The following is a 57,671-nucleotide window of genomic DNA, read 5'->3' on the forward strand; positions in this document are numbered from 1 at the left end:
GAATTCGCAGTCTTCCGGTACGGTAGGTATTCAGCACCGTTTCTGATTATTGCGATCCATGTCAGCAGGTGGCGCGCAATAGCGTGACCAACAATGCCGGGTGCCGTTCAGCCCGGCATTTTTTATTGAGGACGGACTTCTTTTTTCAGTGCCGCCATTGCGATCTTATCGACCAGACCCGGTGCGATCAGGCGCAGCCAGCGACCCAGTTTGCCTTTGGCGGTCATCACCACTTCACGTTGATTTTGTTCCATCGCCTGTATGATTTGATAGGCGCATTCTTCCACCGGCATGGCTTGTTCTTCTTTCAGGCCGCTGCTGCCAGCCGCTTCTCCGGCTGCGTTGTAGCCATGATAGCGGATGCGGGTGGCAACCACGCCAGGATAGGCGAGGGTAACTTGTACGCCAGCTTCCTGCACTTCCGTGCGCAGGCTTTCAAAAAAACCGTTCATGGCAAATTTACTTGCGCTGTAAGCGGTACGTCCCGGCACGCCGATCAGGCCAGCGAGCGAAGACACTGCAACGATCTTTCCTTTCGATTCTTTCAGGTAAGGCAAGGCTGCATGGGTACACCAGACGCTGCCCCAGAAATTCACACGCATCAATTCCTGATACCAGCCCAGATTATCGACCTCAGAAAACAATGCCTGCGCTGATTTGCCCGCATTGTTGATCAGAATATCGATGCCGCCAAAGGTTTCTACAGTTTCGCGGATCAGACGCCGACAATCAGACTCAACGCCTACATCGGTCTTCACTAGCAGGCATACGCTGCCAAAGCGCTTACAAACTTCAGCGACTGCGCGTAAGCCAGCCTCGTTGCGGGCAGCGAGCACCAGAGCCAGTCTGACCTTATGTTTGACCGCCAACTGCTTTGCCATTTCTGCGCCGATTCCGTCGGATGCGCCGGTGATCACCACCACCAAATGCTGTTGAGTACTCATGTTTGATCGCTTCCAACTATGTGATTACCGTAAGGCTAAAGGCCTGTCTTCAGCTCTGGGTAACATTGCCTTGATCATTGTTTTTTGTGTGGACTGACAGAATAACTCAGTCAATGGATGGGGAGTAAAGATGCGTTAAATATAACATTCAATGAATATCAGCTTTTAAGAAACCTGCTTTTCACTTCATGAAATTTCGTTGATTAATGTTAAATGTTGCAATTTCACATGCATGCCTGTATCGCTTGCGACAGGTGGCGTAGCGTTTGTTGCACCTGGGGAAGATAGTCAGGCTTATTCTTACCTTTTTTGTTCTTCAGTGTTATTCTGGCAGGTAACTCGCATGTCATCTCGTTTGAACGGAGTCTGCATCATGCTGAAACGGCGCATATTCTTCATGCTCCCCCTGATCCTGTTTTCCGCTTGTTGGGACGGTGCCGCCTATGCAGCGTGCAGCAGAAAAATACAGGCGCCGATGGCACAGACCGGTTTAAGCGTGATAGGCAGTGGAACCGTGATAGATGGTATTTACCCTGAAATTCTGGAGGGTATGGCGGGCAAAGATGGTTGTCAGTTCGAAATGCGCATTGTACCCAGGGCGCGCATGGAGCTCTTATTTGAAACTGGTCAGTCTGATTTGCTGATTCCTGCTATCCGTACCAGTCGCCGTGACGAATTCGGCATATTCGTTCCTTTGGTCTATACCAGAGCTACCCTGATTTCTATCAATCCGAATCGCCCTCCCATCACCAGCTTGCAAGAATTACTGGAACAAAAACAGCTGAAACTGGCCGTAGTGCGTGGCTATGATTATGGCGATGCTTATCAACAGCTGTTACAGGATATGCAAAAAGCTGGCCGACTGATAGTGGAGTCTGATCCGGTTTCGGTGGCACGTATGATGCGTGCCGGAGTGGCCGACATTACGCTGATGGCACCGTATATTTTTACCGGTGCAGTCCAGATCGATAAGCGGGTGGACGATATTCTGGATAAATTGCGTTATGAACCCGTGAATGAAATTGGCTGGGGGGATAGTGGCGTCTACTTGTCAAAGAAATCCTTGACGCCTGAAGACCGGGCTACGCTGCAAAGCTTGTTTGAAAATGCGGCAAAATCCGGTATGGTGTGGAAAGGTTTTCAACGTTATTACAAAACTGAAGTGCTGAAAGAGGGGAGCCGGCCGCGCTAAGCCCAGTGTGCCACCGTCAGCAATGTGGTGAAGTGCGTGTCAGGAGAAAGATTTGTTCTTGTTTGATTTGGTCAGGGGGGCATTGTGCAGCTTAGCCCTGAGTTGCATATGGTATGCGCCCGGCATCTCGGCTGCAGAGTGCAGCCGCAGCATGCAGGTGCCGATGGCAGCATCAGGCTTAAGTGTTGTCGCTAATGGGGATTTGATCAGTGGTGTTTACCCTGAAATGCTGAATCAGATATCCCTGAAAAAGAAGTGCCAGTTTGATTTAAGTATCGTGCCACGTGCGCGTCAGGAAGCCTTGTTTGAAGCGGGCCAGTCTGATTTGCTGATCCCCGCTGTACGTACCCAAAAGCGTGACCAGTCCGGCACTTTCATTCCCTTGGTACAGAATCGCCCTATGCTGATTTCGCTCAAAGATAGCGGTGTTGCAGTCAGTCGCTTATCCGAATTATTCCTGATGAAAGATGCTAAAGTGGTGCTGGTCCGTGGCTTTGACTATGGCCCTGCGTACCAGGGTTTCATCCGTAGGTTAGAGGCTAAGGGACAACCGATATTTGAAGCCGATGTGTTTTCTGTCGCCCGTACTTTAAAGTCCGGTGCCGCCCGTTATTCAGTGCTGGAGCCTTCTGTGATCGCGGGTGCCATCGAAGCCGATATGCGGCTGAGCGACTTGCACGACAAGTTGAATTTTGAAGCCGTGCCGGAATTGCCCTGGAGCGAAAACGGCGTGTACCTGTCTAAGAAAACCTTGTTGCAGGGCGATCTGCATACCCTGAGCCAGTTATTTGAGCAGGTACAGCAACAGCAACTGGTGTGGAAAGGTCTGCAGCGTTACTACCGCAAAGAAGTGATTGCAGACAGCATACGCCCACTCAAATAAGCAATTTACACACTATCAATCCAGCACTATCCGGGTATCGAACTTACTGCGGTGTATAGAGAAAAAGCTGCGTACATTGCGGATATTGCTTTGCGTCGCAAACAGGCGATGTGCCAGTGCGTGATAGGCCGGCATGTCAGCCACCAATATGATCAACACAAAATCCGGCCCGGGGGATACCCGGTAACACTGCTGTACCGCCGTCTCAGTTGCCATCAACTGTTCAAACTTCTGCATCTCTTCGCTGTTCTGGCGATCCAGCGTGATTTCGACGATGGCTGTCAGCTGACTCGCCAGTCGCTCAGGATTCAGTAAAGCCACCTGGCGCGCAATCACCCCATCTTCCGTCAGTTTTCTGACCCGGCGCAGACAGGTAGGCGGCGAGGCATGCACTCTGGCCGCCAGTTCATGATTAGTCAGGCTCGCATCTTGTTGTAATTGCGATAAAATTCTTTTATCTAAGTCATCCAGCGCATCCATAAAAATGAAATATCCTTCCAAAAATAGGTATTTAATGAAATTTATGATGAAATGTATTTGGTGGTTTCATTATATTTCAAAAGTATTTAAATTTTGAAATATAAATTCATTGCCTCTGGATTAGCATAGCGGCATCTTAATTTTTCTTTGTGAGGCCATTATGTGCGGTATTGTCGGTGCAGTTGCTCAACGTAATATCACTCCTGTATTGCTGGAAGGTTTGAAACGTCTGGAATACCGTGGCTATGATTCCTGCGGCGTGGCCTTGCATGTGAATGGTGAATTGCAGCGTTCGCGCAGTACTTCACGCGTTGCTGAATTGCAGGCGCAGGTGGATCAGACTGGCCTGGCTGGCTTTACCGGCATTGCCCACACCCGCTGGGCCACGCATGGCGTACCTTCTTCCGCGAATGCCCATCCGCATTTTTCGCGCGAACGTATCGCACTGGTGCATAACGGCATTATCGAAAACCATGAAGAACTGCGCGCCGAACTGAGCGCACTCGGCTATGTGTTTGAAAGCCAGACCGATACTGAAGTGATCGCGCATCTGGTCGATCATCTGTATCAGGGCGATCTGTTTGAAACCGTGAAGTTAGCCGTCAAACGCCTGGTGGGTGCTTATGCGATAGGCGTATTCTGCCGCGATGAACCGCACCGCGTGGTCGGTGCACGCCATGGCTCACCGCTGATCGTTGGTGTTGGCGAAGGTGAAAACTTCCTCGCTTCCGATGCGATGGCACTGGCCGGTGTGACCGATCAGATTATCTATCTGGAAGAAGGCGACGTCGTTGACCTGCAATTGCAGCGTTACTGGATCGTGGATATTGAAGGCAAAGATGTGCAGCGTGAAGTGCGTACCGTACACGCACACAGCGGCGCGGCCGAACTGGGCCCGTATCGCCACTACATGCAGAAAGAAATTTTCGAACAGCCACGCGCTATCAGCGATACGCTGGAAGGCATGACCAACATCATGCCTGAGCTGTTTGGTGACAAGGCATTTGAAGTCTTCAAAAAGATAGACTCCGTGTTGATCCTGGCCTGCGGCACCAGCTACTATGCTGGCTCCACCGCGAAATACTGGCTGGAATCCATCGCTAAAATCCCGGTCAGCGTAGAGATCGCCAGTGAATACCGCTACCGCGACAGCGTGCCTAATCCTAACACCCTGGTCGTCACCATTTCTCAAAGTGGCGAAACTGCTGACACCATCGCCGCACTCAAACATGCGCGCAGCCTGGGCATGGAACATACACTGACCATTTGCAATGTCTCCACCAGCGCCATGGTGCGTGAATGCGTACTGTCCTACATCACCCATGCCGGCGTTGAAGTCGGGGTCGCATCGACCAAGGCCTTCACTACCCAGCTGGTTGCCTTGTTCCTGCTGACGCTGACTCTGGCGCAGTCCAAAGGCCGTCTGAGTGCTGAAGATGAAGCCGCGCATATTAAGGCGCTGCGCCATCTGCCATCCGCAGTCAGTGCCGTGCTGGCGCTGGAGCCGCAAATAATTTCCTGGGCTGAGCAATTTGCTGCTAAAGAAAATGCCTTATTCCTGGGCCGTGGTCTGCATTATCCAATCGCACTCGAAGGCGCGCTCAAGCTCAAAGAAATTTCTTACATCCACGCTGAAGCCTATCCGGCCGGTGAACTGAAACATGGCCCGCTGGCGCTGGTCACCAAAGAAATGCCAGTCGTGACCGTCGCACCGAACGACGCGCTGATTGAAAAACTCAAATCCAATCTGCAGGAAGTCCGCGCGCGTGGCGGTGAATTGTTTGTATTCGCCGATGCCGATTCCCACATCACCTCCAGCGAAGGCGTACACGTCATTCGCCTGCCAGAACACTACGGCCAGCTGTCCGCCATCCTGCACGTCGTACCGCTGCAATTACTCGCCTACCACACCGCCCTGGCCCGCGGCACCGACGTCGACAAGCCACGTAATTTGGCGAAGAGTGTGACGGTGGAGTAATTGTTCCCGACAATTAAAGTCGTAAACTGGCTATTAAAGTCGTAAACTGCTTATTAAAGTCGTAAACTAAAAATCTTCAAGAAAATGCACAAACCTGAATGATCAGGCTTGGGCATTTTTGCATTTGACGAAACGCTATTTAGTTGGTGTAGCCGCTTTCACCGTTTGGCGGCCAATGGTCAGGACAAGAATACTTGCTTGCAACTCTTTGGAGATACGCGTATTGGTTCAGCGCATGACTTTCCAGCTCGTATCGCTGTGCTGGCTGCCAGGAGCCGGGGTTGCCTTGGGACTGCTTCTGACATCATTCGCGAGAGGACGCTCTTGCCCTTTTATCTCCCATTCAAAACAATTGAGGTGGGCATTGAGGCAGTGAGTGCCCTATGTGGTCCTGGTATAGGGCATTTAAAGTATCGACTTGGACTCTTGACGAGTGGTGTGGGAGCCGCACATCCTTTGAAAGCATGCCCAAAATGTATTTGTAGTGATTTGAACACGCATGGATGGGCATATTGGAGGCGAAGCCACCAATTGCCCGGTGTTTGGCTCTGCCCAGAGCACCTTACTCCGTTACGAGCCTCCAGTCTAAAACTATTGCAGGTAGCTCGTTTTGCATGGGTTCTCCCAACGCAGGCCAATTGTGCCCCGCTGGCTGGATTGGAGGATCGCAGACTGTCGAAACAGGAAACTGAATGGCTACTGAAGCTCGGACAGTTAAGTAATGAATTGCTGAACTGCTCGCCAGGAAGTTTTGCAGATCCAGTGCACATTGCGGAAGTGTTCAGAATCCGCCTAAAATCTCTTGGTATGACACATGCGAGCGGAAGTGTTCGATGGTCATTGGTCGAAGTCCAGCTTAAAAAACTGGTATCGAATTTAATATGTTTGCCAGCACTCAATCACGAGGCAGACGCTCATCTTCTGCGACCTCAGTTTTTGCGAATTTTATCTGGCCGGAATATGACTCACCCACTACGTTACCTGGTATGGATATCAACGTGGTTTGATGATCTGGCACACTTCAAGTCAGAGTATCAAAAATTGGGTGGTTATAACAATCATTGTGATTTGGCACCTGCGTCAAACAAGCCAATACGTGGACCGACGAATGAGCAAGCAGAAATTATTGCGATGCTATGTACCGGTCAAATAAGTTTGACCGGTGCTGCGATACGAGCTGGCGTCGCTTACGCAACAATGGCTGCATGGGCTTCAAAAGAAGCTGTTGAAATTCTACGTCGCCCGAAGAAGCTGAGTCCTACCCTATGGGAACAAGCTGTGAAAATGTTGCGCGACGGTGCAGATAAATCAGATGTGAGCAGGCAATGTCAAATCTCTGTGGTCACAGTGACACGAATACTTCGCACCGTGCCAAGCCTCCAAGATCACTGGCATAACCTAAGACATCAGGAGCGTCGTGATGCTGCACAAAAAGCTTGGAAAAAACTTTTTCCACTACACAAGTATATGGGTATCAAGGAACTCAGGAGCCTGGAACCAGCGGTCTACGCATGGCTATATCGGAACGACCGCGCTTGGTTAAAATCCTCATTAGACAGCGCATATAGAAATAAAATATCTAATCATGCAGCTAGACGAATTGAAAATGATGATGAACGAATGGCGATGTTTTTAAAGAAGCTTAGTTTAAGTCGGATAGCAAGTTCTTCAGGATGGCGACTAGATGAAATCAAGCTAGCATTTCCCCGGATCGAAAAAGTAATTCGTCATCCGGAAAAATGGCCTGCCACGGTGAAAGCGTTATCGTTCGTATTGGCTTCACGGTCGTTGTAGCAAACCAAAATTGAACCTGGAGGTATAGATATCAATAAGGCTCGTCGTGATTGGGATGCCTTGCGCCAACATTGCGAGAATGACGACAGGTAATATACCGAATTTTATGGAATCAAGATTGGTCGAAGCTCAGTCCTGCGAGGAACGGACGATAGTGATGTTGTACTTGCTGTTAGGACTCCGTACGCACTTGATCCTTTTCTTTTTCCGATACAGCTTCATGCCAAAGAAAAAATTAGTCGTTTGCGATTTTTTCGAGATGAACTAAATACACGGAGCGTGGCAATTGGTCAGTTTTCCTAGTGCTATATTTGCGATACTAATCGAATGCCATCAAGACTGGAATAGGGGAAAAAATGGAAAAAGACAAAATTACAAAAACTGCCGAAAATGCTAGTTTGGGAGAGTATCGTTGTTCCGCGCTCCTCGCGGAAAGATTCTGGGTATTAAGCCGTAATGTTGATTTGGACGGAGCCGATTTTCTTATCCAATTAAGCGATCCTGGCATTCGTTTCACTGACCCCCTTCCTCCTCGGCTAGGAATTGTTCAGTCAAAATTTTCTCAAGATAAGAACACAGTACATTATATTCCGTCGAAATACGTTGTTGACGGCAAGACTAATGAGCCTTATGAAGGCTATTTTCTCTTAGTTCATACTGGGCGTGGGAGTGATAGAAAAAGATATTTATTAACTTCGGAGCAAATGGTATCAAAATTAAAAATAACGAAAGACGATTCATTTTGCGTTGGTGCGTTTGCTTACTCGGTGGAATTTGAATCAAATGACGATGAGAAGACCCTAGATGTTATTGAAAAGGTTTTACGGAATCGAAGTGATGAGGATGCTAAACGCTTTTTGCATGCCGTAAATATTCCTGAATATCCGCTCAAGCGCGCAAACGTAGAAAGTAAATGGCTAGCACCTATTCCGAATGAACATCTTTTCATTCCTGATGAAATCTACAAGATTAAGCATGGGTTAAAAATGGTCTTGGATAGCATGGCCGCATCCTTTGAAGACATAGGGGACGCTCTCATGGAGCGCGACGTAGAAGAATGCATGAAGTTACTTGAGAAAATTAAAGATGACTCATCCGTCGTGGAGGATGTGAACGGATTCATGTTCGACAAAATAGGGCCATTTAATTTGGGCGGAGCGTTGTTGTGTAAGGCTATCGAAATTCACAAAAAACGCTATGAGCTGCTTTTGTCAGATAAAGAAAAGTCCCAATGTTATATTGAGTTGCAAGAAAAATTAGAAGGAATTTGCTGGCGAGAGTTTGAAAAATTATCGCCGAAGACAAAATCGGTACCAGGAGGATTGAAATATGTCCCGTATACATGCACATTGTCGTTCGATGTAAGTGAAAAAAATTGCTCAACAGGCAACATTATTCTTTCAATAGATTCGAATAAAACTATTCCTGAGAAAAAGAATAGAGTCGTCATAACCCGAGAGATATTTACTAGTAGTGATGGAAGTAAACTGGAGGCCGTGAGGGATATGCACCAAGCCATGCACTTGGCGCTGGCGGAATATTTTAAAATAATTTTCCCAGCCGAAAAGATCGGAGATGTCAAACTCCCTATGTTGTTGATGGAGTAATTATTCCGTTTGGCGACTTGGCATATCGCTTTTGCATCAGGTGCGGTCTCTGTAAATGCGGATAGTTCTTGGTTTATCGAATTCCTCTGAGGTCATATGAAACATCACTATGTGCCACAGCATTACCTTCGAAATTTTGCAGGAGCTGAAGGGAAGTTGTTTTCTTTCAATAAGATCACTGGGAGATTTGATATTCAAGGAAAAACACCAGCACAAATTCTTTATGTCGATGATCTCCATGCTCTCGAAACGCACGGTAAAAAGGATTTCTTCATCGAGACGTCGTTGGGAACGTTAGAGGACCTAGTCAAGAAGTTCGTGAATTTAATCTCCTCGCGTACCGATAAAGAACTGGCGGAGTTGAAAAAGAATCCGGAGTATTGCAATACCCTAAAGCTGATGCTCACCATTCAATTTTGGCGATTGCCGGAGAATGCAGGTTTGGCCCATGAGCGATCTGCTCACTTACTTGAAATGTACGACGAGAGTTTAAGTACTGGAATCTGGAATTCGATGCCTTTGCCTGATAGAAATGAAGTGAGAAAGTGGAAAAAGGCGCGCGACAATAAGAACGTTAGAAAGATAATCCAGTTTTTCGGCCTGCCGTTAATCTCTTGTCGTTTTGACGGGACGCTCCCGGAAGGAATGGAAGTTTTGGGAAATGATGGCGGATTCGATTTTATTTGCTCGGATAGGCCAATTTATTGTCAGCAGTTTGCGAGTGACATTTCTTCTGCAGATGAAATATATTTCCCGTTGACGAAAAAAGTAGTGGTTGCAAAAGGCCCGTTCGCCACTGAAAGAGATTTTAATGGTATTCAGCTGACCTTAATGGAAAACTCGCGTGAAAAAATTTACGGTTCCTCAGTTGATTTATTACGATCCTGTGCGTTTTCTCGCTGAATTGACTCAGTCAGTTTGATCCACCTTCCACTTCCTGGCGAAAGCGGCCAACCATACGACCCCACAAATCCCAGTTTTTTCAGATCGAGATGAAGCGGGGGCAATTTTCAGTGCAAGTCAACAACGTCAACCTCAGCTGTCTGTTCTCACCTCGTTTCAATCTTTGCATGGGGTGACTTGAAATTTTTCTTGGTGACCATATAACTCTCGTTGAGAGGGCTTCCCCTCTTACAACTCATTTGAAAAAAGAGGTTTAATATGGCTCTCAAACCAGGTCCAAAACCAATTGCTAAATCAACAGGAAAGCCTGATCAACGTCGACGCGACAACAAAGGTACACCTGGGAATACTCCAGCTTTAAAACCAAGCAAGTCTTCCAACCCGAACAAGTAACCCAACATTTATCTGGCGTCTATTCAGGGCACAGCACCATCCAAGTTGGGGTGGTGCTGTCGCTCTGTTCATTTGCTAGCTGAGTTGACCCTATCAGTTTGATCCACCTCCACTTCCTGGCGAAGGCTGCCACCGGGTCATACGAGGGGTCAAATTTCAGTGTAAATCAGCAGTGAGTCTCAATTAATTCCATTTTTTGCAGTTAGTATTGATTCAGGTGATGAATTAATTGCTATTGAACTCGATCGTCATGAGTGACTTCTTCCTAGATTCGCGCCTATACGGAAAGGGGACTGAATAGCTCTGTTTTCAAAATCACTATATCCCTCGGACACCTTTCCGGTTCGCCTATGCGGCCGTCAAATTGCATATGCTGGGACTTCGACCAACTTTATTGAGCGTTTGCAGATATACCGCTGTTCGCAGGCTACTCCCGACCAACTTTAACGATTAAAATGGTACTTTTGAAATCAATCACTTAGCTCTATTTGCCCGACCAACTTTATTTGCGCTAGTCACTCTTGATTTATCGTAACCTCGCTGTAGAGTATTTTGGCGTGACACTAATATCGAGCGATGGGAAGTTGACTCAGTTGGCGAGCGGGGGAGTAGCCATGCCATTATTCAGCTCAGAAGTGACGCCGCTACTGACTCCACTAACGAATGAAACCTTATTCAGTATTTTGAGCCGTCACCATGCATTCTGGGGACATTCCTTGGCAAGAAAAACGAGTCTTCTGTTATTTGGAAAAGCACGAGGCGGCTATCACCATGATTTACCGAATTGTGTTCATGCTTTTTGTGAACGCACAGAAAATCGCTATGGGAGTAGTGACACTGTAAACGTAGGCCTATCCGATGATAAGTCAGCTACATTCGTGGCAAAAGCTACCGCTAATCACTCAAGTTTAAATATCTGTTCGCAGTGGTGGCCTGCGATCCTGGTATGTTGGTATCGCCACTGGTCAAGGATCATGACATCAAAACCAACATGTTTTTTCACATGGCCTCGGGGCCTGCGTGCTTGCCTGCTGAATGGGAAGACTACGTAAGGAACGAGGTGGCACAGGATTACTGAGCGCTATGCCATTGATGCCTAGATCCGTGGCACGCTCGCTGCACGAGCGAAAGCAAGTTCGGCCAGGTGGTTGCAGCCCGTGCGTAATGAACTGGAACACTGACTACTCACCTGCCGGCACGGCCAGGGCCAACGATGTCTACCCCGAAGCGTTTAACGCCATATCCTGACGCATATCGCCGATTTTCTCTTCAACCAAGTTGATGATTTCTGGCCTTGGAAATGCTATCTGTCAGTATCGCTGCGATATAACGCAGCGACCTTGCGAACTTGCTGTTTTACTCAAGGTAGCCCTATAAATTATCTTGAAGGCGTACTGTTTGCGGGGTCTTGCCTGTCCACGAATGGAACGCTCTGGCAAACGAGTTCGAGTCTTCAAAGCCCAACAGGAAAGAGATCTCAGCACTCGACATCTCTGTATTGCGCAGATAGTGTTGGGCAAGTGACTGTCGTAAATTGTCAAGCGTATGTTGAAAACTGGTTCCCTCATCTTGAAGCCGACGCTGGAGCGTGCGTATGCTTACCGCTAGCTTGCGACTGACCGATTGTATGGACACCTCACCAGCGGGCATCGCTTCCAGCAATGCGCTGCGCACACGCTCCACCATACTTGCCGTCTTGTCCAGATCCGCCAATCTCTGGCGTAATGAGGGCTCAAAAAATAACCACATTTTGTGATTTTCGGTCAGGAATGGCCGCGTCATATCCTCATTAGAAAATACCACAGTAGCTAGCGGAGCATCAGTGACAGCAATGCCGAAATAGTGTTGGTAAGCCATTGTATGACGATGCGCATCAAGCGTGGAGGGCCAGCTTACGCGCAGGGGAAGTACATGGCTCCGTGTAGCCAACCGCACCAGCTGGACGAAAAACACTAGCTTAAATATCAGGAACACCTCTGGTGGCCGTTGAGTATGGTCCATGAAATCCATGGTGATCGTTGTATGAGCAAAGCTGCGGTCGATCTTGATGATCATTGGCGCGATCAGCCTGACATATTTTGCAATCCGTTCGAGCGCGCTGGCGAGGTTTGCGCTGCATAGCGCGGCAAATAATTCGGGATCGAACCAGTCGGACGACATGACCTTCGCTATTTGCAATGCAGTCGGTAGTTCCGAATCAATAGATGCAGCCTCTTCATCGATCGCAGTCCATAGCTTAAAAAAATTAACTGGATCCAGACGAACGTTTTGGCGGGCAAATAAGTCCCCTGGCAGCTGCGCCCGTCGCAAAACCGGCGATGCTGAAATGCCGGCGTCCTGCATCAAAAGGCGCCATCCTGGCCAGATTGCGTATTCAAATATCCGGCTTTGGCGGCTTACCGGTATATGGGTGGTTTTAGTATTCACAAGCGAAAGTGTAGCGGGCCAAATATGCCACTGCAATAGCAAAACGCGCCAATTTCACTTTTTTCAATTGGCGTGTTCGGCAGCTAAATTGGCGTGTTCTGCTAGTGATGGTAGCGTAAATTGTAGGCAAAGTATCGGTAACGGTAAGGGGGCAGATAAATTACTTGTCACCCCGTGTGTACCGAATCGCTGAGCAATTTCATTCAACAAATATGGGGTAACACATGAAAAAAACAGTCTTAATTACCGGCGCGTCGTCCGGCTTTGGTCTGATGCTTGCCAATAAACTCCATCGCGAGGGTTACACGGTAATAGGTACTTCCCGTCAGCCGGAAAAATATGCGCGCAACGTGCCGTTTAAGATGCTACGTCTCGATATTGATGATGACAACTCCATCAGGTCATTCACGCAAGAGCTATTCACGCATATACGCCACCTAGACGTCTTGATCAACAACGCCGGCTACATGGTCACGGGGATTGCAGAGGAAACGCCTGTCGAAGTTGGCCGCCAACAGTTTGAGACAAACTTTTGGGGAACAGTGAAGGTCACCAATGCTTTGCTACCTTATTTTCGCAAACAGAAAAGTGGCCAAATTATTACCGTCAGTTCGATCGTCGGTCTGATCGGTCCGCCGAATCTGTCCTATTACTCGGCATCAAAACATGCTGTGGAAGGCTATTTCAAGGCGCTGCGATTTGAGTTGAACGACTTTAACATCAAGGTCAGCATGGTGGAGCCGGTCTGGTTTAAGACCAAGCTTGCCGAAAATTCAGTCTTGTCGACAGGTAGCAATATCACGGACTACGACAACTATCGCAAACAGGTGCGTGCTGCCACCCAAAAAGGTATCGACGGGGCCGAAGCACCCGATGCAGTCATCTGCACCATCAGCAAGATCATAGAGACTAAAGAGCCGAAGTTCAGCAACCCAGTGGGAAAGATGACTGGAATGATTCTTTTCTTGCAGAACTATGCACCAAAAATGTTTGAGGGTTCGATTCTTAAGAGTGTGAAAACAGCAGCGTAATTGCTGTGCGATTTTGCGGCGTAACTCGATGAACTGATGCCGCTGATAAACCAAATTTTAGGAGATTTAAATGAGTATGCTTGATACGCATTCCTTCCAAAACATCCAGACGGGCATACCCCATCTGGCGGCCCAGAATGGACTAGCTGAATGGCACCGCATTGTTGCTTCCTCGGATTGGGACAGCCTCCCAGCCCTGTTGACAGAGAACGTTGTTTTTCGCAATCCGGCGGCGATTGAACCCTACCATGGCAAAGATACGATGGTCGCGATCTTGTCTGCAGTCTTTGATGTGATGCAGGAATTTACCTACCTTCGGCATTTCGGTAGAGAGACCGGCTATGTAATGGAGTTTAGTGCCCGCGTCGGTGCTGAAATCGTGTTCGGAGTTGACCTGGTTGAATTCAATCAGGAAGGAAAGATCAGCGATTTCATGGTCATGATGCGACCTGCCAGCACTGTGCTGGTCTTGGCCGCTGAGGCGGGAAAACGTCTTGCGGCAAGTCATACCCCAACGGCGTAACGGGCGCCACAACGAACTCACAACATTCAACGAAAGTATTTATGAACCAGATTAAACTGATTGCAGCGGTGATCTTTTCCGGCGTACTGTCGCTCAACGCCGTCTATGCACAAGAGACTAAGCAAGCTACGACCTCAACTCCGACAGCTACACCGACTCAGGCTCACAGCACGATCCGTGTTGAGCGCCTGTCGGCGTCGATTGCCCAAGTACATTTTTTTAATGCCCCTATCAATTTCATTGTTCCTGAAACCATCGCTGCCTTGAATGACGCCGTGAAGGCATTAAGTAAGGACGAGCAGATCAAGGTAGTGATCTTCGTCAGCGATATGAACGGCTATTTTTTCAACCATTTTGACACCAACCAGTTTCCTGCCTTCCTTGGACAGAGTGGTACCGATAACCGGCCGTTGTGGGTTGAACTTATTACTAATCTGTCAAACGCATCATTTGTCACTATTGCCTCAATTCGTGGGCGGACACAGGGTGGTGGGAATGAACTGACGTTGGCGTTCGACTTGCGTTACGCCAGCAAGGAGAACGCCATCTTCGATCAGCCTGAAGTCGGCATCGGCTTGTTCCCCGGCGGTGGCGGCACTGACATGTTGACGCGTCTTACCGGCCGTGATCGCGCCTTGGAAGCATTTTTGAGCAGCGATGATTATAGCGCCGAGCTGGCGGAGAAGTACGGTTGGGTCACTCGTGTACTGCCTGATGCTCAACTCGATGGCTTTGTCGAACGGATGGCCCGTCGCCTCTCCTCGTTCGACAAGGCCGCACTTGTCACAACCAAGCAGCGCATCAATGAGACGGTATTCCCTAAAGAAGCTGAGCGTATGGTTTCGTACAGCGCGTTTACGAAATCTCTTTCCTGGCCTGCAGCAGCGCTTGCCTGTCTTTGGCAAGATGTACCAAAACGTCGGACTTGAGAAAGTGGAAAGTAATATGGGCTATTACATTGGCGAAGGCAATAAGCAGTTGCAAATGAATGAAAAGGCAAAAAAATGAAATATTACCTGTGCAAATTCGTACCCCCGCGTGCTGATTTCCTTACCACGATGTCGGCAGATGAACTCACGTGGATGGGGCAACACGGTGTTTTTCTCAATGACCTGCTCGCAAAAAACGTGATCGTCGCACATGGTCCAGTGATCGACGAAAACGGTGGTTACGGTGTCTCGCTATACCAGATCGCAGATCAAGAAGACATCACGTCTTTTACTTCGCAAGATCCAATCGTCAAAAATGGCGTGGGTCATTATGAACACTACGTGATGCTGCATCTTGCATCGCGTCCCTAAACCCTCTTTCGAAAGATCACTAAATTGAAAATTCAAGGCTCTATCGCGCTCGTCACGGGTGCTAATCGTGGCTTGGGTGCTGCGTTCGTCCGCGCGCTACTGGCTGCCGGCGCTGCTAAGGTCTATGCCGCCGCCCGTAACCCTTCGAACATTGTGGAAGCTGGTGCGGTGCCGGTGCTGCTCGATGTCACCCGCCCTGATCAGATTGACTCGCTTGTAAGCGAATTGGGTGATGTTAATCTACTGATTAACAACGCTGGTATCGGTGGTTCGGGCTCTGTGCTGGCAGCTACCTCTGTCGACGCATTGCGTCAACAATTTGAGGTCAACGCAGTTGCGCCTTTGCGTATGGCGCAGGCATTCGCGCCGACCCTGGCCGCGAGCAGTGAGAGCGCCATCATCAATGTGATTTCGGCGCTCAGTTGGGCCACCCTACCAGGTGTGACCGGTACGTACAGCGCATCTAAGTCGGCAGCGTGGGCATTGAGTAATGCGATGCGGCAGGAATTGAAGGCACAGGGGACGGAGGTACTATCGCTTCATGTTGCATTCATGGATACCGATATGGCACGCGGAGTCCCAGGAGAAAAAGCATCGCCTGATGAAGTTGCGCAAATGGCGCTCGCAGCACTGGAAGCGGAACAATCCGAGCTCCTGGCTGATGACGTAACCCGCAACGTACACGCTGGTCTTACAGCTCTGCCACCGCTTTATCTGGGTATGCTCGGCTGATATGGCTCGAGCGGCCGACTCACCTAAGGCATGCTTTCCTGAAAATTGGGAAATAGTCATGCCATTATTTAGCCCAGAAGTGAGGGCGTTACTGAATCCGTTCCCTAAGAAACCTCATTTAGTATTTCAAGTTGTCAACATGCAGCTTGCGAATATCCTTTGAAAAAAATGAGTCTTTCGTTGTTTGGAAATGCGCGAGGTGGTTACGTCAAAGATTTCTAGACCTATGATAAAATTCCTCCAGTCGAAAAAGGTGGACCGGCGTGGTGAGCCCCGGTCAACGTTCCATCAGGAACGTCAAAATGCGTTCAGGAATATGCTGAATGACCACGACGAGAGCGGACGTGCGCCGATTTCTCGTGGAGCCTTTGTCGAAAGCTGAGCAGCACTCTTGTGCCGTTCGGCAAATCCCTCCTCGTACTTTGCACACGTCCTACATCTGTTCATCGTCAATTCATTGACCTAAGCACAAAGGACGTATCATGTTACATACCCCTGTTCTCATCATCGGCGGAAGCCTCGTTGGCCTCTCGGCATCTCTTTTTCTTGCTTGGCGTGGCGTACCCCATATCCTTGTGGAAAAACACATTGGCAGTTCTACTCATCCGCGCGCCATGGGTTACACCGAAACCACGCTGGAGCACTATCGCATGGTTGGTATTGCCAACCGCATTCCTCAGACACCTCCTGAATTCCGTCTGCGCCGTGTCACGGTAACAAATCTTGCTGGTAAGTGGTTAAGCGAGCATGCTTGGACACCTGGCGAAGCCGATAAATATAATTCGGGGCTGTCGCCGAATACAGGTGCGGCCATTGCGCAAGACAAACTGGAGCAAATACTACGTAAGGCGGCTTTAGAGTTGGGTGCGGAGCTGCGCCTAGGCACCGAGTTAGTGCATTTCGAAGATCGTGAGGATGAAATTGTTGTACAGTTGCGAGATCGGAATAACGGGCAGGAATACACTATCTCTGCTGATTACCTCATTGCTACAGATGGTGCCGACAGCCCTGTTCGCGAGCACCTAGGTATTGCTCGTGAAGGTGTAGGGCATGTCCGAACGGTTCGTAGCGTGCTTTTTACATGTCCTGAGGCTGATCAATACCTTGCGCGCGGCGCCCAACAGTTTGAAATCGAACAGGAAAATTTCCGCGCTTTCCTGACAACCTACAACGATAGTCGCTGGCTGTTGATGTTCGTTGACGATAACGAGCGCGGCGAGGATGAATTGCGTGCTGCGATTCGCCAAGCCTTGGGTCGCGACATGGCATTTGACATCATCACTACCGGGCGCTGGGAAATGGCTGGTCGCATTGCCACGCAGTACAAAAAAGGACGTGTATTTCTCGCCGGAGACGCTGCGCATCAGCTTCCCCCAACCCGAGGTGGTTTTGGTGCAAACACCGGCATTGATGATGTGTGGAATTTAGCGTGGAAGTTGCAACGCGTACTGGATGGTACTTCCGATGCATTGCTACTCGACACCTACGATACCGAACGACGCCCGATCGGTTGGCTTCGCCATCAACAGACCTTTTCCCGGCCAGATTATGCCAAATGGGTGGATTCTGGCTTCAAAGCCGATCCACTTTTCAGAAATGACGCAATGGAACTGGGCCAACTGGTGCGATCTTCCGCAGTCATCGGAGCCGGACCAGAACTTCCTGCCGCGGCATCGCCAATTGAATGGGCAGGACAGCCAGGGACGCGAGCTCCGCATGTTTGGCTAACAAACACGGCTGGCGAGCGAATTTCTAGTCTGGACCTGCTTGGACTTGAGTTCGTTTTGCTCGCAGAGGCACCAGCTTGGCGAGAGGCGGGTGATGCATTGAAGCTAAAACTGATTCTTATCGGGCAGGACGTACATTTTGCGGATACTGAAACGTTCTCAGCGAAATTCGGCATCCCGCCATACGGTGCTGTATTGGTTCGCCCCGATGGCATCATTGCATGGCGCAGCAACAATGCTGCCCAAGCTGGTGGTGCTAATGAGTTGAAGCTGGCGTTAACTCAGGTCGCAGCATCCGCATGCTAATTGGGTTTCCGAAAAAAAGGCTTCAAACTTGATTGGGCATTTTCTTCCCTTAGGGGAGTAGCAACTCCTCGGATGATATGGGCTGATCTAAGGTTTGTTGCATGACGCCCGGCATCCAAAACAAATATTTAATTTTCGTTTACGGCTGCCACATCGCTACCATTTATCCTCTTAGCTTTGTGGCAGTCATCTCTTTCTGGCTCGTGAAAGCTAAAGCCATAACTTTCAATTTCCCAAAAAAATGGCATATCTCGCTTGAACAGTAGACCATGATTTAATGCGGATTAGATTCAGCGGAAAGATAACGTTTTTCTTCAATATGATAGCTCTTGTTGATCGTTAATCCCTTACAAAATTTATCTCGACTAACTTTATTTGACGGTTATTTTTTAAGGCATATTTCAAACTATTTTCGACCAACTTTGATATCAAATTGGTTGCAAAAAAAATCAAGAGCTTAGCTTTGATGAGTTCGACCAACTTTATTTGCTTTAGTCATTTTTGATGTTCCCGATAATTAAAGTCGTAAACTGCTTATTAAAGTCGTCAACTAAAAATCTTCAAAAAAATGCCCAAACCTGGATGATCAGGCCTGGGCATTTTTGCATTTAAACGTGAGCACAATCGAGCTCTTGATTTATCGTAGCCTCGCTGTAGAGGATTTGGGATAACCCCACAGCGCAGACTTGGGACCGATCCCAAGCAAGCTTATGAAAACGCCTATGCACTCACTTTAGGTTGATGCCATTGCTGAAAAGAATAGGTTTGCGCTGTTGTTTTGGCACAAACCAAGCACCTATGATTTTATTTTCTGAGTTCTGGTGTTTCTAGCAAGACTTTCTGCAGCTTCTGTAGTAGATCCTCGGTAGAGCGGCGTGCGCTTAAAGAGTGATCTCGCTTAAATTCGTCGAACTCCGCAGCACCATCACCTACTACTTTTTTCTCAACGATCAATTGACCATTTTTATCTGTAACTTTACAGGTTAGCTCAGTTGTGAACTTTGTTGGTGGCCAGGTTAATGGGCTGGGTGATGACGAGTTTGTCAGAATGATAGGCGTAAAAATAAGTGAAATATCGTATTTTGTAATCAGCTCTTTCTCTTGCGGAGATTTCAGGCGGTTCACATCCTTAAATACGTTTGACAATACTTTATAAAAGCCAGGCTCAATGTCCTGATAAGGTGAATACTTTACTTTGTCACCACCACCACCTGGAGTTGTTACTTCAGCATTGAGTGAAGCCGGATCGATGTAGTATCCAACGCTTTTATCAATTTTCTGACTTGTTTGTACTGCAGATATTTTGTCGAGATCAGATTTCAGGGTAATCGGATGTGCACAGGCTGCCATTAATACTGGTACGGCTAACACAGTCGCTATTTTTAGTATGCGAAACATAATTAGTTAGTTATTTAGTTGCTTGATTGAAAGAGTTGTCAGCGAACAGGGATGCAAGTAATTTTTGTACTGCAACGTTGTAAGACTGAACAGCCGAAGGAATTGCAATGCTTCCCATAAACGACGAACTGAATTCATGCTTTACAGTTTTTACCTGATTGTAACTTTCTTTACCGTCTTTTTTTACGATAAAACGTGCTGAAACTGTTGTATATCCAGTACTGAAACCAGCAGCATCAATATCATTTTTTAGTAGTGTGCCGGTTACTTCTATTGCAGCATCATTTGACAGGCGGTTTGCCATTTGAAGCTCTTGTTTTAACGCGGTAGTCAGATATGCGGAGTATGACTGATCATACGGTGAGGCCAAGGATGAACCACGAATAGAAATGGTGTTGTGATTATCAGAAGATTTTTCAGAAGTAAATGGAGTTACTTTCAACTGAGTTTGACTATTATTTTTCAGTGATTGCACGTTATCCATCGATGTATTGTAGCTGGGCGCTACCATTGCACATCCTGTAGCAAAGAAAACGGTAGCGCCGCAAACCACTGCTGATTTGAAAATTGATTTCATTTTTTAATATTTGTAGTTAATTTTGGATAAAAAATAATATTGTTATATATGAATGATGTCAATCACTCGTTTTACACTGTTGAAATTGCTTTTTTAGAAAAAGGCGTTAATTTTTTTTGCCAAGTGTCTGATACGTGACTTTTTTATCATTCTCCAAGCGAATTTTCTGCACTTCTCACAATATTGCGATTACGGCATTGGCCTCATTTCATGGTTTATTAATCGCTTATGCCGAGTATCTGCTTGTCATGTTTTTCGTGGGTAACGCTCGTATTTTAAATACTCTGGCTTACATTCTTACCCAGTTACGCTGTTATATACTTAACATCTCTCGCAACCGTTTTGGCAGAAATTTTCTGATTAGCTGTACTGCAGGACTAAGTTGCCGACGGTCAGTGCATAGTAAAGTAATGGCGTTGTCGCTCCCTGCCATTGCTCGCAGAGGGCGATCAGAAGTCCGGTTCTGATGTCGTCCCATACATCCAGTTCTGACTTACAGGCGATTCCACGTCCAATCAGAATTATGCCGATCTGGCTGAATTGATTGCACCAAACAGCAAGCTGAGCCTGATTGATGACCCAGCTGTCCCCACCGATGTGATGAAGCTAAAACGTAAAAGCGTCTCGCTACACTGGGAATTCATGTTCACCCGTTCTCTGTTTCAGACCAGCGACATGCTCGCGCAGCATCGCTTACTGACTGAAGTTACCGCGCTGATAGACGCAGGCGTCATACGCTCCACGCTGGGTCAGCATTTCGGCAACATCAATTCGGGTAATCTAAAGCGTGCACATGCGTTGCTTGAAAGCGATAAAGCACGTGGAAAAATTGTGCTGGAAGGTTTTACAGGCTAAGTCTTGTTTCCTGCTATTGGTTAAATGCTCTCATCACCAGAAAAGCGCGGTGAGAGTATTACTGTTTTTTACTATGTAGATGTTTTTCAACTCAGCTTGCAGGGCAAGAGTTTCTTATGCAGAAATATAAAGTACACGAAAATCACGCATGATTTTTTTGAAGACTTGTGCGCCATAATATCTGCCTGTTGGGGAATGCGCAGTGTGCAGACTAGCCAGATCAGGCGGCTCAGTTTCCGCATCAAGAGCAGCCCCCCTCACCACCCCTGCACCTGACTAAAACTCAAATCAAACTTACTCAGATATTTACGTAAGCGGTCGGCGTCGTTCGGGGTTTTTTTGTCTTTGCGGCTGTGCTCAAATAAGCTGCGGCCGGCGTCGGACAGGCTGGCGGATTGTTGGCAGATCTGGATCACATAGGCTAATTGCACGCGGTCGAAAGGGTCGATCTGGGTTTGCAGCGCGATCCAGTCCGGGTGGCTGAGGGTTGACTGCGTCGCCAGCGCGCTTTGCTCAGATCCTTGGTTGCGCAAGCTCAGGCGTTGTACTTCGGCTTGTACCAGTGGCTGATCGATGCGGCCGGAATCGGCCAGCGTCGCCATGCGTAGCAAGCTGCCTGACAGGTCGCGGAAATTTCCTGCCCATTGTGTGCTGCCCGCCATCGCGTAATCCAGATAGATTTTTTTCGCATCGGAATTGAAGCGCACTTTTTTACCTAGCTGGCCGGCGATGCGTTCCAGTTCAAATTCCAGATTGGGTTCTATGTCTTCGCGTCTGTCCTTCAGGCCGGGCAGGGTGTATAGCCAGGTATTGATGCGCGCGAATAAATCCTCACGAAAACGCCCATCCCTGACATCCTGACTCAGGTCTCTGTGGGTGCCGGCGATAAGCTGAAACTGGCTGGAGATTTCTTTGTCGCTGCCCATGGGGAAGAAGCGTTTTTCTTCGATCGCTTTCAGTAGCATGGCTTGCTCATCTAAGCCCAGCTCACCTATTTCATCCAGAAACAGTAAGCCGTTTTCAGCAGCTTTCAGATAACCGGCGCGAGCTTGTAAGGCGCCGGTAAATGCGCCTTTGGTATGGCCGAACAAAGCAGACATGGCGCCTTCACCGCGCAAGGTAGCGCAGTTGACGTCGATAAAGTCGCCTTGCAACTGATGTTTGGCGCGTTTTAATTCGTAAATGCGTCGCGCCAGAAAAGACTTGCCGGTTCCTGTCGGGCCGGTCAGCAGTATGGGTGAGGAAGAGCGCAGCGCGACTTGTTCGATCTCGGCGATCGTGGCATTGAAGGCGGCGTTTTGGGTCGCGATGCCGAATTTGAGAAAGGACAGGTCTTCTTCCCGTTCGGCTTCAAAGCGGCTGGCTAACTGATTGTATTGCGAGAGGTCCAGATCGACGATGGCGAATGCACTGCTGTCATCGCGCTGAGGATTGCGTGGTGGTGATGTCTGTAGCAGCTTCGCGGGGAAGTAGCGTGTTTCGGTCAGCAGGAACAGACAAATCTGCGCAACGTGGGTGCCGGTGGTGATGTGCACCAGATAGTTATTCTGTTCGGTGTTGAACTGATAGCGACGCGCAAAATCATGCAGTGCTGAATACACTTCAACGAAATCCCAGGGGTCACGCATGCGCAGCAGTACCGGTTCGACCACAGTCTCCGGTGAGATACGTTTGATATCTGCGGTAATCAGCCTGAGTAAAGCGTCATGCGCGCCGATGTGGAACAGGACCAGCCGATGGACCAACATATCCTCTTGCTGGCACAGCGCTATCGTCGGACGCCAGCGGCTCCAACGCTGCGCGCTGAACCCGGCATCCAGCGTAGTGCCCAGAAAGCTGAAAATCACATTATCCATTTTTATAAATACGTATCTGAAAATATATGAATTTGATTTTCCTATAGACGTGAAATTTTTGCAAAGTATTTTGTTTTTAAAAAATATCCTTATGAATCAGATATTTGCAAATTTTTTTAGAAAACTGTGCCGAGCTGGCACGCTTATCGCAATACAGTCAGGGTCTTCAACGACATGGATTGCAACAGGTAAGGGTTCCAAAGCCCTTCCGGTGCTTCCGCCTCCACCACGGTTTTCCGTCAGGTGTATCGGCAGGAAGTATGCCGCAGCTATGTCATGAAAACAGTTTGCGATGTTCTGGTGAATTTATCCGGGTTCGATTCCCGACATCGCTGGAAATGGACTGCTCATTTGGTAGAGCCACTGACAAATACTCAGTTCTTAGTGGGTTCGATTCCCACTCCACTTACCTTAACCGGGTATGCATGTAACACAAGTAGTAAAGGGTGGGAGGCGCGTAAACTGAACAGGTAAAACGCTTCCTCATTGTAGTTGACCGGAATTTGTCATCACCGATCTGACCAGGGATGTTTCAGTCTTGTTTGTGTGCCGCAATGAAAGCAAGCGTCAACAATCAGGCACGATACCTTCCTGCTCGATTTAGCTGAGACACATTGTCGTCCTCTGCAAACCACCCTTCCCCCTTGGTTCAATAACAGAAGAGAAAAAAGAGAGAATCATGAAAATTAAAGTACAAAAAAATGAACGGGCCATTTTATTTAAAGATAAGGAATTCGAGGAAATTCTGGGCCCGGGTGAACATGTGCGCCGTAGTTTGTTTGCGACTTATACCTGTCAGCTTGTCGATATGGGCAAGGTAGAATTCGACGGCCCGGTCGCCGAGTATTTACGTCAGCACGAAGCGGCAGTGACAGAAGAGAATTTTTACGTCGCCGATGTCGGTGATGAAGAAGTGGTTTTGCGTTACGAACATGCGAGTCTGGTTGAGATTTTAGCACCGGGTAGCCGTAAATTATTCTGGAAATGGGGTGCAGCGCAAAGCTTTGAGCGTGTGAGCATACGTGAGAATTATCAGGTTCCGGAAAAATTGTTAACTTATCTGGCACAACCTGCTCTGCGCGGAAAAGCGGTGGCTGGCCTGCAGAATATCTTAGCGGCACAAGTACCGGAATCCTTTGTCGGTTTGTTGCGTGTCGATGGTAAGTTAGTGGCGCAGCTCACACCTGGTAAAACTGCTTACTGGCGTTTTAATCGCGACATACAGCTGGAACTGGTCGATACCCGCTTGCAGGTGCTGGAAGTCTCAGGTCAGGAAATTTTGACCCGCGATAAAGTGAATTTGCGTATTAACCTGAATGCGCACTGGCAGTACGATGATGTCAGTCTGGCTTATGCACGCCTGGCAAAACCTGCTGAGCATATCTACCGCGAATTGCAGTTTGCGCTGCGCGCGGCGGTTGGAACCCGCAGCCTGGACGAGTTGTTGGAAGATAAGCAGGTCATTGATCGTGTGGTTGATCAGTATGTGCAGGAAAAGCTGGCTGGCTTTGGCTTGCGTGTCGCTGGCATAGGTGTGAAAGATATCGTGTTACCAGGTGAGATGAAGGTATTGCTGGCACAGGTAGTTGAAGCTGAAAAAGCCGCTCAGGCCAATGTGATACGCCGGCGCGAAGAAACTAATGCGACCCGTTCTATGTTGAATACTGCCCGTGTGATGGAAAGTAATCCGATTGCGCTGCGCTTGAAAGAATTGGAGACTTTGGAAAAAGTCGCGGAACGTATTGATAAGATATCCGTCTTTGGTGGCTTGGATCAGGTCTTAAACGGACTCATCAAGATTAAAGCCTGAGCGATGCGTAAAGCAGGGGACGATGCATCCCCTCCTGCAAATAAAAAGAACAGAAAGAAAAAAGAAAATGACGAATAAAAATTACCAGTTACTGGAAATAGACAATGCTGCGCCGATCAAAATGTGGACCGAAGGAGTACCGGTTGAGGCCGATGCGAGAGCGCAGTTGATCAACACCGCACGTATGCCTTTCATCTATAAGCATCTGGCTGTAATGCCCGATGTACACCTCGGAAAAGGCTCGACCATAGGCAGTGTGATACCTACCCATAAAGCGATTATTCCCGCTGCCGTCGGGGTTGATATCGGTTGCGGCATGATCGCTTGCAAAACCACATTGACCGCCAAAGATTTGCCCGACAATCTGGCACCTTTGCGTGCTGCGATAGAACAGGCTGTGCCACACGGTCGTACCTCTGTCCGTGGTAGTCGGGATAAAGGTGCCTGGGGTGACCGTCCACCTGCATTGGTGGATGAGGCCTGGAAGTCATTGCAAGGCGTGTTTAATGAAATCACCGCTGACTACCCGCAGTTAATAAAGACCAATCAGCATAAGCATTTGGGTACGCTGGGAACCGGCAATCATTTCATAGAAATCTGTCTCGATGAACAGGATACGGTCTGGATTATGCTGCACTCGGGTTCGCGTGGTGTCGGGAATGCGATTGGTACCCTGTTCATCGAGTTAGCAAAAAAAGATATGCAGCAGCATTTGTGCAATATCCCGGATCAGGATCTGGCGTATTTCGAAGAAGGTAGTAAATACTTCGGCGATTATGTGAAAGCCGTAGGATGGGGGCAGAAATTCGCCAAAACCAATCGCGAAATCATGATGCAGCATGTGATAGACGCGATGCGTAAAATCATTTCCAAGCCATTTCAAACCCATCTGGAAGCCGTGAATTGCCACCACAATTATGTGCAGAAAGAGCGGCATTTTGGCGAGGATGTGTATGTCACCCGTAAAGGTGCGGTATCCGCGAAAAAGGGTGAGTTGGGCATTATCCCGGGATCGATGGGCGCCAGAAGTTTTATCGTACGTGGTTTGGGAAATGAAGACAGCTTCAGCTCTTGCAGTCATGGTGCGGGACGAACCATGAGCCGGACCAAGGCTAAAAAGCTGTTTTCTCTTGAGGATCAGATACTTGCGACGCAGGGCGTGGAATGTCGTAAGGATGCGGATGTGATTGATGAAATCCCGATGGCCTACAAGGACATCGATGCCGTCATGCATGCGCAAAAAGATCTGGTTGAAATTGTGTATACCTTAAAGCAGGTGGTATGTGTTAAAGGCTGAAAATTCTAAGAATAAAGCGGCGTCTGTGTTAGACATAGACGCTTCACAAGGAGAAGGTGGCGGGCAGATATTACGCACCGCCCTCTCCTTGTCTATCCTGACCCAAACGCCGGTTCGGCTAACTAAGATCCGCGCGAAGCGCAGTAAGCCGGGCTTAATGCGTCAGCATTTGAGTTGTGTGCGTGCGGCTACTGAAATTTCAGCTGCCGTCGTTACTGGCGATGAAATCGGCAGTGATAGCCTGAGCTTTGAACCAGGGCCGGTGCGTGCGGGTGAGTATGCTTACGCGATTGGCACCGCCGGTAGCTGTGCCCTGGTATTGCAAACGGTGTTGTGGCCGCTGTTGTTTGCCGATGCGGAGAGTCAGGTGACGATAGAGGGCGGCACCCATGTGGATATGGCGCCATCCTTTGAATTTTTAAAATTCAGCTTTTTTCCTGTACTCGCGAAAATGGGTGTGGATACCGTGCTCAGTCTGGCTAAGCATGGTTTCTATCCGGGTGGCGGTGGAAAATTACAGGCGCAAATTCGTCCGTGGCGGCAGCGTAATGCACTCGATTTACAAACGCGCGGAGAATTTGTCGGACAACAGGCACTGTGTCTGACCGCCAATCTGGATCCTGCTGTCACTGCGAAACAACTCAGCGAAGTTGAACGTCATTTGCAGTGGCCGCGCGACAGTTTACAGCATCAGGGCTTACGTAATTCACATGGCATCGGCAATGCTTTGATGCTGAGTGTGCAGAGTCGTGCACATACCGAAGTCGTGACTGCATATGGGCATAAAACCAGATCGAGTGAATATGTGGCACAGCTCGCCTGCGATGAGATCAGGCGTTATCTGGCGGGCGATGCTGTCGTTGGTGAGCATTTGGCGGATCAGTTATTGCTGCCGCTGGCTTTGGTGGGCGGCACATTCACCACTAATCTCATCAGCGAACACTTTACAACTAACGCCGCATTGATAGAAAAATTTTTGCCCGTGAAGTTCTGTGTTGAACAAAGGGGAGCGAACTGTTTTGCAGTAAGCTGCGCTTCACCTTAAGCATCGTCAGCCTGGCATCAGCCATGGCGATCAAATTAATCAGAAAGAAGAATGGATATGAACAGGATACCTGAGACCGTGCGCGAAGAGATAGTGCGCCGTATCCGCCGGGCAGAAGATGAACACGGTGTGCGCGTATTGCTTGCGGTTGAATCGGGGAGCCGCGCCTGGGGCTTCGAGTCGCCCAACAGCGACTTCGATGCGCGCTTTATCTACGCCAATCCGCGTGACTGGTATTTGTCAGTGGGCCTGGAAGAACAACGCGATGTGATCGAATATCCTATCGTTGATGAGATCGACCTGAACGGCTGGGATGTACGCAAAGCCTTGCGGTTGTTTCGGAAATCGAATCCCGCATTCGTCGAATGGATACAGTCGCCTGTCATCTACGCAGAAAATACGTGCTTTGCGCAAGACGTGCGTCAGCTGCTGCCGGAAATCTATTCGTGCCAGAATGGGATCTACCATTACAGAAGCATGGCGAAAACCAATTACCGGACATATCTGAAAGCGGATCTGGTGCCGCTTAAAAAATATTTCTACGTTCTACGCCCTTTGCTGACCGTGCGCTGGCTGCAGCGTTACGGCAGCGCAGCACCGATAGAGTTTAGCAAATTGCTGCATTTGATCGAAGATGAACCAGGCTTAGTCGCCGACATTCATGCGCTGCTCGAACAAAAACGTGCAGCGCCGGAATTAGGTCTGTCATCACCGGTGCTAAGCATTAACGCATTTGTTGAACGCGAGTTAGAGCGGCTGGAAGCAATCGTGCCCACTACAGCACAACGCGAACATATCACCACCAAATTGAATGCCGTTTTTCATCGCAGCTTGCAGCAGGCCTGGGCTTGATTGGATGATATGAAGGCGGTGATTGCACCTTGGTGTCTATCTTCTGCTTTTTTTGCTGCGTGTGGATTTAAGCTTGGGTTACACGGAAGGTCAGGCGTTTTTTGATCATTTCAGACAGCTAGCTTTTGTAGGCCAGACTGTACTTTGATTCCTTGTCGTTTGTGCTGACTAACAGCTGGGTGCATAATTTGAGTGAATAAGAGTGAGTGGCAGGCGACATGCTTGTCTGGGTTTTTGTTGTGACGCATCGCACTTCGGCATGATGCGATAAACCAGAGGGAAAATCATGCAATTAAGCAGAATTGAATCAGACTCCATGGGCAGTATCGCTGTCCCTGCCGACTGTTACTGGGGTGCGCAGACCGAGCGCTCGGTGCATCATTTTCCTATCGGGGTGGCGCGTTTCCGCTGGCAGCGTCCGGTCATCCGCGCACTTGGCATACTCAAGCGCGCAGCCGCAGAAGCGAATGTGGAACTGGGTGAACTGGAGCCACAGCTGGGGGCATGGATCATGCAGGCAGCCGATGAAGTCATCGCCGGAACGCTGGACCGGCACTTTCCTTTAGTGGTGTTTCAGACCGGCTCAGGTACGCAATCAAATATGAATGCGAATGAAGTGATATCCAATCGCGCCATCGAATTAGCGGGCGGTGTGATGGGCAGTAAGCAGCCGGTGCATCCGAATGATCATGTCAATCGCGGACAATCCTCCAACGACACTTTTCCGACTGCCATGCATATCGCCGTGGTGTCTGAATTGTTTGCACAGCTGTTCCCGTCCGTGACGCAATTGCGAAATACGCTGGCGCAGAAAGCGCAGGATTACCATGATGTGGTCAAGACCGGACGCACCCATTTACAGGATGCGACGCCGATTACCTTAGGGCAGGAAATAGGTGCCTGGGTGGCGCAAATCGACTTTGGCCTGGCAGCGGTTCATTCGGCTTTGCCCGGCTTATACGATCTGGCCATCGGTGGTACGGCTGTCGGCACCGGCTTAAATGCGCATCCACAATTTGGTGATCTGGCTGCGAGCCGGATTGCGCAATTGACTGGGCAGCCATTTCGTTCTGCATCCAATAAATTCTTTGCCTTGTCTGCGCATGACGCTATGGTGCAGGTATCGGCGGCGCTCAGAACGCTGGCTGGTGGCCTGATGAAAATGGCCAATGATGTGCGCTGGCTGGCCAGTGGGCCGCGCTGCGGTATCGGTGAATTACGCATACCGGAAACGGAGCCTGGCTCTTCTATCATGCCGGGCAAAGTAAATCCTACTCAGTGTGAAGCATTAACCATGGTTTGCGTACAGGTTTTTGGCAATGATGCGGCGGTCGCGTTTGCGGGTACGCAAGGGAATTTTCAGCTCAATGTATATAAGCCGGTGATGCTGCATAATGTGATGGAGAGCATTGCCTTGCTGGCAGATTCCTGTACTGCATTTGATCAGTTCTGTGCCAGCGGGATAGCGCCAGACCTGGATCGTATTCAAAGTAACCTGGAACGTAATCTGATGTTAGTGACGGCTTTGAATCGTCATATTGGTTATGACAAGGCCGCTGCCATCGCTAAAAAAGCGCAGCATGAAGGCAGCAGCCTGCGCGAAGCGGCACTGGCGCTCGCGTATGTCAGCCCGGCGCAATTCGATGCGTGGGTACAAGCGCTGGAAATGACCAGCAATCAATGAACGCTCGCGCCGCCTTGCTCGCCTCTTAGCTGGCTTGCAAAGCTTTGATGTCAACAGCAATCGCAGTGCTAAGCTGGCGTATCGCATCGGATACGCTGGCGGCCAGTGCGGCATACTGAGGCGATGCCACCGGCACAGTAATCAGCTGATGCTGGCGCCTGAGCGCTTTTCTATCCTTATCCAGCACGACCCAGCTGATATCGAGTTCAGCCGATTTTCCGGGCTTAAGCAGCAAACGCTGCACTTCTATTCTGAGCCGCAAACGCGGCAAACTGGCTTGCTCAGCAGGTTCAGTGGTGACCCAGGCTGAAGCTAAGCTGGTACGCAGATTTCCAGCCAGCGCAAGAGCTATCTGTTCCTCCAAGGGCGCCAGCCAGCGCTGATGTTCGAGCATGCTGAGCTCACCACTTTCATGTTGAACCACGAATTGTGGCCGGTTGATCGCATCCGGAATTTTGACACTTTCGATCAGAATTTCATAAGCCAGTGCGCTGGCCTCGCTGGCTGGCTTGGTTTGTCGCTCATAGTCCAGGCTGTAAAAACGTTCTGTGGCGGTGCTCGCACAACCGCTCAACGTCGCCATGACCGGCAGGCTGAGCAGGCAGATACACAGCCAGTGCTTACTTGTTTTCATTTTTAGGTTTTTCCTTACCGTAGATGAGTGCTTCTGGATGGCGTTCCAGCATATCAGCCAGATTCGCTAAGGCACGCGCTGACTTCGCCACTTGCTTTAATGATTCGCGCATATCCTGTTGCAAAGGCGCGCCTTCGGCCAGTACAGAATTGGCGTGATTGAGCGTGGTACGGGCATCTTTCAACGTCGCAGTGAGTTCTGGTGTCACATCGCTGTCGATACGACGCGTGAGTTTTTCTGTGTTTTCCAGCGTCTTATTCAGAGTCGCGATGGCGGTAAGCAAATCGGCAGACATTTTATCGAGAGGCAGCCGGTCGACTTTCTTGGCAATGCGTCCTACCGTATCCTGAATTTCACCCAGCCCACCACCTATAGTCGGCAGCACCGGGACTTCGCTATTCCAGTCTATTTTTGCAGCGGGTGCATCAGGAAAAAAATCCAGCGCGATATACAGTTGACCTGTCAGCAGATTACCGGTGCGCTGCTGGGCCCGTAAACCGGAAGCGGTCAGGCTGTTCAGTAAGGCCTTTTCTTTGGCCATTGTTTCATCATCCGGTGCATTGGCACCTGAGCGCAAACGCGTGCGCAGGCGATCCGGATAAATGCTGACCTCGACCGGAAAGCGTGGGATCTTTCCATCACTGCCGAAATCAACACCGATTGATTTCACTTCCCCGATCACGATGCCACGCAAATCCACTGGAGCGCCTTTGCTCAGACCACGCAAGGACTCTTGAAAATACATAACAAAGCTGCGTACCCGGGTATCGGGTGCACGCAAGGCTTCTTCGCGGTTGTCAAACAAAGAGTACACACTACCTTCAAATGCGGGTTTCTCGTCCGGGATCGCATCGTCCCGGTTTTGAAATGCCAGACCACCTTCGATCACCGAAGTCAGCGATTCAGCTGATAATTTGACGCCATTCGCATCCAGCGTCATTTCCATGCCACTGGCATGCCAAAAGCGTGTATCCGCATTCACATACTGGTCATACGGCGCATTGATAAACACCCTGAGTGTGACCCCTTTGCCATCCGGGTCCAGACTGAACTTCGTTACGTGACCTGCGTTGATGTGGCGGAACAGGATAGGCGAACCGTAGGTAATCGAACCAATTTGCTTACCACGTAACACGAATTCTTTACCGACTGAATCGCGTGTCACCAGCGGCGGACTTTCCAAACCATCGAAGTCATCTTTCATGTCAGGCGAGGTACCCGCATCAACGCTGATGTAGGCGCCAGACAGCAGGGTACTTAGCCCTGACACTGAACCACCTGAAATGCGTGGCCGCACTACAAAAAAACGGGTGTCGCTGGATAATAAATCGGCAGCGCTTTTAATCAGTTGCGCTGTAACGATCACGCTTTTCCGGTCTTGCGACAGGCTCAGTGCTTTGATTTGTCCGACATCGACATCCTTGAAACGTAACTTGGTTTTGCCGACTTCCAGACCTTCCGCCGATTTGAAACTGATGGTGATGACCGGGCCGCGGCTGGTGATATTGTGTATCAGCAGCCACAAGCCTATCAGTGCGGCGATCACTGGAATGATCCACACCACAGTAGGATATTTTCGCCGTGGCCGCACTACCAGCGCAGGAGCCTCAGTAACAGCGTTTGTTGCCTGCGTATCGACAGGTGTAGGTTCATTCATGATGGGTCTCAATCGTATCCCAGATTAAACGTGAATCAAAATGCTGAGCTGACAGCATGGTCAGCACCACCACAGCAGCAAAAGCGAAAGCGCCACCACCCGGATACACTGAAGCGAGGCTTTGAAACTGTACCAGCGCCACCAGTACCATCACCACATAGATATCCAGCATGGACCAGCGACCAACTGCCTCCACCAGACGGAACAGCCGGGTGCGCGGCAAAGGCAGCCAGCGTGAGCGACGCCAGCTGCTGATCAGTAACAGGGTCAGCGAAAATAACTTCAGCAGCGGCACCATTATGCTGGCGAAGAAAACCAGCAGGGCCAGCGGCCATGAGCCAGTCGACAGCAATACCACCACGCCGCTTAGTATGGTGTCATCCTCTGCGCCGAAGATGGTTTCGGTATGCATGACGGGCAGCAGGTTAGCCGGTATGTACAGGATGTAGGCGGCGATCAGATAGGCTGCCGCTTTACTCAGTGAATGCGGATCGCGCAGATGTAAATGGGCGCCGCAACGTTCGCAATGAGGCCCTGCCTGCACCGGGCAAAAGGCTTCGCATACCGGACAGCTCAGATAACCGGCCTGTGCGCCGCTGTTGCCCTGGATATGAGGCTGGCGTTGGTTTTCAGTCATATCAGTCATATCAGCCATGCTGACTCCCACGCTGTGCCCATAGCCATAAATTACGCGGTGTCAGCATGCTGCTCATGATGGCGCTGCAGACGATCAGACCGGCACAAGACCAGAACGCAGGGCCGATGATGATTTCAGCTAAATCCTGAAGTTTAACCAGTGACACCAGCAAGCCCAGCATGAATACTTCTATCATGCTCCAGGGCCGGATTTTCTGCAAAATAAGGATAGGTGTCGCCAGTTTGTGGGCTGATATGTGACCGCGTAAAGACAGCACCGTCACATAAATTTCCAGCCCAATTTGTAATGCAGGAATCAGCAGCGTAGTCAGCATCACCAGCAAGGATAAGATATGCATATCCTTATCCCACATCGCTAAAGCAGCACCCAGCAAAGTCGCTTCCCTGCTGGTCTGCTGCAGGTTCAGAGCCATTAAAGGAAACAGATTCATGATGCCAAACAGGATGGCCGCAGTCAGTGTCAACGCCAAAGTCTGCTCAGGTGTGGCACCTGAATGTTTCATCAGCTTCGCTTCGCAACGCGGACAGTAAGCAGACTCACCGGGCGCTAGTACAACGACTGCAGAAATCAGATCACATTCGTGACATACAAGCAGTTTGGTTGATGTGGTCATGGATAAGTACGACTCCTGAGATAAAGTGTTACGCCAGACATAACGAAAAAACACTATACCTGCAAATGATGAATTCTTTACGACTAAGTATTAAATGGTATTTCCCGAAAGTATTTTGGAGCTGATCGAGGCCACATTTTCCCGCGTTATGCCAGCCTGACTTCCCAATCGGGCTTTAGGGTTCTGCGCTACACTGGCTGCTTTTTTCAGCACGGGTGTTTCGATGCAAAGTGTGTCCAAAAAATATGAGTGGGTATTGTTCGATGCCGATGAAACCCTGTTTCACTTTGATGCTTATCGTGGCTTGCAGGCGATGTTTGCAGAGTTTGGCATTGCGTTTGCCGAAACAGATTACGCAGCTTATCAAGTCGTGAACAAGGGCTTATGGCAGCGCTATCAGGAACATCAAATCAGTGCCAGCGATGTGCAGCAATTGCGCTTCACCAGTTGGGCAGAGCGCTTGTCTACTACGCCTGCTGCCTTGAACCAGGCTTTCCTGCATGCGATGGCGGAGATCAGCACTCCCATCGATGGTGTCCCTGAACTACTGCAAACCCTGCATGGCAATACGAAGATGGGCATTATCACCAATGGTTTTACGCAATTACAGCGCATACGTCTGGAGCGTACCGGCTTACAGGCGTATTTTGAAGTGCTGGTGGTATCGGAGGAAGTCGGCGTGGCCAAGCCGGGTCAGCAGATTTTTGATCATGCGCTAGAGCAGATGGGGCATCCTGTGCGTTCTGCGGTGCTGATGGTCGGCGACACGCTGGAATCCGATATTCTCGGTGGCTTGCAAGCCGGGATGGATACCTGCTGGCTCAATCCTGCCCAAAAAGCTGGCACGCCCGGTATCGCGCCGACCTTTGAAGTGACTAATCACCATATGCTGAAAACGCTGTTGACTGCGTAACTTTGACCACAAGCACGGCGATTGTCCCCTGTATGACACGCTTTGTGACCGGTATAGCGGGCGTATCTGCTTCTGTATCAAACCACGCGTAAAAAATATTTTTTCGGCATGGCGCTTTTGTGGCGCGCTTTGCGTCTTTAGAGCATCAGGCCGGATTCCGTGTATTTCACCTCGCCAGCAGGCGCCCGGGATTTCCGTCGAATGAATGGCATTTTTCCATTCAGGCTTGAGCTTCAACAAGGTGCATAGCGATGTCAGATACAGAGATAGAAGTCCCTTTGCCGGTTGCGCAGCGCTTACAGGCAGCACGCGCTGCCTATGCCGACGCCGAACAACACTACCAGGCTTGCAATCAGGCTTTGCAAAGTCATCAGGCCGGTGTGCAGGCGATACAGCAGCAGGCGCAAGAACAACTGCCTAAGGTGGTAGAGGCTGTACGCCAGGAACTGCTGGCTGAACAGCTGAAGAAAACGCCTTGGAAGCCAGCCTTATTGTTGAAGGGCCTGCAACATCGTTTTCCGTTTGCCAATTGGGTTGGCTGGTTGTATCTGCTCGGTATCACGTATTTTTTTGGATTTTTTGGCCTGATGCGGGCTAATTTTGCACTTGGTCTGCCTTACCTGGTTTCCGGCTTGTTCAGCTTCACGGGATTGCTGTTCGTCTGGTTGCCATATATCGCGATGGTACGTACAGCCAGACGTGGCAGCGCGCTGCAAGAGCTGAAAAAGCAATATCAACAGCTCGATGAGCAATTGGCAAAGGCCAGTATTCACTTACTGGCCTTTGCCGGCAAAGAATCCGGTGATCCTAAGTATCCTTACTCTGCTGTGATTTATCCGGGTGAAAACCCATCTGAGCTGGGCTGCACCAGCTTCCGCCTTGGACAGGTCGCTAAACGTTATCTGGGTGCCTCGTTGCTGCAATTCACCGAGCAGGGGCAGTCGGCCCAGCCTAAGCGTGCCTGGCTGGCTTATTTGCCAGAGCAAAAAAAACTGCTGCTGGAAGGCGAACATTACTTTTTTATGGCAGAACGTTGTCAGCCACACTGGATGGACTTACTTAGTCAGCACCATGCAAGTCTGCAACAGGTGGTTGCGGCCAGCCAGTCTGTGCGCGCCGCTTATCAGGTATTGGAAGCCGCACACCAGCAATTGCAGAAATGCGAACAACTGGTCAGTCTCTGGCGCGAAGTTGCGGTTCCGGATGCGCTGGCGGATAAGCTGATCAAGCTGGTCGATTTATTTGCAAGCCGCTCGGAAGTTTCACCTAAAGGGATTTTGCTGTACGGACCACCTGGTACTGGTAAAACAACGATTGCTGAATTGCTCGCAAAAACAGCGGATGTGCATTTCATGAGCGTCAGTGAGTCGGATCTGAAAGGCAGTTACCAGGGGCATACCTCACCCAAAGTCAAAGCAGTATTTGAAGCTACGCGTAAACAGAGTCCATGCATATTGTTTGTGGATGAGTGTGAAGGCATCTTCAAGCGCCGTGGCGGTGCCAGTTCAAGTGGTGTGAATTTCGATGATGAACTGGTCAAAGAATTCTTGAGTCAGTGGGGCGGCATCGCGCAGAGCGGGCAGGTGATGGTGGTGGGTGCTACCAATCTGCGCGATGGCATTGATGATGCAATATTGTCGCGTTTCACCAGTGTGGTGGAAGTTGGTTTGCCGGATGCGCGTAACCGCGAAAAAATTCTGAAAGCAGAATTGCTTAAGGCCAAGCTGATCGCCCCTGCAGAGATGAAAGCCATCGTGCGCGAAACCAGCGGCATGAGCGGGCGCGACCTGCATCAGCTGGTGATCGCCATCGCGGCTGAGCTGGCGGGGCGCAATGATCCGGAGGCGGCTGAAATCCTCAAGGAAGTCAGGCGTCAGCGCGGTAAAAATTCCAGCGAGGTCAGTGATCTGGGCTGGGACGATATCGTCTTACCGGAGCTGGTGAAAAAGTCGTTTATTAATCTGGGTAAGATGCTGCGCAATAGCGAAGAGCTGAAAAAGAGTGGTATTGATACCCCGCGTGGCGCCTTGCTGTGGGGCCCGCCGGGTACCGGTAAGACCCAGCTGGCGCGGGTGTTGGCGAATGAGGCCGGACTGGCTTTTCTGACCTGTACCACGGCTGAACTGAAGCAGGGCACGGTAGGCCGCTCCGGTAATGCGGTACGCAGTCTGTTTGAACGTGCGCGTAATCAGTCACCCTGCATCCTGTTCATCGATGAAATCGAAATTCTGGCACCGGCGCGCGGTGCACAGAACAGCACTTCGGCGACCGAAGAAGTGGTTGGCCAGCTGTTACAGGAAATGGATGGCGCAAAAAGTCATCAGGGGCTGGTGTTTGTGCTGGCCGCCTCGAATTTGCCGGATCAGATTGATAGTGCTGTGTTATCACGTCTGGAGCAAAAACTGGAACTGCCTTTACCTGACCGTGGTAGCCGCGAAGCGATCCTGCAAAGCTTATTGCGTAAGAAGCCGCTGGGCTTTGATTTGATTGAAGCAGCAGCGACGCTGGGCAAGATGACGGAAGGGAAATCCGGACGCGACTTGCGTACCCTGGTCGAAGTCGCGGCGCGCAAGGCCACTGAACGTGCCTTGCTGAGTGGTGAGGATATCCACCCTGAACGTAATCCAGTTTGTCTGCAGATGGATGATTTGCTGCAGCAATTAGAAGACAGTAAGCAATCGACTAAGGTTGAAACTTTAAGCTGGGATGATATTGTGCTGCCGGATGAATTGCGGCAGCAGTTTGAAGCACTGGGTCGCATGATACGCAATGCGGAGCAGCTCAAGGCCAGCGGTATCAATGCACCGCGCAGCGCCTTATTGTGGGGCCCGCCGGGCACAGGTAAGACACAGCTGGCCAGGGTACTCGCGAGTCAGTCTGGCTTATCCTTTTTTGCCCCTTCCACGGCTGAGATACAGAAGCAATGGATAGGTCACTCGGGAACTGCTGTGAAAGCGATGTTTGACAAGGCGCGCAGTCAGTCACCCTGCATCCTGTTCATCGATGAAATGGAAATTCTGGCGGCCAAACGGGGTGAACACAGCAAATCCTTTTCTGAAGAAATCATCGGTCAGCTGTTACAGGAAATGGATGGCGCACAAAGCAAGCAGGGACAAGTGTTCGTACTGGCTGCGTCCAATCATCCGGAACTGATCGACCCGGCAGTGTTATCGCGTTTTGCCCAGAAAATTGAATTGCCTTTGCCTGACCTGGCGGCACGTCAGACGATAGTGCGGCAATTGCTGCGTGATAAACCGCTGGCCTTTGATGCGGATATTGCCAGTCTGGAACTGGCCGCACGCACCGAGGGCAAGTCCGGGCGTGATTTGCGCAGTCTGATTGAGATCGCTTCGAATCAGGCCACCACCCGTTGTCTGCTGCGTGGTGATATTGATCCGGTTACTAATCCCATCCACATAGAATTGCAGGATCTGACCCGGCAATTAGAGGAAACTGTGACGCAGACTGAGATCAGATCTGTCGTCTGATGCAAAAAAGGGAGCCCGCGGGCTCCCTTTTTTTTGTGCCTGATTCTGTCTGAATCTGTACGAATCTGCCTGAATCTGCCTGAATCTGCTTAATGGCTATCGCCTATGACCTGTCATGCAGGCGGCTGATGATCGCGGTCAGGACGTTTCCAGGGGTCGATATGTGTCATCAGATTCAGCACTCTGTGTCTTTGCATCACGCGCTGGCGCGCGAGTACCGCAATGTCGTGCCCGGCTTCAACCGTGATATTGGCATCGACTTCGATATGCGCATCGACCACGATCATGTCACCCATTTTGCGCGTGTGTACATCGTGCGCATTAATCACGCCTGGAGTTTCGAGCAAGGTCAGGCGTATTGCCGCGACTTCCTCTTCATCGGCCGCGCGATCCATCAGATCATGCAAGGCTTCCCAGCCAAATTCCCAACCCATGCGCGCCACCATAAAGCCCACGATCAGCGCTGCAATCGGATCGAGTATCGGATAACCGGCCATATTGCCTATGATGCCCAGCCCTACGACCAGCGACGAAGCCGCGTCTGAGCGTGCATGCCAGGCATTGGCCACCAGCATGCTGGATTTCACCTTCTGCGCGACCGCCAGCATATAGCGGAACAGCAGTTCTTTAGAGATCAGTGCCAGTCCGGCTACCCACAGCGCTATGCTATGTACCTGTGGTACCAATTCCGGTGTTTCCAGCTTGCGGAAAGCCGACCACAGCATGCCGCTGCCGACCGCCAGCAGTATCAGTCCAAGTACCAGTGAGGCAGCATTTTCAAAACGCTGATGGCCGTAAGGATGATCGGTATCTGCCGCCTTTTTGCTGTGATGGCTGGCCAGCAGCACCACAAAATCCGATATCAGATCGGACAGCGAATGAATGGCATCGGCAATCAAGGCCTGGGAATGGCTGAAGAAACCGACCACGAACTGTACGCTGGTCAGCAATATGTTGACCACGACGCTGGTCCAGGTGCTGCGGCTGGCCGCAGCTGCACGCTGCGCTGCGCCTAAGGGGCCATCCTGCCCGTCTTCGTGATCATCATGAAATTCTTGGTTATCCATCTTTTTCCAGCTTGAGGGTTGGTGGGTCAGTGCAAAACTGTGCACACAGCGAGGTGACATGGGACAATGGCGAAGAGCCGCAGTTTTTATCCAGCGTCCTGACGCTGCTCAGCATCGCATTTCAGTTTGAAAGGAACTTACATGATCATAACGCAAACCAGGCAATCTGGCCGCGCATGGCTCAGATCCGGCCTGTCTGCAGCCCTGCTGTTGAGCCTGTCATGCAGTGTCGTACTGAGTGCCTGTAGCTGGACGCATGCTGGCACGGCGCAAACAGTCCCCAAGCTGCGCGACAGCACAAGCAAAGAGCAGACGGTGTTGCAGGTACAGACAGCGACTCAGACCCTGCAATTGAGCCGGGCGCAGTTACTGGCTTTGCCTGAGTTGAAGACGATAGCGCTGGAGTCCGATGTGGCTTATGGCGGACGTCGCAGCTACCGTGCTTTGCCGTTGCAGACTTTTTATCCGGATTTGTCTGCGCTGAATTTGCAATTCACCGCGCTGGATGGCTTTGTCGCGACCTTGCCTGCCAGTGTATTCAACACCTCTGCCCGTCCCTGGTTAGCGATAGAAGATGCCGCAGCTCCCTGGCCTGCGCTGGCGGCTGGCAAGCCCAGTGCCGGCCCGGTCTATCTGGTCTGGCAAGATCCGGAACATCAGGTGTCCAGCGAGCAGTGGCCGTATCAGATCGCTAAAATCAGCCTGACACAAACCCTGGAGCAGCGTTATCCGCAGCTACTGCCACGAGCCAGCGGCCCGCAGCAGACGCAGGCTTTACGTGGCATGCAGGTCTATACCAAAAATTGTGCAGCCTGCCACAGTATGAATGGCGGCGGTGATGCAAAACTGGGGCCGGATCTGAATCTGCCACATAGTCCGGTTGAGTATTTTCAGGAAGGGATGTTGCGTCAGCTGATACGCAATCCGGCCAGCGTGCGCAGCTGGCCTGCTTCGGCGATGCCGGGATTTAATCTGCAATCGCTGTCCGCGCAAGAGTTGGATGACTTGCTGCTGTATTTCAGGCAAATGGCACAGCAAAAAGAAAAGGACTGACGCCAAAGCGCCCCGGCGGCCTGATGGCTCCTTGGCGTGACAATTTTGCGTCAGGCCTAAAAAATAAAAAAGCACAGCCCTCAATTGCTGGCTGTGCCGTCTTGCGGAGCCTGCGCTCAGGCGCTGGTATTAATCAGACGCCCAACCACCTGGCCGCTGCCATTCACGCTGGGCTTGGGTTTGTTTTCCTGCGCCGCACGCGCCTGTTGTAACGCATCGGCAGACTGTGTCGCCTGCGCGGCTTGCGCCACTTGCTGCGTCTGGGTTTCCGCCTTCACCTTCTGATTTTCCTGTTTGACTTTGTTCAGCTCACCATCGCGTTGTTTGAGTCTTTGCACATTGTTGCTATAGGTATCTGCCTGCGATGACTGATTGTTGACGCTTCCGATATTCATGATCTTTCCTTACTGACGCACAAGTGAGATTGTAATTTCCAATTGGAAATAAATTTCTACCCCCAGGTATAGAAGAAAAACTTCCTGAATACAATGGAAAGAAGTTAATTTCTGGTTGCCTGGAATGGGTTGGGTAGTATTCACTATCCTGTTTACCATTTAAATTCGGGGATTTATCTGGCTTGATGAACACATCTTTGCCCAGCGCTCATGCGTAAAAACAGTCGTCATGCAATTGCCATGTGGCATGGTTATACTTGCAGCCCTAACACGCTTGCTGAAGCAAAGCTCATTTCGATTTTTATTGTCAGGAAAATACGTGCTGAATTCTTTACCCCGACTGCGTTTTGCCCCGGCGCTTTTGATTGCGCCTTTACTTACTTTACTGAGTGCCTGTACCCAGTTACCAGGCACGCCTGCCGCCAATACGACAGCCACAGCGCCTGCCGCGCTCAGTTACCGCGCACCTTTAGCGGCTCCGGTGATTCTGGTGTCGATAGATGGTTTCCGTCCTGATTACCTCAAACGCGGCGTCTCGCCTACGCTGAATGCGCTGGCCAGCCAGGGCGTGCTGGCAGATGTGATGCGGCCGTCATTTCCTTCGATTACTTTCCCGAATCATTACACCCTGGTCACAGGCTTGCGCCCGGATCATCACGGCATCGTCGGTAACACCATGGTGGATGCGGCGATTCCTGGTGTGAAATTCACACTGAGTAACCGTGATGCAGTGACGGATCGCCGCTGGTGGGATCAGGCTGAGCCTGTCTGGGTGACGGCAGAAAAAAATGGCGTGCGCAGCGCCACCATGTTCTGGCCCGGTTCGGAAGCAGCAATACATGGCGTGCGTCCCGGCGAATGGCGTATGTTTGATGGCAAGGTCACGCCGGATCAGCGCGTTGATACCTTGCTGGGCTGGTTAGATAAACCGGCTGCAGAGCGGCCTTCCATGCTGACTTTGTATTTTGATGATGTCGATCATGCCGGTCATGATGACGGCCCAGACAGCCAGATGGTGACTGAGGCGGTAGCACACGTGGACCGTGCGCTGGCACGTCTGATGGCGGGGCTGAAAGCGCGTCAGATCGAAGCCAATCTGGTGATCGTATCCGATCATGGCATGGCTGCGACCAGCGCACAGCGCACTATCGCGCTCGATCAGCTGGTACCAGCTGCCAGCTTCCGTATGGTCAATAGCGGCACCTATGCTGCATTTGAAGCGGTACCTGGTAAAGAGGCTGAACTGGAAGCTGCTTTGCTGAAACCGCATGCCCATATGCAGTGCTGGAAAAAAGCCCAGATCCCGGCGCGCTTTGAATTTGGTCGCAATCCACGGGTTCCATCCTATCTGTGTCTGGCTGAAACCGGCTGGCTGATTTTTGCTGATCAGAATCCTAAGAACCGCAGCAATGGCGGCGCGCATGGCTATGACAATCTGGCGCCGGAAATGGGCGCGCTGTTCATCGCCCACGGCCCGGCATTCCGTCCGGCGGCGCGTTTGCAAAGTCTGGATAATGTGGATGTCTATCCTTTGCTGATGCGCCTGATACAAGTGCCTGCGCTGGCTTCTGACGGTAAGCCGGAAGTCACGCAAGGCATTTTGAAGTAATCCACTGTGGCCTGCAGCGCTCAGGCGCTGTAGGCTTGCATGCGGTTCAGGTATTTGACCAGTATCCGGTAGGTGTCGCGATCAAAGCGCGGCTTGCCGGATGCCAGCAAGTCCGGCACCTGGTCCAGCGTCTCGGCACGACCCAGATAGCACCAGGCCTCGATCACATGATAGACCCCGGCTTCCTGCAGCAAGGCAGGTCCGGCAAATGGCCATGCTTTGAGCTTCATCTCGGCCAGCGCTTCGATCAGACGCAGATTATGTTGTAAGGCGCTTTCCTGACCCACGCAGGCCCCCTTGCATTGCTTGAGCTGGCGCGCAAAACAGGGTTTGCCATTGCCGCCTTTTTCCAGTCCCAGCGTGGCCGCGCACAATTGATATTGTTTGACGGCTTGCAATAAAAATTCACGTGCACTGGCACCGCTTTTAAACAAGCCATATAACTGTTCCTGTCTGCCGAGATCCAGATCGCGGCCATACACCAGTTGCGGTTGCAGCAGGCCGCTGCCCAGATCGCTCAGGCGCCATGAGCAGAATTCGCTATTCCTGCGTAACTGACGGTTCAGGGTAGGCTGTTTTTCCTTGATCAGGCGTGCCTCGGTAATCAGCGCATCGATTTCACCCGCGCATTCTATCCACTCTATGTCCCTGACTTGCTGGGAAATGTTCATTTCCTTAGCCAGTGCATGATCAGCCGAGAAATGCGATAACACGCGCTGGCGCAGGGTATTGCTCTTGCCGACGTAGATAGGCAGCCGGTTTTCACCATAGAACAGATAGACGCCATAGCCCTTAGGTAACTGGTCGACGATATCGGCGTCCAGATGCGGTGGCAGCGCCGGACGTGAACTTAGCTCCTTCACCGCTGCCAATAAGGCGGCTTCGCCCGGCACCTGTTGTAACGCCTGCCAGAACTGCAGCAGGGCATCGGCATCGGTCATCGCACGATGTCGCTCGCCGACCACGATCTGATGTCTTTCTATGATGCTGTCGAGATTGTGTTTGACGAATTGCGGGAACAGCTTGCGCGACAGCTTGAGCGTACACAGCACCGGCGCGCGGTAAGACATCTCCAGACGGCGGAATTCGTTTTTCAAAAAACCGTAATCAAAGCGCGCATTGTGCGCCACCAGCATATGGCCTTGCAGCTGCGCCAGAATCTGCGGTGCCAGCTCGGCGAACAGCGGCTGATCCGCCACCATCGCATTGCTGATGCCGGTCAGTTGTTCGACGAAGGGCGGTATCTGGGTTTCCGGGTTGATCAGTTGTGACCAGCGTTCTATGTGTGCACCGTCAAAACGGATGATGGCGATTTCGGTAATCCGGTCACGGGTGGCGATCGTGCCTGTGGTTTCCAGATCCACAAATGCCAGAGGTGTTGCAAATTTGCTCAAGATGGGACTCAGTGTTCAAGATGTGGCGTCATTGTATCGCGTTAGTCTGCACGTGGCTTTCTCCTGTGAAATCTGCCTGCGTTGCAGTCCGCTTGAAAATCAACCGGAACCGGATTAGAGCTGCTATCCTAAAATATCACTTGCGTAACAAAAGTGTTTTTTATTACAGTCAATTTATAACTTTGCTAAGAAAGTTGCCCGATGAGTAAAGGTTCATTCGCAGACATGAATTGCCCTATCGCCCAGACACTGGAGCAGGTTGGGGAGTGGTGGTCTTTACTGATTTTACGCAATGCGTTTTGCGGTATGAGTCAGTTCCAGGATTTTCAGAGTCACCTTGGGATCAGTACCAATATTTTGTCCCAGCGCCTGAGTCAACTGGTGGCAAACGACATTCTGACGCGTCAGCAGGCAGCCGATGACGGGCGGGTGGTTCACTACCACCTGACCGCTAAAGGCCAGTCTTTGTACCCGATTCTGGCGGCTATGTCGGTTTGGGGGGAGCAGTGGGTGCCCCATCCTCAGGGGCCAAGAATGACGATCGTGGCCAGCGATACAGGAAAAGCAATCAGCGGTGTAGGCATCATCGCTGAAGACGGGCGCGAATTGCGACCCGATCAGCTCGATACGGTTGCCGGTCCGGGCGCCGACGAAAAAACGCACATTTTGATGCGGATGAGAATGGAGACGATGAAATGACAACAGAAAAACACTGGCTCAAATCCTACCCGGCAGGGGTACCTGAAACCATAGACCCGGCACAATACAGTTCGCTCAATCATTTGTTTGATGAGTCCTTCAGCAAATACGCTGAGCGTCCTGCCTATGTCTGTATGGACAAGCAAATGAATTACAGCGAACTGGATGCCTGTTCGCGCCATCTGGCTGCGTGGCTGCAGCAGCGTGGCCTCGCTAAAGGCGCCAGAGTCGCGGTGATGATGCCCAATGTGCTCCAATATCCGGTCGCTGTCACCGCCATCCTGCGTGCCGGTTGTACCGTGGTGAATATCAATCCTTTATACACGCCGCGCGAACTTGAGCACCAGTTGCGTGATGCCGGTGTTGAGGCCATTTTTATTCTGGAAAATTTCGCGATTACCCTGGAAAAAGTACTGCAGCAAACGAGCGTTAAACACGTCGTCGTTGCCAGCATCGGTGACATGATGGGCAGCCTCAATGGTGCGCTGATGAATCTTGTGGTGCGTAAAGTCAAGAAGCTGGTACCATCCTTCAGTTTGCCGGGTTCCATCAGCTTCCGCACGGCGCTGGCGCAGGGCGCAAAACTGAGTTTGCAAGCCGTGCCGGTTACGCATACCGATATCGCTTTCCTGCAGTACACCGGCGGCACGACCGGCTTGTCTAAAGGCGCAACACTGACGCACAGGAATGTGATCGCCAACATGCTGCAAAACGATGCCTGGGCAGGTCCCACTATGCGGCATGAAGCAGCGCAAGGCGCGCTGGTCACTGTCTGTGCTTTGCCGCTGTATCACATCCTGGCATTGAATGCCTGCATGCTGATGGGCATGCGTTGGGGCGCGATGAATGTCTTGATTCCCAATCCGCGTGATATGCCGGGCTTTGTAAAAGAACTCGCGAAATACCGCGTCAATTTTTTCCCGGGTGTGAATACGCTGTTTAATGGTTTATTGAATCAGCCCGCGTTTGCCAAACTCGATTTTTCCGGCTTGCGTATTACGCTGGGTGGCGGGATGGCGGTACAGGAAGTCGTGAGTGACCGCTGGTGCAAAGTCACCGGCAGCCCTATTCTGGAAGGCTATGGCCTGTCTGAGACTTCGCCTACTGCTACCTTGTGCCCGCCTGACCAGAACGGCTTCTCGGGCACCATAGGCTTGCCCGTCCCATCCACCGAAGTGGCAATCCTGAATGATGATGGCGAACCGGTTCCGTTCGGACAAGCAGGTGAAATTGCGATTCGCGGCCCGCAAGTCATGACCGGCTATTGGAACCGCCCGGATGAAACTGCCAAAGTCATGACCGACAGCGGCTATTTTAAGTCAGGTGACGTCGGCATCATGGATGAGCGCGGCTACGTCAAAATCGTGGACCGTAAAAAGGACATGATCCTGGTTTCCGGTTTCAATGTATATCCAAACGAAATCGAAGCCGTCATTGCTGCCCATCCGGATGTGCTCGAATGCGCATGCGTCGGTGTCTCCGATGCGGTATCGGGCGAAGCGGTGAAATTGTTTGTAGTGAAGAAAAATCCTGCATTGACGACGGATCAGCTCATGGATTACTGCAAACAGCAGCTGACCGCTTACAAAAAACCTAAATACATAGAATTCCGCCAGAGCCTCCCCAAGACCAATGTGGGAAAAATCCTGCGCCGTGAATTACGCGATACAGTACAAGTCGCGACGACGCAATAAGTTGCTGAGATAATTGCTTACCAGCCTGAACTGTATGAGTGTTACGCCAAATCCTGATGTCAGACTGGCCAGCGTTACACTACGCAGTCAGCGGGGCTCAATAGTTGGCAGGTTTATTGACAGTCACACCTAAATAATCAAAGACCACGAATGATGATAACAAGTTTGCCTGAGGCACCGGCATCGGTGCTCGATGAAAAAGCGGCGGTGCGGTTCGGACAATTTGCCGGAGCGCCGGAACGCATAGACTGGGCTGGCTTGGCCCAGCCTTTTCGCCGTCATCCGGTATGGCAGGCGCTGCATCACAAGCATTGGAATTACGCGGCGCTGGCGACAGACGAGATTTTTTGTGGGATAGCGATTGTGGATGTGGGCTGGACCAATACTGCATTTGCCTACGTCTTTGACCGTCGTGCCAGAAAGATCATCGCCAGTTATAGCCAGGACGGTTTGCCCGGTTTGACGGCACGCTTAAGGCCTCAGCCTGCGGCAGGCGCGGCCAGCAGCTTTCAGTTCCTGCGCAATCGCATCCGTTTTCAGCATGTGGCTGAGTCCAATCATTATCAGCTCTCGCTGGCTTGTGGTGATTTCCGGATAGACGCACATATGCTGACCGAGGATGCAGCGCGTCCCTTGTTTGCGGTTGGGATGGCAGAGGGAGGCACGGTGCATGCGACCCTGAAATCGGCAGGTATGCGTTTGCAAGGCAGCGTCAGCGTGGCCGGACGCCAGTTTGATCTGGCCGGTGGAGTCGGCAGTTACGATCACAGCAATGGCTTTCTGGGACGGGAAACCGCCTGGCGCTGGGCTTCTGCGCATAGTATGGGTCTGGGCTTTAATCTGCAGGCTGGATATTTTGGGCAGAATGAAAATGCACTGTGGCTCGATGGTGACCTCATCAGGCTGGGCGCGGCACATTTCGATTATCAGCCTCAGCGTCTGATGGATAGCTGGCATATTTATACCGATGATGGATTGCTGAATTTACATTTTCAGCCGGAAGGTCTGCGCCAGGAAAACAAAAACCTGCTGATTGCAGCCAGTCGCTATGTACAGCCTATCGGTTGCTTTAATGGCTGGGTCAAAGCGCATGCCTCGGCTCCGGCACGTCCTGTGACGCAGCTGGTGGGGGTGACTGAGGATCATTTTTCACGCTGGTAAGGAAGCTGAAACTGCTGTCAGGGCGTCAGCACCGTTATCCGCACAAAGTTTGATCTGGTCGCTATAGCGAAAAAAGCAGGCATGTTACAACCGCGGTTTCTTCCTGTTTTTCTACGGCGGCGCCATCATGTTGACCTTACAGCTAAGTGAATTTTCTCTGGACCGTTTTCTGGCGGAATACTGGCAGCAAAAGCCAGTGCTGATACGCCAGGGTTTCCCGGCTTTTCGTGATCTGATCAGTCCGGATGAACTGGCCGGGCTGGCCTGTGAGCCGCAAATAGACTCGCGTCTGATCAGTCGCCGTAACGGCGAGTGGCAGGCCGAGCGTGGCCCGTTTCAGGATTACAGCCACTTGGGCGAGCGCGACTGGACACTGGTGGTGCAGGCGGTCGATCACTGGTCGCCGGACGTGGCTGAGCTGGTGCAGGCTTTCGCTTTTATTCCTAAGTGGCGACTCGATGATGTGATGATCAGTTTCGCCGCACCCGGCGGCGGAGTCGGGCCGCATATCGATTTATATGATGTGTTTATTTGCCAGGGCTCAGGTAAGCGCCACTGGCGTGTCGGTGATCGTGGCGCGCATCGCCAGTTCGCAGCCCATCCTGCGCTGCTTCATACCGATCCCTTCGCGCCCATTATCGATGCTGTGGTCGAGGCGGGTGATGTTCTGTATATCCCGCCCGGTTTCCCGCATGAAGGCCTGAGTCTGGACAGTTCCATGAGTTTTTCGGTTGGCTTTCGCAGCCGCTCGGCCAGCGACATGCTGAGTGGCCTGGCGGATTACCTGATCGACCACGAACTCGGCAAGGATCTGATCAGCGATCCACGGCGCGAGGCGCATCAGCAGCAGGGTTACATCAATCGCAGCGATTTCGCCATGATACGGGCGCAGATGCAAAGTGTGCTCAATGATGACGCGCTGATGGCGGATGTAATTGGCAGCCTGTTGTCTACCACCCGCAGCGAACTGGATTTGCAAGCGATGGAGCCGCCACTGGAAGCGGATGAATTGCTGGCCGCCCTAGAGGAGCAGCAACTGCGCCGTACCGGTGGTCTGCGGTGCTTTTATCTGGAGCCACAGATCAGCGAGGGCATTTGCTACGTCGATGGTGAGCGTCATACTTTCGGCGCAGCCCTCAGCGAGGCGGTACGCACACTGTGTAATCACGATGTGATCGGACTCGCGAATCTGGGTTCGGCCCTACAGCAGACGCAGTTCCTGACTACCTTGCTGCAATGGGTGAATCAGGGTTACTGGTATCTGGATGAGCCGGATTAAGCATAAAATTAAGCATTAAATTAAGCATGAAAAAACGCCGCTGAAACTAAATCTCAGCGGCGTTTTTTTTAACTTTAGTACTGCGTACTTACATCAGGCAGGTAAAGCGATCTGGTTATCGGTACTGAATTGGTAATCGCGGAATACATGCTCAGCACTCAGTAACTGATAGCTGCCATCCGGGTTTTTACGGGTGGTGTCTTTCAGACGATACGTGGTTTGGCCGCAAGTCCAGCATTTGAAGTTACGCATGTGGGTACACAGACAGGTTTTGTCCATCACCACTACTTTTTTCGCATCCGGATGGGCAGCAACTTCGCGGTTGTACGAGGTAATGTAGGCGCAATTGCCGTTGCCATCGAGCAGATAGCCATAAGATTCACAACCCGGACGCACGCCGTCACCGATGGCCGGCGTATTTTTCAGCATACGCATAGGATAGCCAGTCGGGGAAATATGATTGACTTCGATATCCTGTTCGCTGGCTTTGAAATATTCCTGTTTCACATCGGCGGGCAAACCGCATTCATTGGTCACGGTAAAGCGGGTTGCAACCTGCACGCCAGCTGCACCGTTTTCCAGGAAAGCGACGGCATCGCTGCCGGTGAAAATACCGCCAGCGGCGATCAGTGGAATATCGAGCTGCTCAGCCTGCAGCCATTGATGAATTTCAGTGATGATGGTTTGCAGATCAAATTCTGCCCAGTCGTCACCGAAGCCCAGATGGCCACCAGCCAGCGGGCCTTCGACGATCACATAATCCGGCAGACGGTTCAGTCTGGCATTTTTACGCAGGAATAACTGCAGCGCGCGCAAGGACGAGACGATGATGCCCAGTTTGGCCTCACGGAAGCGCGGATGATCAGCCATCAGACCGAAGGAGCTCAGATGCAGACCTGCACTCAGGGTGATGCCATCGATACCCCCATCCAGTGCGGCTTCCAGCCTGACCTTCAGGGTTTCACGCGGGCCGTTCATGGTCAGCTTTTCCATGCAGTTCACGAATATCATGCCTGAGCCTTGTTTGGCTTCCATGGTTTTCCCTACGTGCAGACGGGTCGCTTCGGCCAGATGCTCGAGGTTGAACTTGATGTCCGTTTTGTCGGAGTTATTGATGTTGTACTTATAGAAGCGGGTTTTTTCTTTGATATAGCTGGTGTCAAAACGACGGTCAGACACATCATGCACCATGGCGTCAGAAATATGCCCGATGCCACCCAGGCGTGCGGCGACCAATGCCAGTTCAGCGGTGGAAATATCCACGCCCATCCCACCAATCATGATAGGAACCAGTTCATCTTTGCCTAGCTTCAGGCGGAAATCATCTACTCGTTTCATTGCTATCCTTGACACATTGAGCTCAAAAGTCGCACCTGGTTACGGGGTCGCGCATCCGGTGAAGCCGCCTGCCAGAGCGGCGGCGCCCCAGATTGTATGCCAGCCTACGACGTGATTGTGAATAATTTAGTGCAGCGAACTGCTGAATTTTTGTGCAAATTGTGAGTGAAATCGATGTGAAAAAACTTGCATAAAAATTATCATCTCCGATGTTGTGAACAGCTAAGCGATGAAGACATGTAATTGTCTAGAGTTAGACTGTTTTCTCTAATTTAATTTCTTTGCCTGGATGAAAGAAATGCTGGCAACTAAGCTGAAAACGCATCCCATACCAGAAATTTTTTTTCTGCTGACTTGATTTCCATCAAGCGAATTTGCGCAGATTTTACCTGCACTGCAAAAATTCTGCTGCAGCCTAATCTGCCTGAAAACTATGTCAGGCGTATGAAAAAACTTAGATGTGACTGCCTAGTGATTCGGATTGAGGCAGAAGCTGAAGCGCAGTTCAATAGCGTCTCTGTCTTACCCATGATGCTGATGCGGCGATCCCGTTGTCAGCATAGTTTGAGGACAGACGTAAGGCCGTTTGCATGATGTGATGGCGTATGCCTGATCATCCTGGTGCGATGTTGCCAGGGGTTCTGCTGCCGTACTTTGTGAGAATTGGATTGCGTCCGTTCTTTTGATTGTGTTTTTTGTTTTGAAACCAAGGAAAAACAATGAAATCAGTCTTCAAAGTGACAGCGCTCACGCTCGCTCTGTGCGCCAGTTTGCCAGCTTCAGCATTTCAGCAGGAAACCCATAGACGCATCGCCATTGATGCCGTCAACTTCATGAAAAACAATCCGGGCAAAACCAATTTTGCCAAATTGCAGGCCGGATTGAACAAAGCAGGTATTACGCTGGATCAGTTTGCCACCGCCATGGGCCAGGGTGCCTATGATGTGGATGATTTTGCGGATACTTATCTGTGTGGCGCCACCACTGGCAGCTGTGTACTGGCACCGGTCTGGGGTGCTGCACAAAGCATCGTGAAATACACGTCTTACTGGCATTTTCAAAACCATACTGCAGGCGCCGATGTGCATGGTAATCCGTTTGGTGGCTATAACTATGCCAAGCTGACCGTGGCGGGTGATATCGATAAGCTGGCGGCGACCTGGCTGGTTGGCGATTATCTGGATGACGGTCCTGGCGGCCTCAAGGGCTGGTTTGGCGACAGCAGCAAATACAATAGCTACGGCATCACGGAAGCACGCTACCGCCACGGTGGCTACTCCACACCGCAGCAATATGCCGATTTTGAAACTGCACCGTTTCAGCCTATCGATAATCTGGCGCAGTACTGGTTCCAGCAATTCCTGACTAAGCCCAGCTTGCAAAGCCTGGGTTTTGTAATGCACTCGACTGACTTGCTGCAACCGCATCACACCTGGACCACTTCAGCCCGTAATCACTCGGGCTGGGAGCAATGGGTCAATGACTATTACTACAGCCAGAATCTGAATGACAGCGCATTGGTCAACGCTGCACTGGCCGACTTCACTCCACTGAGCGCAACAGCGACGGATATCCGTCCTTTGTTAACGCAGGGCGGCACTTACTCGTATCAGAATGGTGGCATCGTATTGTCATCGACCGATCAGAATGACCGGGTACAAGTCGCTAAAAAAGTGGTGCCTCACGCGATCGCGATGATGGTACATGTGCTTAACCGTGCGGCAGAACGTCTGGCGAACTAAGATGTGGAATTCACGCATAGCGCGTGCCAACAAGCGGTGCCTGCACCGCTTGTTGTGCGCAGCAGTCGGGCTGCTGACTGCATTCGGACTGGCCTCAGTTGCCAGTGCCTCGGTATTGGCAAAAGTAGATGGGCAAGCTGTGCATCAGCTGACTGTGGATGTGATGCTGCAAATGGCGCAGCAGCAGGATGCTGGCGCGACGAAAGCAGCGGTACTGGAAGAAATCATCAGTAACCGCAGTCTGGTGCGTGCTGCGCACAAACGTTTTGCAGGACTGGATTTACAGGCTGGCGCGAAAAGGGTGGGTTTTGATCCTGCGGTTGCGGCTGATGATCAGCTCGCGGCCGCTTTGCGTTCAGCTTATCTGCAGCCTTTGGAGGCGGGATTGAAAGCGTTGCCCGGTGCCAGTTTGCAGGGCAAAGTGAGCGCGGAGTATCCGGTCACCGAACAGGATTGGAAAAAACTGCTGGGTGCTGACGATAAGCTGATTGTGGAATATCGCTGGAATGAAGCACAGTTGAAAACAGCGCAGCAAATCATCGTGCTGCGTTCAAGTCTGGCGCCAGGCGGTGTGATCACGCTGGCCGATGTGTATCAACGCCAGAATGTACAGGGACGGGTCGAACTGTTTGCGCGTAATCAGGCTTTTGTGCGCCAGCAAGCCATGCTGTATTTGAGCCAGCGTTATGTGCAGGACTGGGCGGAGCAGCGTTTTGGCAGTGCTGCCGTGGCGGATTTGCGGCAGGCTTTGCAAGAGCAAAACCAGGTGCGCGCTTTGCTGGCATTGCATGGCATAGGCGCTGATATCGACGCTGAAAGTCCGGTACTGAATAGCTTGGCCAAACAAGTTAAAGCGGCTGAGATTCAGAGCTATTACCGTCAGCATAAAGAAGAATTCAAACGCATCGCTGCGATACGCGCCAGACACATCCGGGTAGCAGATCAGGCTACCGCAGAACGGATAGTGCAAGAGGCGCGGCGTGGTCAGGATTTCGCCGCATTAGCGCGCCAGTGGTCGATTGCACCAGACGCGGCCAGCGGCGGTGATCTGGGTGAAATCCGGCATCAGGGCAAACTCAGCTGGTTGCAGGAACTCGCAATGATGCAGGAACCGGGGCAGGTGTCGCCGCCGTTCCGGGCTGCAGTCGGTCCGCATGAGCCTGCTTATTGGGAAGTGATTCTGGTCAGCCAGCGTCAGGACGGCTACCAGCCTGCGGATTCTGAATCTGTACGCTATCTGGCCAGCCGCGCTATCGCACAGGAAAAAGCCGTGCAGCAGATACGTGAGTTACAGTGCAGCGCGAGGCAGGCAGCAAAGGTCGAATACCTGATGGCCGGGAGTTCGACATGATGCGCCGCGCCTGGCTCTGGGTCGTGTTACTGGCATTGGGTTTGCTGCTACTTGCGCGCCTGTTGTTTGATGACGGCAGCGCGCCACAAGCAGCAGATCACAATCTGACTGCGGTAAGCAGTCAGTCAGGGACACAACTAAGCCAGCAGCACAGCACGAAAACCGCAAGCTGGCCACCGCCATTTCCAGAACCCAAGCGCGTGCCTTTACTCGATACCGGTCCTGCCATGCCAGCGGCGCAGAGCCTGGCTGCGACCCGCTATGGCGACCCGCGCAGCCCGCCGATAGAACGCAATACCCAGCGTCCGCTACAGCCTACGCGCGAAGAATTGGCCGATCCCCAGGCGTATCAGCGTTATGAGGCGAATCAGCATCAGCAATTACTGGCCTCGTTTGCCGATGCGGCGCAACAGGAAGTGCCGCGCCTGTTGAGCGACATAGAGCGTGGACGGCAAAGCGGAATCGATCCGGTAGCGATCGCTAAGATGGAAGAAAAAGCACGCAGGCTGGCTGCGCTGGAGCAGGAATTGCGCCAACAGCATCCGGAATGGAAGCGCACTCAGCGCTAAATCAGCGCCAAAACATTAACGCTGATTCCAGCGCAGTTTTTTCCAGCTGCTTTGCTGTGCCGGGGTCAGGAAAGTCCAGGCCAGCAGGCGGCTTTGCTTATTGCCCTGACCCATAGCGATTTCGCGCCAGTCCTGAACCTTGAGTTGTTTGAGTCGTGCTTTGAGTGCAGGCAGATGTTCAGCCTTGGCCACCAGGCTGGAATACCAATAGCAATGGGCAGGGAAGAGTGCGCTTTCATCCATCATTTGCAGGATGAAGGCAAGCTCACCGCCTGGGCACCAGAGTTCTGCATCCTTACCACCAAAATTGAGTACGGCTGATTGTGCTGCCTGCTTTTTTGGAGCCGCGCTGGCCTTGCCTAATTGCCGCCATTTACGCTCTGAGCCAGCCGCGGCTTCTTGTGGCGAACGATGAAATGGTGGATTGCACAGCGTCACATCAAACCATTCCCCTTGCTGCAGGATATTCTTGAAAATAGCGCCAGGGTCAGGCTGCTGCCGCAAAGCGATACGGCTGGCATGGCTAGGATTCTGACTTAGCAAAACGCTGGCATGAGCCAGCGACGCCGGATTGATATCGGTTGCGACAAACTGCCAGCCATAGTCTGCGCTGCCTAGCAAAGGATAAATCAGACTGGAGCCGGTACCGATGTCCAACACCTGTATGCCGTTCGCAGCTGGCAGCCGTCCACCATGGCTATCACTCAGTAAATCCGCCAGATGATGCAGATAATCGGCGCGTCCCGGTATTGCGGGACAGAGCTGTCCTTCTAATACCGACCAGTTCTGTACGCCGTAGTCTGCTTGCAGGATGGCGCGGTTTAGCATGAACACCGCAGCCGGATTGGCAAAATCAACGCTGAGACCATGCGCAGTCTGCACCAGAAATTCCTTGAGTCCAGGCTCGCTTGCGCACAAAGCGCTCAGGTCGTAACGTCCCTGATGGCGGTTGCGTGGATGTAGCTGAGCGCTGGCTCTCTTGTCGCTCTTGGCTGCGTGTTTGGCTGGAGGGCTGGGTTTGCGGGGTGCAGGCATGATAAGTCCATGAGGTTTGGGCCAGTTAACATTTAAATTGCGTAATTTAAATGTTAACTGGCCCTAGGCTCAGCATTTTGACATAAACCCACAGTGCAGCCCAAAAAAAGCCTCCGTCATTGACGGAGGCAAGAGTAAATACCGGGAGTTATTCAATCCGGGCTCAGCCTGGGGATAGGCTGAGCTACGGTTGACAGCCTGATTAGCTAATCGCTACTGCGGCTGTGCCAGTGTTGACTGTGGCCGTGGTTACACGCGCAATCACATTGGTCGGCGCCGTCATGCTGCCGGTGTTAACCAGCTTGTTCACTTGCTTGAACTGCGCTACCAGATTGCCCGGTGTGACTGTCACGACGGTATAACCCTGTGCATCGGCATTGATGTATTTCATCCACTGGTTATTCGCCAGTGCAGCCAGTTGCTGTGCCAGTCCTAACAGGTTGGTATTGAAGCTGCTGTCGGCTTTCAGTCCGGCCAGCACGGCCTGTACTGTGCCAGTCAGAACGGCGCCTTCAGGCACGCCTTTGGCTGCCAGTGCACCGGTCAGCGGAACGCGGATTTGTTCCAGCAAGCCATCCAGGGTAGGTGCCGCTTTACCCATGGTGTAGTCGAGCATATTGGCATTGACGGTGATGGTGCCTATATTCGGAACCGGAATAGACAAAGGATAGAAAATGATCGTTGCCAGTCCGGTCGAACCCGCGCCGTCCATCATGTATTTGAAGAAGGAGTCGGAGCTGATACCCGCGCTGACCAGATCCACCATCGCTGGCGTGCCGCCACCGGCTGCGTCGAAGTCATGATTGACGGTACCGGCAAAGAAGCCATGGATATCGCCAGTGACCGACACCACATTGCTGACTTTCTTATCCAGCAAATGCTGCATCAGGGCCTTACGTTCTGCATTGTAACCATCCCACTGATCGCAGTTGAGCAGGAATTTGGTGAAGAAGGCAGACAGTGCAGCTTGCTGGCCAGACGCAATCACAAACGTAGATTTTTCTTTATTCGCCTGTACATCCGGTTTGATGTAGCCAAACGCAATGGTCTGTGCGGCAGCACCGACCTGGGTATTGGTACCTGCTGGCGCTGCTGCTTTGGCTGCGCCATAGGCGGCAACGGCGATGCCAGCCTGTGCAGTCGTCAGGCCTGCGGCCACCGCTGCTGCTGGTAAGGATGCGCTGCTGGCATCTGCGGTTGCAATTGCTACTGCTGCAGCCGCAGCTGTTGCCTGTGCCGCACCTGCAGTAGCCGCTGCCACCAGCGCGGATGCGACTAAGACATTGCCTTGCAGAGCAGGATTGCTGAGCGCGGTACCGATGTTGGTCGCCAGCGTAGAAACCGAGCTCAACGCGATCAGCGTCGCAATCGCATCCGTACCATTCAAGCCCATGCGCATCAGTGATACTTCATTGCCCCATACTTTCCAGGTTGCGGACGAAGAAGCCATTTTGTCTTTCCACCAGTCGCGCTGGGTTTTTCCCAGCATGGAGGTGTAAGCCAGCGGATCGGTGGTCATCGCAGTTGCGGTGGTGACTTTCTGAGCTTCCAGCGCATTGAATACGTCTTGTGGCACCACATAGCGTGAACCTATGCTGCTATTGAGAGGCTTGCCAGTCGCTGGATTAAACAGACTTTCCGGTACTACGTGATCGGTGCGATACAGGCGCTCATCAGTCATCACCAGTTGCATCAGTTTACCGAACTGGAAATCGCGATAAATCTTGATGTTCTGGAAGCCATTGTCTGCGGTATCCAGATTCACATCAGCAGGCATGAATTCAAACCATGCCTGATTCGCAGAGCGGCGGCGCTGCGGTAAATGCTGGTTGTCACCCAGTTTGTCGAGGCTGTTATTGTCGTAAGTAATCGCATCTTGCCAGGCATCGTCGGAAAATTCATGGTCATCCCAGATCGCGATATAGGCGAAGCGTTCATGCAGCGCTTGCTGACGCGGGTCGCTGCGATACATTTTGTACAGATAACGATAGTCGGCCAGCGTAGTCGCATATTTGGCCTTGGTCGGTGTGCCGGACGCGTCGTTCAATACTGTGCCATCCGGTAATTGCAGCGCCGTGTGGCGCGCTTCTACATTGCCGACCTGGAAAGAAGCACCGACGGTTTCGTAAATGTAATCACCCAGATGGATGATGAAATCGAGACTTTCGTTTTTGGCGATGTAATCCATCGCACCCCAGTGATTGACACTCCAGTCCTGGCAAGTCAGGTAAGCGAACTGCAGTTTCGCGACATCGCTGCCAGCGGCTGGAGCCGTTTTAAAGCGTCCTACATTCGAACGCACATCACCGGCGATGAATTGATAGAAGTAAGTCTGACCCGCTTGTAAGCCGGTGACTTTATTGCGTATCGTATTGTCGAAGCTGGCCAGCACGGGCAGGCGGGTATCAACAATGGTCGTACCGGTTAATGCAGTGTTGCTGCCGAGTGCAGCACTATTGTCTGCTGCAGTAACGATCAGGCGGATAGAGACATCATTGCCGGCAGGCGCTGCTGCAGCGACGTCCAGCGAGGCTGGTACTACGCGGGTCCACAACACGGCGCTGTCCGGACGCGGGTCGCCGGAAGCGATACTTTGCGGGAATTTCCAGGCGCTGCCGCTGGCTGCGGGCAATTCAGAATTACTTGTTGCGGTCGAGCTGGAACCACCGCAGGCTGCTAAACCTGTTGTTGCCACCGTCACGGAAAAAAACCCGCTGTACTTCAAAAACTGTCTTCTATCCACATTGATCTCCTGATTATTGTTATTGGAATTTTTTGGTATGAACTCCCCCAATTCCATAGGCGGAAATGGTGAAAAAAATTCCAGTTGATAACAATAGACTAAAGCCTTGTAGATTAGAGAAACTATGTTTCCTCCTGATGACACGATGCTTGGTGGAAATACTCTATGTAAGCGCTTCCTTACTCAATAGATTAATAAATACAAGCAATTTTGAAAATCCTATGGATAAGTGACCGATGGTCAATTTGTTGGATTTTTTTCTCAATTTGCAGCATGCTCAGGCTAACCGGCATGCTGATGCAGGTACTGCAGCTATGCCAGTGGGCAGTCTGGTGGTACTTGGAAGTTAGTAAAATATAGCTTTCATGCTGCCTGCATCCCGGCTCAGGCGGGGATGCAGTGCTATGTCAGGGTAGGACTGTAAGTTTGTGTTGCGGGAATTGGGGAGCGCACTTACTGATAAAAGCAACGGCCACACACATGGTGGTAACGCTCATTGCCACCGATGGAGATCTGTTCACCTGCTTTGAGTCGCTTGCCCTGTTCATCGACACGGATATTCATGGTCGCTTTTTTACCGCAGGTACAGATGTTTTTTAACTCTTCTATGGTATCAGCGAGGGTGAGCAGATAACTGGCACCGGCAAATGGTTCGCCCAGAAAATCGCTGCGTAATCCATAGCAGATGACCGGCACGCCGCGCAGATGCGCGAGCTGATGCAGTTGTCTTACCTGTTTAGGTGTGAGGAATTGCGCCTCATCCACCAGCACGCAATTCACCTGGGGCGCCTGCTCAAAAAAATCAAACTGGCTGTCAAAAACGGCGGCTTCGCGCTGCGGTCCCAGCCTGGAAGTCACTTTGCCGACGCCGTAGCGGTTATCGATCGCGGCGGTGTACAGAAAAACGCTCTGGCCCTGCTCTTCATAATTATGTGCGACTTGTAATAAGGCGGTGGATTTACCGGCGTTCATCGCCGAATAACG

General features: G+C 51.2%; 46 protein-coding genes and 1 pseudogene (2 of these 47 cut by a window edge). 30 read left to right on the forward strand and 17 right to left on the reverse strand.

What is annotated here, in order from left to right; all coding sequences use genetic code 11:
* Positions 1 to 46, forward strand: the 3' portion of a protein-coding gene (locus tag H8K43_RS03410) for a porin (RefSeq protein WP_408058488.1). It extends 1,010 nt beyond the left edge of the window; the window shows 46 of its 1,056 coding nt (coding positions 1,011–1,056); its start codon lies beyond the left edge, outside the window; it ends in the stop codon at positions 44 to 46.
* A 76-nt stretch (positions 47 to 122) separates the two neighbouring features.
* Here H8K43_RS03410 and H8K43_RS03415 read toward each other — a convergent pair whose 3' ends face one another.
* Complete coding sequence (locus H8K43_RS03415; RefSeq protein ID WP_186902581.1) at positions 123 to 944, reverse strand: SDR family oxidoreductase; 822 nt, start codon at positions 942 to 944, stop codon at positions 123 to 125.
* Positions 945 to 1,287: 343 nt separating this feature from the next.
* Here H8K43_RS03415 and H8K43_RS03420 point away from each other — a divergent pair, with 343 nt between their 5' ends.
* Together H8K43_RS03420 and H8K43_RS03425 are read left to right on the forward strand one after the other, a co-directional pair.
* Positions 1,288 to 2,136, forward strand: coding sequence for a substrate-binding periplasmic protein (locus tag H8K43_RS03420; RefSeq protein ID WP_186902582.1), 849 nt, complete (start codon positions 1,288 to 1,290; stop codon positions 2,134 to 2,136).
* A 163-nt stretch (positions 2,137 to 2,299) separates the two neighbouring features.
* The gene (locus tag H8K43_RS03425) at positions 2,300 to 3,019 is read left to right on the forward strand and encodes a type 2 periplasmic-binding domain-containing protein (protein WP_186902583.1); all 720 of its coding nucleotides are present in this window, start codon (positions 2,300 to 2,302) and stop codon (positions 3,017 to 3,019) included.
* 15 nt (positions 3,020 to 3,034) lie between these two features.
* Here the strand turns inward: H8K43_RS03425 and H8K43_RS03430 are convergent, their stop codons facing one another.
* Positions 3,035 to 3,499, reverse strand: coding sequence for an Lrp/AsnC family transcriptional regulator (locus tag H8K43_RS03430; protein WP_186902584.1), 465 nt, complete (start codon positions 3,497 to 3,499; stop codon positions 3,035 to 3,037).
* Between the two features lie 160 nt (positions 3,500 to 3,659).
* On the opposite strand from H8K43_RS03430, the gene glmS reads away from it, so the two are divergent.
* From glmS to H8K43_RS03450, 4 genes are all read left to right on the forward strand, one after another.
* Positions 3,660 to 5,477 (forward strand): glutamine--fructose-6-phosphate transaminase (isomerizing), encoded by a 1,818-nt coding sequence (glmS, locus tag H8K43_RS03435; protein ID WP_186879407.1) that lies wholly within the window; start codon positions 3,660 to 3,662, stop codon positions 5,475 to 5,477.
* 108 nt (positions 5,478 to 5,585) lie between these two features.
* A complete protein-coding gene (locus H8K43_RS03440; RefSeq protein WP_186902585.1) occupies positions 5,586 to 7,271 on the forward strand; it encodes a TnsD family Tn7-like transposition protein in 1,686 nt (561 codons plus the stop codon).
* 356 nt (positions 7,272 to 7,627) lie between these two features.
* Complete coding sequence (locus H8K43_RS03445; RefSeq protein ID WP_186902586.1) at positions 7,628 to 8,878, forward strand: hypothetical protein; 1,251 nt, start codon at positions 7,628 to 7,630, stop codon at positions 8,876 to 8,878.
* A 96-nt stretch (positions 8,879 to 8,974) separates the two neighbouring features.
* A complete protein-coding gene (locus H8K43_RS03450; protein ID WP_186902587.1) occupies positions 8,975 to 9,781 on the forward strand; it encodes a DUF4238 domain-containing protein in 807 nt (268 codons plus the stop codon).
* A gap of 1,764 nt (positions 9,782 to 11,545) precedes the next feature.
* Here the strand turns inward: H8K43_RS03450 and H8K43_RS03455 are convergent.
* Positions 11,546 to 12,517 (reverse strand): helix-turn-helix domain-containing protein, encoded by a 972-nt coding sequence (locus H8K43_RS03455; protein WP_186903006.1) that lies wholly within the window; start codon positions 12,515 to 12,517, stop codon positions 11,546 to 11,548.
* A gap of 308 nt (positions 12,518 to 12,825) precedes the next feature.
* Here H8K43_RS03455 and H8K43_RS03460 point away from each other — a divergent pair, with 308 nt between their 5' ends.
* The 6 genes from H8K43_RS03460 (at position 12,826) to H8K43_RS03485 (ending at position 18,221) form a co-directional block, all read left to right on the forward strand.
* A complete protein-coding gene (locus H8K43_RS03460) occupies positions 12,826 to 13,632 on the forward strand; it encodes an SDR family NAD(P)-dependent oxidoreductase (protein ID WP_186902588.1) in 807 nt (268 codons plus the stop codon).
* A 70-nt stretch (positions 13,633 to 13,702) separates the two neighbouring features.
* Positions 13,703 to 14,155 carry a nuclear transport factor 2 family protein gene (locus H8K43_RS03465; RefSeq protein ID WP_186902589.1) on the forward strand — a complete coding sequence of 151 codons (453 nt, stop codon included), beginning with the start codon at positions 13,703 to 13,705 and terminating at the stop codon, positions 14,153 to 14,155.
* A gap of 41 nt (positions 14,156 to 14,196) precedes the next feature.
* Positions 14,197 to 15,084 carry an enoyl-CoA hydratase/isomerase family protein gene (locus tag H8K43_RS03470; RefSeq protein ID WP_222610954.1) on the forward strand — a complete coding sequence of 296 codons (888 nt, stop codon included), beginning with the start codon at positions 14,197 to 14,199 and terminating at the stop codon, positions 15,082 to 15,084.
* 75 nt (positions 15,085 to 15,159) lie between these two features.
* Positions 15,160 to 15,456, forward strand: a complete 297-nt coding sequence (locus H8K43_RS03475) for a YciI family protein (protein WP_186902590.1) — start codon at positions 15,160 to 15,162, stop codon at positions 15,454 to 15,456.
* Positions 15,457 to 15,480: 24 nt separating this feature from the next.
* A complete protein-coding gene (locus H8K43_RS03480) occupies positions 15,481 to 16,188 on the forward strand; it encodes an SDR family oxidoreductase (protein ID WP_186902591.1) in 708 nt (235 codons plus the stop codon).
* A gap of 482 nt (positions 16,189 to 16,670) precedes the next feature.
* A complete protein-coding gene (locus H8K43_RS03485) occupies positions 16,671 to 18,221 on the forward strand; it encodes an FAD-dependent oxidoreductase (protein ID WP_186902592.1) in 1,551 nt (516 codons plus the stop codon).
* An 804-nt stretch (positions 18,222 to 19,025) separates the two neighbouring features.
* Here H8K43_RS03485 and H8K43_RS03490 read toward each other — a convergent pair.
* Both H8K43_RS03490 and H8K43_RS03495 read right to left on the reverse strand, forming a co-directional pair.
* The gene (locus H8K43_RS03490; protein ID WP_222610955.1) at positions 19,026 to 19,592 is read right to left on the reverse strand and encodes a hypothetical protein; all 567 of its coding nucleotides are present in this window, start codon (positions 19,590 to 19,592) and stop codon (positions 19,026 to 19,028) included.
* 37 nt (positions 19,593 to 19,629) lie between these two features.
* Positions 19,630 to 20,196 (reverse strand): hypothetical protein, encoded by a 567-nt coding sequence (locus H8K43_RS03495; protein WP_186902594.1) that lies wholly within the window; start codon positions 20,194 to 20,196, stop codon positions 19,630 to 19,632.
* Between the two features lie 510 nt (positions 20,197 to 20,706).
* On the opposite strand from H8K43_RS03495, the pseudogene H8K43_RS03500 reads away from it, so the two are divergent.
* Positions 20,707 to 21,051 (forward strand): annotated as a pseudogene (locus H8K43_RS03500) (zinc-binding dehydrogenase); the annotation flags it as partial.
* 257 nt (positions 21,052 to 21,308) lie between these two features.
* On the opposite strand, the gene rtcR reads toward H8K43_RS03500, so the two are convergent.
* Positions 21,309 to 22,907, reverse strand: coding sequence for an RNA repair transcriptional activator RtcR (gene rtcR, locus H8K43_RS03505; RefSeq protein ID WP_186902595.1), 1,599 nt, complete (start codon positions 22,905 to 22,907; stop codon positions 21,309 to 21,311).
* A gap of 679 nt (positions 22,908 to 23,586) precedes the next feature.
* On the opposite strand from rtcR, the gene H8K43_RS03510 reads away from it, so the two are divergent.
* The 5 genes from H8K43_RS03510 (at position 23,587) to fumC (ending at position 29,595) form a co-directional block, all read left to right on the forward strand.
* Positions 23,587 to 24,717 (forward strand): slipin family protein, encoded by a 1,131-nt coding sequence (locus H8K43_RS03510; protein WP_186902596.1) that lies wholly within the window; start codon positions 23,587 to 23,589, stop codon positions 24,715 to 24,717.
* 67 nt (positions 24,718 to 24,784) lie between these two features.
* Positions 24,785 to 26,014 (forward strand): RtcB family protein, encoded by a 1,230-nt coding sequence (locus tag H8K43_RS03515; RefSeq protein ID WP_186902597.1) that lies wholly within the window; start codon positions 24,785 to 24,787, stop codon positions 26,012 to 26,014.
* Between the two features lie 25 nt (positions 26,015 to 26,039).
* On the forward strand, positions 26,040 to 27,059 hold the full coding sequence (rtcA, locus tag H8K43_RS03520) for an RNA 3'-terminal phosphate cyclase (RefSeq protein ID WP_186902598.1): 1,020 nt from the start codon (positions 26,040 to 26,042) through the stop codon (positions 27,057 to 27,059).
* Positions 27,060 to 27,116: 57 nt separating this feature from the next.
* Entirely contained in the window at positions 27,117 to 27,911 is a 795-nt protein-coding gene (locus H8K43_RS03525; RefSeq protein WP_186902599.1) for a nucleotidyltransferase domain-containing protein, read from the forward strand.
* Positions 27,912 to 28,197: 286 nt separating this feature from the next.
* Positions 28,198 to 29,595, forward strand: a complete 1,398-nt coding sequence (gene fumC / locus H8K43_RS03530) for a class II fumarate hydratase (RefSeq protein WP_186902600.1) — start codon at positions 28,198 to 28,200, stop codon at positions 29,593 to 29,595.
* A 25-nt stretch (positions 29,596 to 29,620) separates the two neighbouring features.
* Here fumC and H8K43_RS03535 read toward each other — a convergent pair whose 3' ends face one another.
* Genes H8K43_RS03535 through H8K43_RS03550 form a run of 4 tightly spaced genes read right to left on the reverse strand, consistent with a single transcriptional unit; the run spans position 29,621 to position 33,046 of the window.
* Positions 29,621 to 30,229, reverse strand: coding sequence for a PqiC family protein (locus tag H8K43_RS03535; protein WP_186902601.1), 609 nt, complete (start codon positions 30,227 to 30,229; stop codon positions 29,621 to 29,623).
* On the reverse strand, positions 30,216 to 31,886 hold the full coding sequence (locus tag H8K43_RS03540; protein WP_186902602.1) for a PqiB family protein: 1,671 nt from the start codon (positions 31,884 to 31,886) through the stop codon (positions 30,216 to 30,218). The genes H8K43_RS03535 and H8K43_RS03540 overlap by 14 nt, the downstream gene beginning before the upstream one ends.
* Positions 31,879 to 32,532, reverse strand: a complete 654-nt coding sequence (locus H8K43_RS03545) for a paraquat-inducible protein A (protein ID WP_408058489.1) — start codon at positions 32,530 to 32,532, stop codon at positions 31,879 to 31,881. The genes H8K43_RS03540 and H8K43_RS03545 overlap by 8 nt, the downstream gene beginning before the upstream one ends.
* 1 nt (position 32,533) lies before the next feature.
* Positions 32,534 to 33,046, reverse strand: coding sequence for a paraquat-inducible protein A (locus tag H8K43_RS03550; RefSeq protein ID WP_186902603.1), 513 nt, complete (start codon positions 33,044 to 33,046; stop codon positions 32,534 to 32,536).
* A gap of 334 nt (positions 33,047 to 33,380) precedes the next feature.
* Between H8K43_RS03550 and yjjG the strand changes: the two genes are divergently transcribed.
* Positions 33,381 to 34,070 (forward strand): pyrimidine 5'-nucleotidase, encoded by a 690-nt coding sequence (gene yjjG / locus H8K43_RS03555; RefSeq protein ID WP_186902604.1) that lies wholly within the window; start codon positions 33,381 to 33,383, stop codon positions 34,068 to 34,070.
* Positions 34,071 to 34,321: 251 nt separating this feature from the next.
* Positions 34,322 to 37,558, forward strand: coding sequence for an AAA family ATPase (locus H8K43_RS03560; protein WP_186902605.1), 3,237 nt, complete (start codon positions 34,322 to 34,324; stop codon positions 37,556 to 37,558).
* 113 nt (positions 37,559 to 37,671) lie between these two features.
* On the opposite strand, the gene H8K43_RS03565 is transcribed toward H8K43_RS03560, so the two are convergent.
* Positions 37,672 to 38,625 carry a cation diffusion facilitator family transporter gene (locus H8K43_RS03565; RefSeq protein ID WP_186902606.1) on the reverse strand — a complete coding sequence of 318 codons (954 nt, stop codon included), beginning with the start codon at positions 38,623 to 38,625 and terminating at the stop codon, positions 37,672 to 37,674.
* A gap of 141 nt (positions 38,626 to 38,766) precedes the next feature.
* On the opposite strand from H8K43_RS03565, the gene H8K43_RS03570 reads away from it, so the two are divergent.
* On the forward strand, positions 38,767 to 39,678 hold the full coding sequence (locus tag H8K43_RS03570; protein ID WP_186902607.1) for a cytochrome c: 912 nt from the start codon (positions 38,767 to 38,769) through the stop codon (positions 39,676 to 39,678).
* 116 nt (positions 39,679 to 39,794) lie between these two features.
* Here the strand turns inward: H8K43_RS03570 and H8K43_RS03575 are convergent, their stop codons facing one another.
* Entirely contained in the window at positions 39,795 to 40,073 is a 279-nt protein-coding gene (locus H8K43_RS03575; protein ID WP_186902608.1) for a hypothetical protein, read from the reverse strand.
* 319 nt (positions 40,074 to 40,392) lie between these two features.
* On the opposite strand from H8K43_RS03575, the gene H8K43_RS03580 reads away from it, so the two are divergent.
* The gene (locus H8K43_RS03580; RefSeq protein WP_329604473.1) at positions 40,393 to 41,682 is read left to right on the forward strand and encodes an alkaline phosphatase family protein; all 1,290 of its coding nucleotides are present in this window, start codon (positions 40,393 to 40,395) and stop codon (positions 41,680 to 41,682) included.
* Between the two features lie 20 nt (positions 41,683 to 41,702).
* Here H8K43_RS03580 and H8K43_RS03585 read toward each other — a convergent pair whose 3' ends face one another.
* Positions 41,703 to 43,076: a 3'-5' exonuclease family protein gene (locus tag H8K43_RS03585; RefSeq protein WP_222610956.1), complete on the reverse strand. Its 1,374-nt coding sequence runs from the start codon at positions 43,074 to 43,076 to the stop codon at positions 41,703 to 41,705.
* 201 nt (positions 43,077 to 43,277) lie between these two features.
* Between H8K43_RS03585 and H8K43_RS03590 the strand changes: the two genes are divergently transcribed.
* From H8K43_RS03590 to H8K43_RS03605, 4 genes are all read left to right on the forward strand, one after another.
* A complete protein-coding gene (locus H8K43_RS03590) occupies positions 43,278 to 43,775 on the forward strand; it encodes a winged helix-turn-helix transcriptional regulator (protein ID WP_186902610.1) in 498 nt (165 codons plus the stop codon).
* Positions 43,772 to 45,469, forward strand: coding sequence for a long-chain-fatty-acid--CoA ligase (locus H8K43_RS03595; RefSeq protein WP_186902611.1), 1,698 nt, complete (start codon positions 43,772 to 43,774; stop codon positions 45,467 to 45,469). The genes H8K43_RS03590 and H8K43_RS03595 overlap by 4 nt, the downstream gene beginning before the upstream one ends.
* Positions 45,470 to 45,619: 150 nt before the next feature.
* Positions 45,620 to 46,630 carry a DUF2804 domain-containing protein gene (locus H8K43_RS03600; RefSeq protein ID WP_230403646.1) on the forward strand — a complete coding sequence of 337 codons (1,011 nt, stop codon included), beginning with the start codon at positions 45,620 to 45,622 and terminating at the stop codon, positions 46,628 to 46,630.
* Positions 46,631 to 46,757: 127 nt separating this feature from the next.
* Entirely contained in the window at positions 46,758 to 47,909 is a 1,152-nt protein-coding gene (locus H8K43_RS03605; protein ID WP_186902612.1) for a ribosomal protein uL16 3-hydroxylase, read from the forward strand.
* A gap of 93 nt (positions 47,910 to 48,002) precedes the next feature.
* On the opposite strand, the gene H8K43_RS03610 is transcribed toward H8K43_RS03605, so the two are convergent.
* Positions 48,003 to 49,247 carry a nitronate monooxygenase gene (locus H8K43_RS03610; RefSeq protein ID WP_186902613.1) on the reverse strand — a complete coding sequence of 415 codons (1,245 nt, stop codon included), beginning with the start codon at positions 49,245 to 49,247 and terminating at the stop codon, positions 48,003 to 48,005.
* A gap of 719 nt (positions 49,248 to 49,966) precedes the next feature.
* Between H8K43_RS03610 and H8K43_RS03615 the strand changes: the two genes are divergently transcribed.
* From H8K43_RS03615 to H8K43_RS03625, 3 genes are read left to right on the forward strand one after another with little or no spacing between them, the layout of a single operon-like run.
* The gene (locus tag H8K43_RS03615; RefSeq protein WP_162019846.1) at positions 49,967 to 50,989 is read left to right on the forward strand and encodes a phospholipase C/P1 nuclease family protein; all 1,023 of its coding nucleotides are present in this window, start codon (positions 49,967 to 49,969) and stop codon (positions 50,987 to 50,989) included.
* Position 50,990: 1 nt separating this feature from the next.
* Positions 50,991 to 52,340: a peptidylprolyl isomerase gene (locus tag H8K43_RS03620; RefSeq protein WP_186902614.1), complete on the forward strand. Its 1,350-nt coding sequence runs from the start codon at positions 50,991 to 50,993 to the stop codon at positions 52,338 to 52,340.
* The gene (locus H8K43_RS03625) at positions 52,337 to 52,909 is read left to right on the forward strand and encodes a hypothetical protein (RefSeq protein WP_186902615.1); all 573 of its coding nucleotides are present in this window, start codon (positions 52,337 to 52,339) and stop codon (positions 52,907 to 52,909) included. The genes H8K43_RS03620 and H8K43_RS03625 overlap by 4 nt, the downstream gene beginning before the upstream one ends.
* A gap of 15 nt (positions 52,910 to 52,924) precedes the next feature.
* Here the strand turns inward: H8K43_RS03625 and rlmF are convergent, their stop codons facing one another.
* The 3 genes from rlmF to H8K43_RS03640 form a co-directional block, all read right to left on the reverse strand.
* Positions 52,925 to 53,944, reverse strand: coding sequence for a 23S rRNA (adenine(1618)-N(6))-methyltransferase RlmF (rlmF, locus tag H8K43_RS03630; protein ID WP_186902616.1), 1,020 nt, complete (start codon positions 53,942 to 53,944; stop codon positions 52,925 to 52,927).
* Positions 53,945 to 54,146: 202 nt separating this feature from the next.
* The gene (locus H8K43_RS03635; RefSeq protein WP_329604474.1) at positions 54,147 to 56,687 is read right to left on the reverse strand and encodes an alkaline phosphatase D family protein; all 2,541 of its coding nucleotides are present in this window, start codon (positions 56,685 to 56,687) and stop codon (positions 54,147 to 54,149) included.
* A 453-nt stretch (positions 56,688 to 57,140) separates the two neighbouring features.
* Positions 57,141 to 57,671 carry the 3' portion of a thymidine kinase gene (locus tag H8K43_RS03640; protein ID WP_186902618.1) on the reverse strand. Its footprint extends 18 nt past the window's final position, so only the last 531 of its 549 coding nucleotides appear in the window; its start codon lies beyond the right edge, outside the window; its stop codon occupies positions 57,141 to 57,143.

Source organism: Cognatundibacterium curvum (assembly GCF_014284235.1).
GTDB lineage: Bacteria > Pseudomonadota > Gammaproteobacteria > Burkholderiales > Burkholderiaceae_D > Undibacterium > Undibacterium curvum.

Bases quoted from the DNA above. Each gene is read 5' to 3' on its own strand.
- H8K43_RS03415 (WP_186902581.1), bottom strand. From the start codon at position 944: ATGAGTACTCAACAGCATTTGGTGGTGGTGATCACCGGCGCATCCGAC.
- H8K43_RS03420 (WP_186902582.1), top strand. From the start codon at position 1,288: ATGTCATCTCGTTTGAACGGAGTCTGCATCATGCTGAAACGGCGCATA.
- H8K43_RS03425 (WP_186902583.1), top strand. From the start codon at position 2,300: ATGGCAGCATCAGGCTTAAGTGTTGTCGCTAATGGGGATTTGATCAGT.
- H8K43_RS03430 (WP_186902584.1), bottom strand. From the start codon at position 3,499: ATGGATGCGCTGGATGACTTAGATAAAAGAATTTTATCGCAATTACAA.
- glmS (WP_186879407.1), top strand. From the start codon at position 3,660: ATGTGCGGTATTGTCGGTGCAGTTGCTCAACGTAATATCACTCCTGTA.
- H8K43_RS03445 (WP_186902586.1), top strand. From the start codon at position 7,628: ATGGAAAAAGACAAAATTACAAAAACTGCCGAAAATGCTAGTTTGGGA.
- H8K43_RS03450 (WP_186902587.1), top strand. From the start codon at position 8,975: ATGAAACATCACTATGTGCCACAGCATTACCTTCGAAATTTTGCAGGA.
- H8K43_RS03455 (WP_186903006.1), bottom strand. From the start codon at position 12,517: ATGCAGGACGCCGGCATTTCAGCATCGCCGGTTTTGCGACGGGCGCAG.
- H8K43_RS03460 (WP_186902588.1), top strand. From the start codon at position 12,826: ATGAAAAAAACAGTCTTAATTACCGGCGCGTCGTCCGGCTTTGGTCTG.
- H8K43_RS03465 (WP_186902589.1), top strand. From the start codon at position 13,703: ATGAGTATGCTTGATACGCATTCCTTCCAAAACATCCAGACGGGCATA.
- H8K43_RS03470 (WP_222610954.1), top strand. From the start codon at position 14,197: ATGAACCAGATTAAACTGATTGCAGCGGTGATCTTTTCCGGCGTACTG.
- H8K43_RS03475 (WP_186902590.1), top strand. From the start codon at position 15,160: ATGAAATATTACCTGTGCAAATTCGTACCCCCGCGTGCTGATTTCCTT.
- H8K43_RS03485 (WP_186902592.1), top strand. From the start codon at position 16,671: ATGTTACATACCCCTGTTCTCATCATCGGCGGAAGCCTCGTTGGCCTC.
- H8K43_RS03495 (WP_186902594.1), bottom strand. From the start codon at position 20,196: ATGAAATCAATTTTCAAATCAGCAGTGGTTTGCGGCGCTACCGTTTTC.
- rtcR (WP_186902595.1), bottom strand. From the start codon at position 22,907: ATGGATAATGTGATTTTCAGCTTTCTGGGCACTACGCTGGATGCCGGG.
- H8K43_RS03510 (WP_186902596.1), top strand. From the start codon at position 23,587: ATGAAAATTAAAGTACAAAAAAATGAACGGGCCATTTTATTTAAAGAT.
- H8K43_RS03515 (WP_186902597.1), top strand. From the start codon at position 24,785: ATGACGAATAAAAATTACCAGTTACTGGAAATAGACAATGCTGCGCCG.
- H8K43_RS03525 (WP_186902599.1), top strand. From the start codon at position 27,117: ATGAACAGGATACCTGAGACCGTGCGCGAAGAGATAGTGCGCCGTATC.
- fumC (WP_186902600.1), top strand. From the start codon at position 28,198: ATGCAATTAAGCAGAATTGAATCAGACTCCATGGGCAGTATCGCTGTC.
- H8K43_RS03535 (WP_186902601.1), bottom strand. From the start codon at position 30,229: ATGAAAACAAGTAAGCACTGGCTGTGTATCTGCCTGCTCAGCCTGCCG.
- H8K43_RS03540 (WP_186902602.1), bottom strand. From the start codon at position 31,886: ATGAATGAACCTACACCTGTCGATACGCAGGCAACAAACGCTGTTACT.
- H8K43_RS03545 (WP_408058489.1), bottom strand. From the start codon at position 32,532: ATGACTGATATGACTGAAAACCAACGCCAGCCTCATATCCAGGGCAAC.
- H8K43_RS03550 (WP_186902603.1), bottom strand. From the start codon at position 33,046: ATGAAACATTCAGGTGCCACACCTGAGCAGACTTTGGCGTTGACACTG.
- yjjG (WP_186902604.1), top strand. From the start codon at position 33,381: ATGCAAAGTGTGTCCAAAAAATATGAGTGGGTATTGTTCGATGCCGAT.
- H8K43_RS03560 (WP_186902605.1), top strand. From the start codon at position 34,322: ATGTCAGATACAGAGATAGAAGTCCCTTTGCCGGTTGCGCAGCGCTTA.
- H8K43_RS03565 (WP_186902606.1), bottom strand. From the start codon at position 38,625: ATGGATAACCAAGAATTTCATGATGATCACGAAGACGGGCAGGATGGC.
- H8K43_RS03570 (WP_186902607.1), top strand. From the start codon at position 38,767: ATGATCATAACGCAAACCAGGCAATCTGGCCGCGCATGGCTCAGATCC.
- H8K43_RS03575 (WP_186902608.1), bottom strand. From the start codon at position 40,073: ATGAATATCGGAAGCGTCAACAATCAGTCATCGCAGGCAGATACCTAT.
- H8K43_RS03590 (WP_186902610.1), top strand. From the start codon at position 43,278: ATGAGTAAAGGTTCATTCGCAGACATGAATTGCCCTATCGCCCAGACA.
- H8K43_RS03595 (WP_186902611.1), top strand. From the start codon at position 43,772: ATGACAACAGAAAAACACTGGCTCAAATCCTACCCGGCAGGGGTACCT.
- H8K43_RS03600 (WP_230403646.1), top strand. From the start codon at position 45,620: ATGATGATAACAAGTTTGCCTGAGGCACCGGCATCGGTGCTCGATGAA.
- H8K43_RS03605 (WP_186902612.1), top strand. From the start codon at position 46,758: ATGTTGACCTTACAGCTAAGTGAATTTTCTCTGGACCGTTTTCTGGCG.
- H8K43_RS03610 (WP_186902613.1), bottom strand. From the start codon at position 49,247: ATGAAACGAGTAGATGATTTCCGCCTGAAGCTAGGCAAAGATGAACTG.
- H8K43_RS03615 (WP_162019846.1), top strand. From the start codon at position 49,967: ATGAAATCAGTCTTCAAAGTGACAGCGCTCACGCTCGCTCTGTGCGCC.
- H8K43_RS03620 (WP_186902614.1), top strand. From the start codon at position 50,991: ATGTGGAATTCACGCATAGCGCGTGCCAACAAGCGGTGCCTGCACCGC.
- H8K43_RS03625 (WP_186902615.1), top strand. From the start codon at position 52,337: ATGATGCGCCGCGCCTGGCTCTGGGTCGTGTTACTGGCATTGGGTTTG.
- rlmF (WP_186902616.1), bottom strand. From the start codon at position 53,944: ATGCCTGCACCCCGCAAACCCAGCCCTCCAGCCAAACACGCAGCCAAG.